General features: G+C 70.9%; 51 protein-coding genes and 1 riboswitch (2 of these 52 only partly in view). Of the genes, 13 read left to right on the top strand and 38 right to left on the bottom strand.

The genetic code is table 11. From position 1 onward, the window contains the following. Positions 1–652 carry the 5' portion of an acyl-CoA dehydrogenase family protein gene (locus ACHBTE_RS06775; RefSeq protein ID WP_394722536.1) on the bottom strand. The gene continues 521 nt to the left of window position 1, outside the view, so only the first 652 of its 1,173 coding nucleotides appear in the window; its start codon is at positions 650–652; its stop codon lies beyond the left edge, outside the window. 333 nt (positions 653–985) lie between these two features. Here ACHBTE_RS06775 and ACHBTE_RS06780 point away from each other — a divergent pair, with 333 nt between their 5' ends. Further along, a complete protein-coding gene (locus ACHBTE_RS06780) occupies positions 986–2,248 on the top strand; it encodes a glycoside hydrolase family 18 protein (protein WP_394722537.1) in 1,263 nt (420 codons plus the stop codon). Between the two features lie 81 nt (positions 2,249–2,329). Here ACHBTE_RS06780 and ACHBTE_RS06785 read toward each other — a convergent pair whose 3' ends face one another. The 5 genes from ACHBTE_RS06785 to ACHBTE_RS06805 all read right to left on the bottom strand — a co-directional run bounded on the left by ACHBTE_RS06785 (position 2,330) and on the right by ACHBTE_RS06805 (position 7,589). Further along, positions 2,330–2,989 carry a TetR/AcrR family transcriptional regulator gene (locus ACHBTE_RS06785; RefSeq protein ID WP_394722538.1) on the bottom strand — a complete coding sequence of 220 codons (660 nt, stop codon included), beginning with the start codon at positions 2,987–2,989 and terminating at the stop codon, positions 2,330–2,332. Between the two features lie 146 nt (positions 2,990–3,135). Beyond that, complete coding sequence (locus ACHBTE_RS06790; RefSeq protein ID WP_394722539.1) at positions 3,136–3,276, bottom strand: SCO1431 family membrane protein; 141 nt, start codon at positions 3,274–3,276, stop codon at positions 3,136–3,138. 99 nt (positions 3,277–3,375) lie between these two features. Further along, positions 3,376–4,740, bottom strand: coding sequence for a peptidase C39 family protein (locus ACHBTE_RS06795; protein ID WP_394722540.1), 1,365 nt, complete (start codon positions 4,738–4,740; stop codon positions 3,376–3,378). A gap of 315 nt (positions 4,741–5,055) precedes the next feature. Further along, a complete protein-coding gene (locus ACHBTE_RS06800; RefSeq protein WP_394722541.1) occupies positions 5,056–6,597 on the bottom strand; it encodes an amino acid permease in 1,542 nt (513 codons plus the stop codon). A gap of 38 nt (positions 6,598–6,635) precedes the next feature. Further along, positions 6,636–7,589: a hypothetical protein gene (locus ACHBTE_RS06805; protein ID WP_394722542.1), complete on the bottom strand. Its 954-nt coding sequence runs from the start codon at positions 7,587–7,589 to the stop codon at positions 6,636–6,638. Positions 7,590–7,840: 251 nt separating this feature from the next. Between ACHBTE_RS06805 and ACHBTE_RS06810 the strand changes: the two genes are divergently transcribed. Together ACHBTE_RS06810 and ACHBTE_RS06815 are read left to right on the top strand one after the other, a co-directional pair. Next, positions 7,841–8,461 carry a uridine kinase gene (locus ACHBTE_RS06810; protein ID WP_394722873.1) on the top strand — a complete coding sequence of 207 codons (621 nt, stop codon included), beginning with the start codon at positions 7,841–7,843 and terminating at the stop codon, positions 8,459–8,461. 431 nt (positions 8,462–8,892) lie between these two features. Continuing rightward, positions 8,893–10,776, top strand: a complete 1,884-nt coding sequence (locus ACHBTE_RS06815) for an AAA family ATPase (RefSeq protein ID WP_394722543.1) — start codon at positions 8,893–8,895, stop codon at positions 10,774–10,776. A gap of 32 nt (positions 10,777–10,808) precedes the next feature. On the opposite strand, the gene ACHBTE_RS06820 is transcribed toward ACHBTE_RS06815, so the two are convergent. The 9 genes from ACHBTE_RS06820 to ACHBTE_RS06860 form a co-directional block, all read right to left on the bottom strand. Next, positions 10,809–11,897 (bottom strand): hemolysin family protein, encoded by a 1,089-nt coding sequence (locus ACHBTE_RS06820; protein ID WP_394722544.1) that lies wholly within the window; start codon positions 11,895–11,897, stop codon positions 10,809–10,811. Next, positions 11,894–13,225, bottom strand: a complete 1,332-nt coding sequence (locus ACHBTE_RS06825; RefSeq protein ID WP_394722545.1) for a hemolysin family protein — start codon at positions 13,223–13,225, stop codon at positions 11,894–11,896. Before ACHBTE_RS06825 ends, ACHBTE_RS06820 begins: the two co-directional genes overlap by 4 nt. Before the next feature lie 203 nt (positions 13,226–13,428). Continuing rightward, positions 13,429–13,887, bottom strand: coding sequence for a PH domain-containing protein (locus tag ACHBTE_RS06830; RefSeq protein ID WP_394722546.1), 459 nt, complete (start codon positions 13,885–13,887; stop codon positions 13,429–13,431). A gap of 19 nt (positions 13,888–13,906) precedes the next feature. After that, complete coding sequence (gene hisG / locus ACHBTE_RS06835; RefSeq protein WP_394722547.1) at positions 13,907–14,758, bottom strand: ATP phosphoribosyltransferase; 852 nt, start codon at positions 14,756–14,758, stop codon at positions 13,907–13,909. A 50-nt stretch (positions 14,759–14,808) separates the two neighbouring features. Then, positions 14,809–15,081 carry a phosphoribosyl-ATP diphosphatase gene (locus ACHBTE_RS06840; protein ID WP_257562976.1) on the bottom strand — a complete coding sequence of 91 codons (273 nt, stop codon included), beginning with the start codon at positions 15,079–15,081 and terminating at the stop codon, positions 14,809–14,811. 34 nt (positions 15,082–15,115) lie between these two features. After that, complete coding sequence (gene ribH / locus ACHBTE_RS06845) at positions 15,116–15,601, bottom strand: 6,7-dimethyl-8-ribityllumazine synthase (protein WP_356578558.1); 486 nt, start codon at positions 15,599–15,601, stop codon at positions 15,116–15,118. Between the two features lie 29 nt (positions 15,602–15,630). Next, positions 15,631–17,076, bottom strand: coding sequence for a 3,4-dihydroxy-2-butanone-4-phosphate synthase (ribB, locus tag ACHBTE_RS06850; protein WP_394722548.1), 1,446 nt, complete (start codon positions 17,074–17,076; stop codon positions 15,631–15,633). Continuing rightward, positions 17,073–17,714, bottom strand: a complete 642-nt coding sequence (locus tag ACHBTE_RS06855) for a nicotinamide riboside transporter PnuC (RefSeq protein ID WP_394722549.1) — start codon at positions 17,712–17,714, stop codon at positions 17,073–17,075. The genes ribB and ACHBTE_RS06855 overlap by 4 nt, the downstream gene beginning before the upstream one ends. After that, the gene (locus ACHBTE_RS06860; protein ID WP_394722550.1) at positions 17,711–18,343 is read right to left on the bottom strand and encodes a riboflavin synthase; all 633 of its coding nucleotides are present in this window, start codon (positions 18,341–18,343) and stop codon (positions 17,711–17,713) included. Before ACHBTE_RS06860 ends, ACHBTE_RS06855 begins: the two co-directional genes overlap by 4 nt. Positions 18,344–18,489: 146 nt before the next feature. Further along, positions 18,490–18,620, bottom strand: a riboswitch (FMN riboswitch). Positions 18,621–18,991: 371 nt separating this feature from the next. Between ACHBTE_RS06860 and ACHBTE_RS06865 the strand changes: the two genes are divergently transcribed. Together ACHBTE_RS06865 and ACHBTE_RS06870 are read left to right on the top strand one after the other, a co-directional pair. Continuing rightward, entirely contained in the window at positions 18,992–19,879 is an 888-nt protein-coding gene (locus ACHBTE_RS06865) for an RNA polymerase sigma-70 factor (protein ID WP_394722551.1), read from the top strand. A gap of 124 nt (positions 19,880–20,003) precedes the next feature. Beyond that, complete coding sequence (locus ACHBTE_RS06870; RefSeq protein ID WP_394722552.1) at positions 20,004–20,759, top strand: SDR family oxidoreductase; 756 nt, start codon at positions 20,004–20,006, stop codon at positions 20,757–20,759. Positions 20,760–20,789: 30 nt separating this feature from the next. Here the strand turns inward: ACHBTE_RS06870 and ACHBTE_RS06875 are convergent, their stop codons facing one another. Then, complete coding sequence (locus ACHBTE_RS06875; protein WP_394722553.1) at positions 20,790–22,034, bottom strand: ROK family transcriptional regulator; 1,245 nt, start codon at positions 22,032–22,034, stop codon at positions 20,790–20,792. 129 nt (positions 22,035–22,163) lie between these two features. Between ACHBTE_RS06875 and ACHBTE_RS06880 the strand changes: the two genes are divergently transcribed. Beyond that, a complete protein-coding gene (locus ACHBTE_RS06880; RefSeq protein ID WP_394722554.1) occupies positions 22,164–23,375 on the top strand; it encodes an MFS transporter in 1,212 nt (403 codons plus the stop codon). Here the strand turns inward: ACHBTE_RS06880 and ACHBTE_RS06885 are convergent. Then, a complete protein-coding gene (locus ACHBTE_RS06885; protein WP_394722555.1) occupies positions 23,335–23,793 on the bottom strand; it encodes an acyl-CoA thioesterase in 459 nt (152 codons plus the stop codon). The genes ACHBTE_RS06880 and ACHBTE_RS06885 overlap by 41 nt on opposite strands. Positions 23,794–23,998: 205 nt before the next feature. Between ACHBTE_RS06885 and ACHBTE_RS06890 the strand changes: the two genes are divergently transcribed. Continuing rightward, on the top strand, positions 23,999–25,432 hold the full coding sequence (locus ACHBTE_RS06890) for a uracil-xanthine permease family protein (RefSeq protein WP_394722556.1): 1,434 nt from the start codon (positions 23,999–24,001) through the stop codon (positions 25,430–25,432). On the opposite strand, the gene ACHBTE_RS06895 is transcribed toward ACHBTE_RS06890, so the two are convergent. Beyond that, positions 25,414–26,559 carry a glycoside hydrolase family 6 protein gene (locus ACHBTE_RS06895; RefSeq protein WP_394722874.1) on the bottom strand — a complete coding sequence of 382 codons (1,146 nt, stop codon included), beginning with the start codon at positions 26,557–26,559 and terminating at the stop codon, positions 25,414–25,416. The genes ACHBTE_RS06890 and ACHBTE_RS06895 overlap by 19 nt on opposite strands. Before the next feature lie 173 nt (positions 26,560–26,732). Here ACHBTE_RS06895 and ACHBTE_RS06900 point away from each other — a divergent pair, with 173 nt between their 5' ends. Beyond that, on the top strand, positions 26,733–27,416 hold the full coding sequence (locus tag ACHBTE_RS06900; RefSeq protein ID WP_394722557.1) for a DUF5995 family protein: 684 nt from the start codon (positions 26,733–26,735) through the stop codon (positions 27,414–27,416). A 100-nt stretch (positions 27,417–27,516) separates the two neighbouring features. Here the strand turns inward: ACHBTE_RS06900 and ACHBTE_RS06905 are convergent, their stop codons facing one another. After that, a complete protein-coding gene (locus ACHBTE_RS06905) occupies positions 27,517–29,214 on the bottom strand; it encodes a flavin monoamine oxidase family protein (RefSeq protein WP_394722559.1) in 1,698 nt (565 codons plus the stop codon). Between the two features lie 53 nt (positions 29,215–29,267). Further along, complete coding sequence (locus ACHBTE_RS06910; protein ID WP_394722560.1) at positions 29,268–30,056, bottom strand: carbon-nitrogen hydrolase family protein; 789 nt, start codon at positions 30,054–30,056, stop codon at positions 29,268–29,270. A 309-nt stretch (positions 30,057–30,365) separates the two neighbouring features. Here ACHBTE_RS06910 and ACHBTE_RS06915 point away from each other — a divergent pair, with 309 nt between their 5' ends. Then, a complete protein-coding gene (locus ACHBTE_RS06915) occupies positions 30,366–30,905 on the top strand; it encodes a Repetin (RefSeq protein ID WP_394722561.1) in 540 nt (179 codons plus the stop codon). Here the strand turns inward: ACHBTE_RS06915 and ACHBTE_RS06920 are convergent. Continuing rightward, the gene (locus ACHBTE_RS06920) at positions 30,874–32,076 is read right to left on the bottom strand and encodes an MFS transporter (RefSeq protein ID WP_394722562.1); all 1,203 of its coding nucleotides are present in this window, start codon (positions 32,074–32,076) and stop codon (positions 30,874–30,876) included. The genes ACHBTE_RS06915 and ACHBTE_RS06920 overlap by 32 nt on opposite strands. A 267-nt stretch (positions 32,077–32,343) precedes the next feature. Between ACHBTE_RS06920 and ACHBTE_RS06925 the strand changes: the two genes are divergently transcribed. Further along, on the top strand, positions 32,344–32,706 hold the full coding sequence (locus tag ACHBTE_RS06925; RefSeq protein ID WP_394722563.1) for a hypothetical protein: 363 nt from the start codon (positions 32,344–32,346) through the stop codon (positions 32,704–32,706). A gap of 231 nt (positions 32,707–32,937) precedes the next feature. Here the strand turns inward: ACHBTE_RS06925 and ACHBTE_RS06930 are convergent, their stop codons facing one another. From ACHBTE_RS06930 to rpe, 6 genes are all read right to left on the bottom strand, one after another. Further along, entirely contained in the window at positions 32,938–33,390 is a 453-nt protein-coding gene (locus ACHBTE_RS06930) for an Lrp/AsnC family transcriptional regulator (protein ID WP_048581051.1), read from the bottom strand. 10 nt (positions 33,391–33,400) lie between these two features. Further along, complete coding sequence (locus tag ACHBTE_RS06935) at positions 33,401–34,891, bottom strand: amino acid permease (RefSeq protein ID WP_394722564.1); 1,491 nt, start codon at positions 34,889–34,891, stop codon at positions 33,401–33,403. A gap of 450 nt (positions 34,892–35,341) precedes the next feature. After that, entirely contained in the window at positions 35,342–36,784 is a 1,443-nt protein-coding gene (locus tag ACHBTE_RS06940; protein ID WP_394722565.1) for a GuaB1 family IMP dehydrogenase-related protein, read from the bottom strand. Between the two features lie 131 nt (positions 36,785–36,915). After that, positions 36,916–37,227, bottom strand: a complete 312-nt coding sequence (locus ACHBTE_RS06945; RefSeq protein WP_394722566.1) for a barstar family protein — start codon at positions 37,225–37,227, stop codon at positions 36,916–36,918. A gap of 80 nt (positions 37,228–37,307) precedes the next feature. Then, the gene (locus tag ACHBTE_RS06950) at positions 37,308–38,351 is read right to left on the bottom strand and encodes a sugar-binding transcriptional regulator (protein WP_394722567.1); all 1,044 of its coding nucleotides are present in this window, start codon (positions 38,349–38,351) and stop codon (positions 37,308–37,310) included. 78 nt (positions 38,352–38,429) lie between these two features. Continuing rightward, entirely contained in the window at positions 38,430–39,116 is a 687-nt protein-coding gene (rpe, locus tag ACHBTE_RS06955; RefSeq protein ID WP_394722568.1) for a ribulose-phosphate 3-epimerase, read from the bottom strand. A 134-nt stretch (positions 39,117–39,250) separates the two neighbouring features. Between rpe and ACHBTE_RS06960 the strand changes: the two genes are divergently transcribed. Continuing rightward, on the top strand, positions 39,251–41,467 hold the full coding sequence (locus tag ACHBTE_RS06960) for an MMPL family transporter (RefSeq protein WP_394722569.1): 2,217 nt from the start codon (positions 39,251–39,253) through the stop codon (positions 41,465–41,467). Between the two features lie 62 nt (positions 41,468–41,529). On the opposite strand, the gene ACHBTE_RS06965 is transcribed toward ACHBTE_RS06960, so the two are convergent. Further along, positions 41,530–42,948 (bottom strand): RsmB/NOP family class I SAM-dependent RNA methyltransferase, encoded by a 1,419-nt coding sequence (locus ACHBTE_RS06965; RefSeq protein WP_394722570.1) that lies wholly within the window; start codon positions 42,946–42,948, stop codon positions 41,530–41,532. A gap of 76 nt (positions 42,949–43,024) precedes the next feature. Then, complete coding sequence (fmt, locus tag ACHBTE_RS06970) at positions 43,025–43,957, bottom strand: methionyl-tRNA formyltransferase (protein ID WP_394722572.1); 933 nt, start codon at positions 43,955–43,957, stop codon at positions 43,025–43,027. A 298-nt stretch (positions 43,958–44,255) separates the two neighbouring features. Between fmt and ACHBTE_RS06975 the strand changes: the two genes are divergently transcribed. Then, positions 44,256–44,801, top strand: a complete 546-nt coding sequence (locus ACHBTE_RS06975) for a hypothetical protein (RefSeq protein WP_394722573.1) — start codon at positions 44,256–44,258, stop codon at positions 44,799–44,801. Between the two features lie 292 nt (positions 44,802–45,093). Here the strand turns inward: ACHBTE_RS06975 and ACHBTE_RS06980 are convergent, their stop codons facing one another. Further along, complete coding sequence (locus ACHBTE_RS06980) at positions 45,094–47,253, bottom strand: primosomal protein N' (RefSeq protein ID WP_394722575.1); 2,160 nt, start codon at positions 47,251–47,253, stop codon at positions 45,094–45,096. 129 nt (positions 47,254–47,382) lie between these two features. Between ACHBTE_RS06980 and ACHBTE_RS06985 the strand changes: the two genes are divergently transcribed. Beyond that, positions 47,383–47,973 (top strand): DUF6461 domain-containing protein, encoded by a 591-nt coding sequence (locus tag ACHBTE_RS06985; RefSeq protein ID WP_394722577.1) that lies wholly within the window; start codon positions 47,383–47,385, stop codon positions 47,971–47,973. 73 nt (positions 47,974–48,046) lie between these two features. Here the strand turns inward: ACHBTE_RS06985 and metK are convergent, their stop codons facing one another. From metK to carB, 8 genes are all read right to left on the bottom strand, one after another. Beyond that, positions 48,047–49,255 (bottom strand): methionine adenosyltransferase, encoded by a 1,209-nt coding sequence (gene metK / locus ACHBTE_RS06990; RefSeq protein ID WP_394722578.1) that lies wholly within the window; start codon positions 49,253–49,255, stop codon positions 48,047–48,049. 238 nt (positions 49,256–49,493) lie between these two features. Continuing rightward, a complete protein-coding gene (gene coaBC / locus ACHBTE_RS06995) occupies positions 49,494–50,696 on the bottom strand; it encodes a bifunctional phosphopantothenoylcysteine decarboxylase/phosphopantothenate--cysteine ligase CoaBC (RefSeq protein WP_394722580.1) in 1,203 nt (400 codons plus the stop codon). Between the two features lie 115 nt (positions 50,697–50,811). Next, positions 50,812–51,084: a DNA-directed RNA polymerase subunit omega gene (gene rpoZ, locus ACHBTE_RS07000; RefSeq protein ID WP_003988945.1), complete on the bottom strand. Its 273-nt coding sequence runs from the start codon at positions 51,082–51,084 to the stop codon at positions 50,812–50,814. A gap of 88 nt (positions 51,085–51,172) precedes the next feature. Continuing rightward, on the bottom strand, positions 51,173–51,730 hold the full coding sequence (gene gmk / locus ACHBTE_RS07005; protein ID WP_394722583.1) for a guanylate kinase: 558 nt from the start codon (positions 51,728–51,730) through the stop codon (positions 51,173–51,175). 59 nt (positions 51,731–51,789) lie between these two features. Further along, positions 51,790–52,113 (bottom strand): integration host factor, encoded by a 324-nt coding sequence (locus tag ACHBTE_RS07010; RefSeq protein WP_003977346.1) that lies wholly within the window; start codon positions 52,111–52,113, stop codon positions 51,790–51,792. Between the two features lie 319 nt (positions 52,114–52,432). Further along, positions 52,433–53,278, bottom strand: a complete 846-nt coding sequence (pyrF, locus tag ACHBTE_RS07015; protein ID WP_394722584.1) for an orotidine-5'-phosphate decarboxylase — start codon at positions 53,276–53,278, stop codon at positions 52,433–52,435. Then, a complete protein-coding gene (locus ACHBTE_RS07020; RefSeq protein WP_394722585.1) occupies positions 53,275–54,390 on the bottom strand; it encodes a quinone-dependent dihydroorotate dehydrogenase in 1,116 nt (371 codons plus the stop codon). Before ACHBTE_RS07020 ends, pyrF begins: the two co-directional genes overlap by 4 nt. 82 nt (positions 54,391–54,472) lie before the next feature. Next, a protein-coding gene (carB, locus tag ACHBTE_RS07025) for a carbamoyl-phosphate synthase large subunit (RefSeq protein ID WP_394722586.1) crosses the window boundary here: on the bottom strand, positions 54,473–56,788 show its 3' portion. 993 nt of this gene lie beyond the right edge of the window; the window shows 2,316 of its 3,309 coding nt (coding positions 994–3,309); the start codon falls outside the window, past its right edge; its stop codon occupies positions 54,473–54,475.

The following is a 56,788-nucleotide window of genomic DNA, read 5'->3' on the forward strand; positions in this document are numbered from 1 at the left end:
GTGCCGTGGGCGATCCCTTCATGCCCATCTTCTTCTCGGGCGCCGCCGATCCGAGCCCCTGCGCGTCCCCGGGGACCAGGAACGCGGTGATGCCACGCGGGCCTTCCTCACCCGTGCGGGCCATGACGGTGTAGAAGTCGGCGATACCGCCGTGCGTGATCCAGGCCTTGGTGCCCGTGAGCACCCAGCCGTCCCCGTCCCGGACCGCCTTGGTCCGCAGGGACGCGGCGTCGGACCCGGACGACGGCTCGGAGAGGCAGTACGCGCCGAGCAGCCCGCCGCCGAGCATCGCGGGCAGGTGCTCGACCTGCTGCTGCTTGGTGCCGTAGGTGGCGAGGGCGTAGGAGGCGAGGGTGTGCACGCTGACGCCGAGGCCGACGGTGAGGCGGACCGCGGCGAGCTCTTCCAGGACCTGGAGATAGACCTCGTAGGGCTGGTCGCCGCCGCCGTACTCGGAGTCGTACGGCAGGCCGAGCAGTCCTGATTCGGACAGCAGGGTGAAGACCTCGCGCGGGAAGCGTCCGGCGTCCTCCTCCTCGGCCGCCTTCGGGGCGATCTCGCGCTGCGCGATGTCGCGGACGAGCGAGATCAGATCCCGGGCCTCGTCCGTGGGCAGTTGACGGTCCACCGGCTGCGGGGCGCGGTCGGGCATGGCGACGATCCTCCCTGTCGGGCACATCGGCGGTCTGCCGCCTTGGGTGGGGCGGCCCGCCGGGTCTCACTGGTGCCGGGCCGATGCTCGCGTTCCCGGGTTTCGGAAGCTGCTGACCAGCGGCTGCGCTGTGAGTATGCCCGATCGGAGGCACCCCGTCACCAGTTAACGACCGCTTACTTCAAGAAGTATCGAGCGACACACGCGGTCATCGAAATTGGTCCGAACCATTGACGTACTGGTCTAGTCCTCCTACCTTGGCGGAGCGATTCCATCAGCGCGTTCATGCCAATCGGCGCACGTTCCCCTCTCCCCCACGGAGGAGACACCCCGATGCACACTTCGCACCGCCCCCGCCCCCGCGCCCGGTTCCGGGCGCTCGTGTCCGCCGCCTGTGCGGCCGTCCTCGGCGCCGGACTGCTCACCGTCGCGGGCACCGCCACCGCGGACACCGCCGCCACCGGATCCGACGCCTCCGCACCCAGGCTCGCCGCCGGCTCCAAGGTCGTCGGCTACTTCACCGAATGGGGCACCTACGACCGCAAGTACCTCGTCAAGAACATCGAGACCTCGGGCTCGGCCACCAGGCTCACCCACATCAACTACGCCTTCGGCAACGTCACCGGCGGCAGGTGCGCGATCGGCGACTCCTACGCGGCGACCGAGCGGACGTACACCGCGGCCGAGTCCGTGGACGGCGTCGCCGACACCTGGGACCAGCCGCTGCGCGGTACCTTCAACCAGCTGCGCGAGCTGAAGAAGAAGCACCCGGGTCTGAAGGTCCTGTGGTCCTTCGGCGGCTGGAACTGGTCGAGCGGCTTCGGCGAGGCGTCGCGCAACCCGGCCGCCTTCGCCCAGTCCTGCTACGACCTGGTCGAGAACTCCAAGTGGGCCGATGTCTTCGACGGCATCGACATCGACTGGGAGTACCCGAACGCCTGCGGCGCCACCTGTGACACCAGCGGGCGGGAGTCCTTCAAGAACCTGATGTCGGCGGTGCGCGCCAAGTTCGGCTCCCGCAACCTGGTCACGGCGGCGATCACGGCCGACGCGAGCAGCGGCGGCAAGATCGACGCGGCGAACTACGCGGGCGCCGCACAGTACGTCGACTGGTACAACCCGATGACCTACGACTTCTTCGGCGCCTGGGACGCGACCGGCCCGACGGCCCCGCACTCGCCGTTGAACTCCTACAACGGCATCCCGAAGGCGGGCTTCCACACCTCGGCGACCATCGCCAAGCTCAAGGGCCTCGGCATCCCGCCCTCGAAGCTGCTGCTCGGCATCGGCTTCTACGGCCGCGGCTGGACCGGCGTCACCCAGTCGGCGCCCGGCGGCACGGCGACCGGGCCGGCGAAGGGGACCTGGGAGAACGGCATCGAGGACTACAAGGTGCTCAAGAGCCGCTGCCCGGCGAACGGCACGGTGGGCGGCACCGCGTACGCCAAGTGCGGGAACGAGTGGTGGAGTTACGACACCCCCGCGACCATCGCCACCAAGATGACGTACAAGAACCAGCAGGGCCTGGGCGGCACCTTCTTCTGGGAGCTGAGCGGGGACACGACCGGCGGTGAGCTGATCAAGGCGATCAAGTAACCGGACCCACGGGGGACAAGGGGCGGAGGACCACGAGACCTCCGCCCCTTGTGCGTGCCCGGACGCGGGCCGCTCAGCGAGTCAGCCGCTCCGCCGGGCGGACTCGGGGGCCCGGTAGGCGGGGTCGAGCTCCTCGATGGCGCGCATGGCGCCGCCCAGCATCCGCACCAGCAGCTCGCGCATGGTCTCGCGGGGCAGTTCCGGGCGGTCGATCCAGTCGAGGGTGGCGCCCTCCACGCTGCACACCCAGGCGAGCAGGCCCATCCGGGCGAGCGGGGCGATGTCCGTGCGGCCGTACGCCCCCTCGGCGATGGTCGCCACGATCGCCTCGCGGACGCCGTCCCGGATGGCGTGCACCTCGGTGTCGAAGCCGACGCCGCCGCTGACGATGGTGCGGTAGGCGGCCTGGTTGTGCTCGGCGTAGCGCAGATAGCTGTCGATGGTGCGATGGACGCGGTCCACCGGCTCCAGTTCGACCCCGCTCGCCGCATAGGTGACCAGGTCGGCGACGGAGTCCTGGATGATCGCCAGGTAGTAGCCGCGCTTGGACTGGAAGTAGTAGTAGATGAGTCCCTTGGCGACATGGGCTTGGCGGGCGATGTCGTCCATGGAGAGCGCGTCGTACGACGTGTCGGCGAACAACTTGCGCCCGATGGTGATCAGTTCGGCGCGGCGCGCCACCGAACGCTCGGTGCCGCGCGCCCGGGGTCGGGCCGCGTCACGCTGTTGACTAATATTCAATTTCGACCCTGGATTCCATCGGGCGGCGGGACATCGGCAGTATGGCAGACCTGCACGACCTGCCCGTTCGAGTCTGATCGACTTTGATGAAAGCAATCCGCCCGGGGTCGGTATATGTCCGACCAAGGGGTGTCGTGTGCGTCAGGTCACAGCAGTCCGAGCTGGGCGATGAGCATCGCGACGACCACGACAAGGGTCCACCCCATGATGTGCTCGACGATCCTGGGGCCGTCTCCCCCGGGGCCGCCGGTGCGGACGCGGGCGGCTGTGGCTGAGTGCGTGGTCATATGCCCACCTTGCCACCGGGCTCGGCTTTTGCGGCAGAGACGTTGCTCACAGCACAAAGGCCCCGTTTCCGGGGCCTTCCGTGCGACCTCGCGGGTGGCTCAGCGCACCCCCACCGCGGCGAGCGCGCGGCGCTGGCGGAGCGTCGGAGAGGCGGGGAAGTAGAGGTAGCAGACGCCGCCGGTGCCGGAGACGACGTTGCCACTGGCGTTGTAGCGCTTGGTGCGGAGCCAGATGTTCTCCCACTCGCGCCGGTTGTACACGCGCCGCACCGCTTCGTTGGTCGGCGAGTTCGGGTCGTTGGCGATCACGTCGCCCTCGGCGGTGAAGCCGATGACGGTCATCAGATGCCCGGCGGTGCCGTACCCCGCCCCGGTCAGCTCCTCCTTCAGGAAGGACTGGGACGTTATGGCCGGGACGCCGGCGGCGATCAGGCGCTCCAGATCGGTGAGCGAACCGAGCCGGGTGACCACGCCCTGGAGGTCCTCGAAGGTGGCCGCGTAGGCGGCGTTGAACGGCCAGTTGCCGCAGCCCGCGTACTGGTAGTCATAGGTGAACCGGGCCGCGTGACAGACCTGCGGGTCGGCGAACGCCGGGTCGACCCAGGACAGCTGCTCCGGAGTGAGCCGGCCGCCCCAGTACTCGACGATCATCTGCGAGGAGGTGGGGCTGCACCAGGCCTCGCCGCCGTTGTCGTACTCCGGGTACTGGCCGATGTGGGTCTCCTGCGAGTACCGCGGGACGATCAGCTCCTGGGCGAGGCCGGGGGCGGAGGCGGGCACGGTGAAGCGGTCGGGGACGTCGGAGCCCATCGCGCCGACGCGCCAGACCTTGGGGGTGATCCGGGTGCCGGGCCTGCGGTGGAGGGTGAGCCGCAGCCGGTACGTGGCCAGGCGCAGGCCGGTGGCCGGGTCGTCGATGGCGAAGGTGTCGGTCCAGATGCTGCTCTTGCCGTCGCTCTGGTCGTCGACCGAGGTGCGCCTGATGTCCTGGTCGCCGGCGGCCCAGCGGCCCATCACGTACCAGGGGGTGGAGGTGCCGTCGGAGTATCTGCCCTTCAGCTCGATCTGGATCCAGGTGCCGTCGGGGGTGTGCGCGTTCCAGGACGCGATCGCCTCGGTCGCGGGGACGCGGAGCCGGTGGACGGGGGACGTCCAGGTCGCGTACTCCCAGCGGGCGGTGCGGCCGGTGTGCGGGTCGGTGTAGTCGATGGTGCCGGCGGGCCGGGCGAGCACGAGCCCGGGGCGCTCGCCCGGGACGGCCCGGGTGCCGTCGAAGGAACCGCGGCGCCAGTCGGCGTACGTCGTCCAGGCGCGGTTGTCGACGGTGCGGGCCGGAGCCAGGGCCGGGTCCACGGTGCCGGCGCCGGCGTCGGCGGCTGTGGCGGGGCCCGCGCCGCCGGCGACGGCTGCGGCGACCGCGGCGGCGAGGACGGTTCTGCGGGAGGGCTGTTCGGCTCTGCTCATGGGCGGAAGACCCCCAGGTGTCCGAGTCGGGCGGGGCCGGTGCACGGCTGTCCGCCAACTATGGACGCAGGGGGCACGCTCTGCCAGCACTTGGACCCTGGGCGCGCCAACGATTATTGGTATCGACCACTGGCGGGCCCGGGCCGGCCCGCTTCCCCAACCGCTCTGTGCGCAGGGCGAGATGAGCGGCTCCGGCTCCGGCGTACCGCACCGCGCGGGCGTACGGCGCCGCGAGCACGCTCCCCGCACGACCCCGGCGTACGCCACCGCGACGGCGTACGCCGGGGCCCGTGACAGGGAGTCAGGCACCGGGCGTCAGACGACGTCCATGGCCGCCACCTCGTCGGGCCGGCCGTAGCTGATCGGTCCGTGGAAGCGGCGGCGGGCGCTGGTGAACCACCACGCCGTCGCCACGGCCAGGACGACGGCCAGCGCGATCGGCGCGTAGTTGAAGGAGTCGGCGGTGATCGGTGAGGCATGGGGCAGCATGAACAGGACGCTGCTGAGCAGGATCCATGTCACCGCGACGACCCCGACGGGCCGGCCCCAGCGGCCCAGATGCCAGGGCCCTGGCTGGAACTCGTCACCAAGTCGCAGCCTGAGCAGGATCGGGACGGCATAGGCGAGGAAGAGCCCGACGACGTTCACGCTGACGATGGCCGTGAACGCCGTCTGCGACCACCAGCCGGGCAGCACCAGCGCGAGCGAGCACGCGACCGCCAGCCACACCGCCTTGACGGGCGTGCGCGTGCGCGGCGAGACCGAGTGCCACCAGTGGGAGCCGGGCATCGCGCCGTCCCGGGAGAAGGCGAAGATCTGCCGGGTGTTGCTGGTGAGATTGGCGAGGCCGCAGAAGAGCATGGCGCCGATCACGATCAGCAGCAGCGCCTTCGCGGTGCCGTGGCCCAGTCCGTCGATGAGGATCTGCACGGGCGGGGCGTCGGCGCCCGCCACCCGGTCGTAGTCACGAATGCTGTAGACCAATGCGAGCATCAGGACCAGTCCGGCGATCGCCGACCAGGCGATCGCGCGGGTGATCCCTCTGGGCGCGTTGACCGTCGCCCGAACCGTTTCCTCCGACATGTGGAAGCTGCCGTCGAAGCCGGTGAAGGTCCAGCTGGTGACCAGCAGACCGAGCATGCCTCCGTAAAGGGCGCTCGTGAAACCGGTGTTGTTCACGAAATGCGCGGCAAAGGATGCCGACTGATGGTGATCGGGCACGACGATCAAAGTGCTGACGATGATCACGAGTCCGATCAGCAGCCACCACACGGAGATCCGGTTCAGTATCGCGACCAGGTGCACGGTGTAGGTGTTGGCGAGCCCCTGGAGCACGATGATCAGTGCCGTGAGCAGCACGGTCCGGTGCGGGCTCGGTTCGTACGAGGGCCACTGGAGGGCCAGGAACGCCTGGAGGAAGGTGGCGGCGGCGTACCCGGTGGCGGCCGTGCCGCCGACCTGGCCCACGAAGTTCAGCCAGCCCGTGTACCAGGACCAGGCGCCCTTGTGCCGTTTCGCGAGTTTACCGGCGGAGAAATACAGTGCACCACTGGTCGGATAGGCCGAAGCGACTTCCGCCATCGCTGCTCCCACGAAGAGCACCATGATGGAAACACCGATCCAGCCGAAGACGAGAATGCTGGGGCCGCCCGCATTCAGACCGAACCCGAAACCCGAGAAGATTCCTGAGATGATGTTGATGATGGTGAACGAGATGGCGAAGTTGTCGAACGCCTGAAAACGCCGCGTGAGTTTTCTCGGATAACCCATCGCATGCAGGGTCGCGTCGTCGTCGAGCACGATCGGATCCGTTTCCCCGCGCGCTCCGGCGGGCGGGGCCGATATCCGTTCTGACACGGGTCGGACCTTTCTCTTGGGTGGGGGGTTGCGGCGCGTCAGACGGCCGGCACGGGCAGCCCGCAGGCGCGACGCGCCCGGGACAGCTGCTCGGCCGGGTCGCCGAAGACGCACCAGGGCATGCGGGAGGCGTACGGCCCCATCGCCGCGAAGGCGCCGCATGCCTCCTCCTCGCGCCGTGACATCACCAGGCCGTGTGCGAGATAGGCCAGGTCGAGGACCGGCGTGAAGCGGTATTCGGCCACCGTGGGCAGCCAGTTGTGGTGGATCGACAGTGCGGTCGAGGTCCACTGCGGCTGCTCCCAGACCCGGTCGGCGAGCAGCCCGGTGGGGTCGTAGCACTCCACCAGGGCGACCAGCGGCAGCAGGCGCAGCGGCGAGGCGGCGGGCGCGCGCTGGCCGAGGAAGGCGGCGACGTCCCAGGCGGCGGTCACGGAGCCGCCGTGCCGGGGGAAGAAGCAGGCCAGGAAGCGGTGATGGGCCTCGCGGTGCCAGGGATCGAGGGAGAGGACGTGCGCGAACAGCCGCCAGGGTCCGGGCGGCGCAGTGAGCAGCCCGCGCGGCGCGCGGTCGCGCAGCCGGTGCAGCCGGGCCATGGCCAGCTTGGCCACCCAGGGCGTCGGATCGGCGGGGTCCGTGCCGGCGGCGCGCTCGCAGGCGGCCAGCGCTATCCGCTCCAGCGCCTCGGTGCGCGGGTCGCGTGCGTCGGCCGCGCGCAGCGCCCGCAGCACGGCCACCCGCGCCCACAGCAGGGCCGCCTCGGGACCGGGTTCCTCGGCCAGCCAGCGCTCGACGAGGTCGGAGTCGGCGGCCTCCGAGGCGAGCACCAAGGAGCGGTGGGCGCGCAGAGCGAAGTCGCCCCGGGTTTCGGCGAGCGCGTCACGGGCGCTCAGATATCGGCCGGCCCGTACATCGACGCATACACTCGCGAGCACGCGGTCGTCGGCCGCCGGATGCCACACATACTGCCCTTCGAATAACCCCGCGGCCATCTGTCCCAGCCCATCCCCGTTGCGGCAGCTCACAGTTGTGCACCAGGCACCTTACTCAGCGTGGGCCTCAACCGGAACGTAGATTTCACCGTGGCGGCCGGAGTTTTTCGGCGGCAATGCGGACAGCGGCCCGCTAGTTCAAAGCGACACCTTTTCTCTTCCCCGTCGGCACCCCTCCCCCGCCCGCTTCGACCCGCTACTAGAATGTTCCAACGAAATATGCCCGCCTCCACCTCACCCCGGGAAAAACGATTCACGAGCTCGCCGCCCGGCTCCGCCGCCTCGCCCCGTCCTGCGGCCCGGTCCGCCTGATCGGCGTCGACGGGCACGCCGGCTCCGGAAAGTCCACGTTCGCCGGGCAGTTGGCCCGGGAACTGGGCGACGCGCCGGTGCTGCACCTCGACGACATCGCCACCCATGACGAGCTGTTCGAGTGGACCGGGCGCCTGCTGGCCCAGGTGATCGAACCGCTCGCGCGGGGCGAGGACGCCCACTACGCCCCCTACGACTGGCGCGCCCGCTGCTTCGGACCGGCCCGCACCGTGCCGCCCGCACCGGTGATCGTCCTCGAAGGGGTCGGCGCGGGCCGCCGTGCGCTGCGCCCCCACCTGGCCCGGCTGCTGTGGATGGAACTGCCGCGCGAGGAGTCCTGGTCCCGGGGGCGCGCACGGGACGGGCAGGAGCAGCGGGAGTTCTGGGCGGGCTGGGTCCGGGCGGAGCGCGAGCACTTCGCCGACGACCCTTCCCGGCCGTTCGCCGACCTTCTGGTTCGTCAGAGCAGCAAGGGGTACGAGGTGCTCAGTGGGCCTGCCGGGACAGCCGGGGCGCACCGCCCCTTCACGCAGGGTGACGGGCCATCGGCAATGTGCTGAAGTTGTGAAGAAGCCTGCCGGACAAGTTCCCGGAGTGCCTCAACTCGGCTTGACCGGGGGGCCGTACAGGACTTACGTTCTCAATGTGCGGTCAATCGAGACCGCCCCCAGACGCGAAGCCCCCGGTTGTTCCCCCGTGATCGGGGGCTTCGTTCTGCCCTCACCATGTTTTCCCGGGCGCCGTGAGGCGCGATTCGCTCACCCTCGGTCACCGAGCGGGTGGCGCCCGATCTGCTCCCACCTCGTCGAACGGCCCGTGCGGCACCCTGGGGCGGGCCGTGCCCCCGCAGGTACGATGCCCTCGGTGCGACCTACGGACGGCTGCTCTGCGCACCGTTGCAACTCCGGTCCACGGTACGGCGGTTCGAACAACGCGGCCCGGCGGACGAGCGGTCGGCCAACCGACGGGGGCACGGTTTGTGGGGGACGTGATGGACTTCGGCACGCAGGGCCCCGAGGCCCCGGCCGACCTCGCCTGGCTGCGAGGTGTGGACGCCTACACGATGGGGGCCTATCCGCAGGCGGAGGAGGAGTTCCGCACCGCCGTACGCATCGATCCCGGGATGGCCGACGGCTGGCTCGGCCTGCACGCGCTGCGCGTGGACACGACGACCGCACTGCTGCGGATGTTCCGGCACCGGGAACGTTTCGGGGAACAGCGCACCCGGCACCGGCGCACTCTCAACTCCTGGTACTGGCTCGGCTGGTGGGTGCAGCCCGTCCTGGAGAGCCCACGGGATCTGCTGCTGGCGCACGCCTCGCACTGGCTGGACGGACGGCACGTCCCCGAGCTGGACCGGGCGCTCGCCGGGCTCCCGCCCGTGGACACCGACCACCAGGTCCGCTTCCTGCACTCCTGCCGTGCCTATCTGGTCAAGGACTGGGAGCAACTCGTACGGCACACCGACTCGTTGCTCGACGACCCGATGCTCGGCATCGAGGCCGGCCTGTTCGGCGGCATGGCACGGGTACGGCTGGAGATGTACGGGCAGGCCGAGCCGCTGCTGTCGGCCGCGCTGATGCGCTGCCGCAGCGAGCAGCCGCAGCGCAAGGAGCTGCGGTACTGGCTGGCCCGGGCGCACGAGGGCACGGGCCGGTCGGCCGCCGCCTTACCGCTCTACCGTGCCGTACACCGTGTCGATCCCGCCTTCATGGATACCTCGGCCCGGCTCGCGGCGATCGCCGAGGGCGACGGGTACGACGACACCGCCGACTTCGCGGCGATCACGCTGACCGGGGTCGGGCAGGACATGGCGGACGGCCCCGACATGCTCGATCCGCTCTTCGGCACCGAGGGACGCGATCTGCGGCTACCCGATCCCGATCTGCCGCCGGCCGGTCCGCTGCCGTCGGTGCCGTCGGTGCCGTCGGTGGTCGATCCGGCGGTGCGGGAGAAGACGGCGGGGCCCGCGCAGTCCCTGCCCGCCGGGCCGACCGACCCCGCGTTACTCGAAGAGGCGCTCGCCGAGCTCGAGCGCATGGTGGGGCTGGAGCCCGTGAAACGGCAGGTCAAGGCGCTGTCGGCGCAGTTGAACATGGCCCGGCTGCGCGCCGGGCAGGGCCTGCCGGTGCAGCCGCCCAAACGGCATTTCGTCTTCTCCGGCCCCTCAGGCACCGGCAAGACCACGGTCGCGCGCATCCTGGGCCGCGTCTTCTACGCCCTCGGACTGCTCGGCGGCGACCATCTCGTGGAGGCTCAGCGGGCGGACCTGGTCGGCGAGTATCTGGGCCAGACGGCGGTGAAGGCCAATGAGCTCATCGACTCCGCGCTGGGCGGAGTGCTGTTCGTGGACGAGGCGTACTCCCTGTCCAACACCGGCTACGGCAAGGGCGACGCCTATGGCGACGAGGCCCTCCAGGTGCTGCTGAAGCGGGCCGAGGACAACCGGGACCACCTGGTGGTGATCCTCGCCGGCTATCCCGAGGGCATGGACCGGCTGCTGGCCGCGAACCCCGGTCTGTCCTCGCGCTTCACGACCCGCGTCGACTTTCCTTCGTACCGTCCTCTCGAACTGACCTCGATCGGCGAGGTGCTCGCCGCGGAGAACGGTGACGTGTGGGACGAGGAAGCGCTGGACGAGCTGCGGTCCATCGCCGGGCATGTGGTCGATCAGGGGTGGATCGACGAGCTGGGCAACGGGCGGTTCCTGCGGACGCTGTACGAGAAGAGCTGTGCGTACCGGGATCTGCGGCTGTCGACCTACCCGGGGGCGTTGACGCGGGACGACTTGTCGACACTTCGGCTTCCGGATCTGATGCAGGCCTATGGGGAGGTCCTGTCGGGCAGAGGGCCGCAGGATCCGTCCGCGATGTGACGTGTGACGGACCCTGCGGCACGGCGCCCGCCTCAGCCGGCCAGCGCTTCCTCCGGCTCCCCGCTGTTCAGCCGCGGCCCGGTGACCCGTACCTCCGACAGCTCCCGGTGTGCGGGGTCGCGCACCTCGCCGACCAGGAGTTCGAGTACGTCCTCCAGGGCGACGAGGCCGAGGACCTTCCCGGAGGCGTCGGCCACCTGGGCGAGGTGGGTGGCGGCGCGGCGCATCACGGTGAGGGCGTCGTCGAGCGGGAGTTCGGAGCGCAGCGTCGTCATCGGGTGCCAGACATGCTGCGGCACCGCCCGTTCCGACTCCTCCAGGTCCAGGACGTCCTTCACATGCAGATAGCCCATGAAGGCGCCGTTCTCCGTGGCCACCGGGAAGCGGGAGTACCCGGTGCGGGCGGTGAGCGCCACGATCTGGCCCGGTGTGACCGACGGACGGACCGTGACCAGGGACTCCCGCTTGAGGAGCACGTCCGTCACCGGGCGCGAGCCCAGCTCCAGGGCGTCCTCGAGGCGTTCCTGTTCCTCCGGGTCGAGCAGCCCCGCCTGGCCGGAGTCCTCGACGAGCCGGTTGAGCTGCTCGCTGGTGAACACCGCCTCGACCTCGTCCTTCGGCTCGACGTGGAAGAGCCGCAGGATGGCCTGGGCGACCGCGCCGAGGGCGGCGGTGATCGGCTTGCAGAAGCGGGCGAACCAGACCAGGCCGGGGCTGAGCCACAGCGCGACCTTCTCCGGCGCCGCCATGGCCAGGTTTTTCGGCACCATCTCGCCGATGACCAGATGGAAGAAGACCACCGCGGCGAGGGCGATGACGTAGGTGAGCGGATGGATCACGCCCGCCGGCAGATGGACCCACTGGAACACCGGTTCCAGCAGATGCGCCACCGTGGGCTCGGCGACCGCACCGAGCGTCAGGGAGCAGACGGTGATGCCGAACTGGGCCGCGGCCATCATCTGGGGCAGCCGTTCCAGGCCGTACAGCACCTGACGGGCGCGGGCCGTGCCCAGCGGTTCGATCTGGCTGCGGCGTACCGAGACGAGGGCGAACTCGGCGCCGACGAAGAACCCATTGGCCAGCACGAGCAGCGCGGCGAAGAGAAGTTGGAGCACGCTCATCGGGCGACCTCCACCACGGCTCCGGTCCGCACCAGCCGGACCCGCTCGGCCCGGTAGTGGCCGACCCGGCGCACCGACAGCCGCCAGCCCGGCAGCTCCGCCTTGTCACCGACGGCCGGGATCCGGCCGAGCAGATCGGCGACCAGTCCGGCGACGGTCTCGTACGGACCCTCGGGTACGTCGAGTCCTATGCGCAGGAGGATGTCGACACGGCAGCTGCCGTCGGCGTCCCAGGCGGGCCGGCCGTCCTCCGCCGGGGCGGCGGCGAGTTCGGGCGGTTCGTTGAGCACGTCGTCGTGCTCGTCGCGGACCTCGCCGACGATCTCCTCGACGATGTCCTCCAGCGTGACCACCCCGGCCGTACCGCCGTACTCGTCGACGACGACCGCGATGGGCTGCTCGCTGCGCAGCTGGGCGAGCAGGGGCTGGACCGGCAGGGTCTCGGGCACGAGCAGCGCCGGGCGGGCGATGCCGGCGACCGGGGTGCGCAGCCGCTCACTCGAACGGATCGCCAGCGCGTCCTTCAGATGGACCATGCCGACGATTTCGTCGATCTTCTCCCGGTACACCGGGAAGCGGGACAGACCGGTGGCGCGGGTCAGGTTGACCACGTCCTCGGCGGTCGCCGACGCCTGGAGCGCGCTCACCTTCACCCGGGGTGTCATCACATGCTGCGCGGTCAGCTCGGCGAGCGACAGCGTCCGTACGAAGAGGTCCGCGGTGTCCTGCTCCAGGGCACCCGCCTGGGCGGAGTGCCGGGCGAGGGAGACGAGTTCACCGGGGGTGCGGGCGGAGGCCAGTTCCTCGGCGGGCTCGATGCCCATGGCGCGCACCAGGCGGTTGGCGACGGAGTTCAGTGCGGCGATCACCGGGCGGAACAGCCGCGCGAACACATGCTGCGGGCCGGCGACGAAGCGCGCGACCTGCATCGGCCTGGACACCGCCCAGTTCTTGGGCACGAGCTCGCCGATCACCATCTGCACGGCCGAGGCCAGCAGCATGCCGACGACCACCGCCACACCGGACACGGCGCCCTCGGGGACGCCGATCGCCGTGACGGGGCCGCCCAGCAGCCCCGCGAGCGCCGGTTCGGCGAGCATGCCGACGACCAGGGAGGTGATGGTGATGCCGAGCTGGGTGCCGGAGAGCTGGAAGGACAGCTCCTTGAGCGACTCGACGACGCGGTGGGCCCTTCGGTCGCCTTCGGCGGCGGCCTTCTCGGCGTCCGTGGTCTCCACCGTGACCAGGCCGAACTCGGCGGCCACGAAGAAGCCATTGGCGAGAATCAGGACGAACGCGGCCGTCAGGAGCAGCAACGGGGTGGTCATGATGCCGCCGCCTCGGTATCTCGGGAGGGGGCGGCGCAGGTACTACAGGACGATCCGTCCATCGCTGGAGGGAATCACTCCTCGGGTTGCAGGGGGCCTCTGAAGTCCGCTCGGAACATCAGAAGCGGAGGCGTCACGACAAACGCCTCCGCCAACAGATTAATCAAGACACCGGGATTTACGTCAGGGCCGACGTCACCGAGTCAGCCCTCCCGCTCCCCGGGTTCCCTCGTGGAGCGGGCCTCGGCGAGGGCCCGCAGGGCGCGCGCGTCGGCGATGGCACGCTGCTTGGCGATGCCGGGCTGGATGCCGAGCGCGGGCAGGCTGGTGCCGTCGCTGAGGTTGAGGAACACCCAGGGATCACCCGGGCGGAGGTTCACCTGGACGATCTCGGCCCATTCGAGACGGCGCCGGGTGGCGATGTTGACCACCGTGACGCCGCTGTCGTCGGCGACGACCTTCACGCGGGCGAGCATGGCCAGCACGCCGGCCATCAGCGCGGCGGTGAAGATGAAGCTCACCCGCTCGCCGGGGCTGAGCCGGTCCAGCAGCAGGGCGACCACGGTGATCACCACGAAGATCGCGGCTCCCGCGGTGAGCAGGACGGCACGGGTGCGGCCCGGGCGGAACGTGACGGGCAGGGCGGGAAGTTGTTCGGACATCGGTGTACGGCCCCTCGGGTCAGAGGCGGCAGGCGTGGATGGCCGTGGTCAGGATGGCCCGGGCGCCGATGTCGTACAGGTCGTCCATGATCCGCTGGGCTTCCTTCGCCGGGACCATGGCGCGCACGGCGACCCAGCCCTCGTTGTGCAGCGGCGACACGGTCGGCGACTCCAGGCCCGGGGTGAGGGCGACGGCCTTCTCCAGCTGCTCGACGCGGCAGTCGTAGTCCATCATCACGTAGGTCCGGGCGACCAGGACGCCCTGGAGCCGGCGCAGGAACTGCTGCACCTTGGGGTCCTCGCCGTCCGCGCCGGTGCTGCGGATGACGACGGCCTCGGACTTCATGATCGGCTCGCCGACGACCTCCAGGCCGGCGTTGCGCAGCGAGGTGCCGGTCTCGACGACGTCCGCGATGACCTGGGCGACGCCGAGCTGGATGGCGGTCTCGACGGCGCCGTCGAGGTGGACGACGGAGGCGTCGATGCCGTTGTCGGCGAGGTGCTTGGCGACGATGCCCTCGTAGGAGGTGGCGACCGTCTTGCCCTTCAGGTCCGCCAGGTCGTCGCCGACGATGCCCGGCTTGGTGGCGAAACGGAAGGTGGAGCGGGCGAAGCCGAGCGGCAGGATCTCCTCGGCGTCGGCGTTGGAGTCGATCAGCAGGTCGCGGCCGGTGATGCCGATGTCGAGCTGCCCGGAGGCGACATAGATGGCGATGTCGCGGGGGCGGAGGTAGAAGAACTCGACGTCGTTCTCCGGGTCGACGATCCGCAGTTCCTTGGACTCGCGTCGCTGCTGGTAGCCGGCCTCATGCAGCATCTCCGCCGCAGGGCCGGACAGTGAACCCTTGTTGGGGACGGCGATGCGCAGCATGAGGTCGGCTTCCTTCGTTCGCTCTTACGGTGTGCTGGGTTTGCTGGTACTCAGAGGTGGGCGTAGACGTCGTCCAGGGAGATCCCACGGGCGACCATCATCACCTGGACGTGGTACAGCAGCTGGGAGATCTCCTCGGCCGCCGCTTCCTTGCCCTCGTACTCGGCGGCCATCCAGACCTCGGCGGCCTCCTCGACGACCTTCTTGCCGATGGCATGGACGCCCTTCTCGACCAGTTCTGCGGTGCGGGAAGTGGCGGGGTCGCCGTTCGCGGCCTTGTGCTGGAGCTCGGTGAAGAGCTCCTCGAAAGTCTTCTTGGACATGGTGGCGCCCACTCTACGCGGTGTGCCAACCCACTTAGCGCCACGGTTCGGATACTGAGCGGAGGGTGGCCGCGGTGGCCACGGCCGCCGTCACCGCCTCGTGCCCCTTGTCCTCGTTGGAGCCCTCCAGGCCCGCCCGGTCCAGGGCCTGTTCCTCGGTGTCGCAGGTCAGCACACCGAAGCCGACGGGGACCCCGGTGTCGACCGAGACCTGGGTCAGGCCCTGGGTCACGCCCTGGCAGACGTACTCGAAGTGGGGGGTGCCGCCGCGGATGACGACGCCCAGGGCGACGATCGCGTCGTAGCCGCGGCCCGCGAGGACCTTGGCGACCACGGGCAGTTCCCAGCTGCCGGGGACCCGCAGGAGGGTCGGCTCGTCGATCCCCAGGTCGTGCAGGGCGCGCAGGGCGCCGTCCACCAGACCGTCCATCACCTTCTCGTGCCACTGCGCCGCGACGACGGCGACCCGCAGGTCACCCACATTGCGTACGGACAGCTCCGGTGCGCCCTTGCCGCTCACGTTCTCAGGTCTCCTCGGTGTGCTTGCTCTTACTGGTTGGTGCAGGTGGCCAGGGGGGCCGTGGGGGCCGGGTCCAGCCAGGGCAGGTCGTGGCCCATCCGGTCGCGCTTGGTGCGCAGGTACCGGAGGTTGTGCTCACCGGCCACCACCGGCATCGGCTCGCGGTCGGCGACTTCGATGCCATGACTGACCAGTGCGTCTGTCTTGTCCGGGTTGTTGGTCAGCAGGCGGACGCTGCGCACGCCCAGGTCGGCGAGTATCTGCGCACCGGCGCCGTAGTCACGGGCGTCGGCGGGCAGGCCGAGTTCGAGGTTGGCGTCGAGGGTGTCGCGACCGCGCTCCTGGAGTTCGTAGGCGCGCAGCTTGGACATCAGGCCGATGCCGCGTCCTTCGTGGCCGCGCAGATAAACCACCACTCCCCTGCCCTCGGCCTGGATGCGCTCCAGGGACGCCTCCAGCTGGGGGCCGCAGTCGCAGCGCAGGGAGTGGAAGACGTCTCCGGTGAGGCACTCGGAGTGGATGCGAACGACCACGTCCTCGCCGTCGCCCAGTTCGCCGTGGACGAGGGCGACATGCTCGACTCCGTCGGCGGCGGAGCGGTAGCCGTACGCCGTGAAGGTGCCGTGGGCGGTGGGCAGATGGACCTCGGCCTCGCGGCGGACCAGGGGCTCGGCCGGCCGGCGCTGCACGGAGAGGCCGGGGTGCTGGTCGCTCGGGGCGGGTCGCTGGTCGCCGAGGGCGGGGGTCTGTCCCGTCGTCGTCGGGTTCTGCCCGGCCGGGGCCGGGTCCGGGTCCTGCTCGGCCGGTGCCGGGCGCTCGAGGCGACGGCGGTGGGCGATCAGGTCCTCGATGGAGATGATCGTGAGGCCGTGCTTGCGGGCGAACGGGATCAGTTCGGGCAGCCGCAGCATCTCGCCGTCCTCGCCGGCGATCTCGACGATGGCGCCGGCCGGGCGCAGTCCCGCGAGCCGGGCGAGGTCGACGGCGGCCTCGGTGTGGCCGTTGCGCACGAGGACACCGCCGGAGCGGGCGCGCAGCGGGAAGATGTGGCCGGGGCGCACGAAGTCGGCCGGCTCGGCGCCGCCGTCCGCGAGGAGGCGGAGCGTGGTCGCGCGGTCGGAGGCCGAGATCCCGGTGGTCACGCCGTGGGCGGCGGACGCGTCCACGGACACGGTGAACGCGGTCTTCATCGACTCGGTGTTGTCGTCGACCATCTGCGGCAGACCCAGCCGGTCCAGCTCGTCGCTCTCCATGGGCGCGCAGATCAGTCCGCGGCATTCGCTCATCATGAAGGCGACGATCTCCGGTGTCACCTTCTCCGCGGCGATGACGAGATCGCCCTCGTTCTCGCGGTCCTCGTCGTCGACGACCACGATGGGCCGGCCGGCCGCGATGTCGGCGATGGCCTGCTCGACGGGGTCGAGCGTGAGGTCCTCGACGGCGTCGGGGCTGTACAGGATCGATGCCGCAGTCATGCCGGCACTCCTTCCAGGACGGGCCGCGCGTCGTTGCGGGAGCGCAGCCACCAGTCGCGCATGCCCCACAGGACGAGTGCGCCGTAGATGACGTAGACGAAGCCGGAGAAGGCGTAGCCGTTGGCGAAGTTGAGGGGCACGCCGACGAGGTCGACGAGCAGCCAGGCGAACCAGAACTCGACCATGCCGCGCGCCTGGGCGTACATGGCGACGACGGTGCCGACGAATATGTAGGCGTCGGGCCATGGGTCCCAGGACAGGGTCGGGTACGCCTTGAAGAGCAGCGCCACCGCGATCGTGCCCGCGGCGGCTGCGGCGGCCATCACCGCGCGCTCGCGCCAGGTGGCGAACCGTACGGCGATGTGGCCGTCCTCCGTCTGCCCCTTGCCGCGCTGCCACTGCCACCAGCCGTACAGGGCGACGAGCATGACGACGGCCTGCTTGCCGGCGCTGCCGGTCAGATGACCGAAGAAGGCGCCGAACAGGATCAGGCCGGCGAGGAACTGCACGGGCCAGGTCCATATGGAGCGCCGCCAGCCGAGGGCGAGGGCGGCGAGGCCGAAGAGGTTGCCGACCATGTCCGACCAGAGGATGTGCTGGCCGAAGAGGCTGAAGGCCTCGGAGTTCAGCGAGTTCACTTGGCCGTCGTCCCTTCGGAGGAGACCGGGCCGGAGGAGAACCGGTCGCCCAGCATCCGCTCGACGTACTTGGCGATGACGTCCACCTCGAGGTTGACCGGGTCGCCGGGCTGCTTGAGGCCGAGGGTGGTCAGGTCGAGGGTGGTGGGGATGAGGCTGACGGTGAAGTAGTCGGGTCCGGCGTCGACGACGGTGAGGCTGATGCCGTCGACGGTGATGGAGCCCTTCTCCACGACGTACCGGGAGAGGTCCGCGGGCAGCGAGATCTTGACGATCTCCCAGTTCTCGGAGGGCTTGCGCTCCAGCACCTCACCGGTGCCGTCGACGTGCCCCTGCACGATGTGCCCGCCGAGGCGGGCACCCACGGCGGTGGGGCGCTCGAGGTTGACGCGGGAGCCGACGGTGAGGACGCCCAGGCTGGAGCGATCGAGGGTCTCCGCCATGACGTCGGCGGTGAACTCGTCGCCCTCGTGCTCGACGACCGTGAGGCAGACGCCGTTGACCGCGATGGAGTCGCCGTGCTTCGCGCCTTCGGTGACGACGGGGCCGCGCAGTCGGAAGCGACAGGCGTCGTCGAGGGTCTCGACGGCCGTGACATGGCCCAGCTCTTCGACGATTCCGGTGAACACGTCCCGGGTCCTCCTGCCTCATTCGGGCACGGACTCCGGGGCTGTCGAAGACGACAGAATGTACGAGCAGGGACACCGGGGGCGACGCCGGACAGGGCTCGCCTCATGGACGAACCGGTACGGCGGCGCGCACGAATGCCCGCCCGCCGCGCACTGCCTCCCATCCGGACTTTAACCGTCGGTCCAGGAATTTCACCTGGTCAACCGGTCGCTGGAGGCGACCGGGTCGCGGACTGTAACCGCCGGTTCGGACTTTCACCGACCCCGGAGTGCGCTGCTTCTGGTACAGGGCCAGTTTGCCACGCCAGGCAAGCGTCCATGCGGGCGAGTGCTGTGGGGTGCCTCACAGGGCGCATGACTGGCCATCTTCGGCCGGCACTCTCCGGCTGTTTTTCCCCGACTGACCTCCGGGCGGGCTTTCCCGACCTCAACTCCCCCTCCTCCGCCTCCAGATTGGTCCATACCTATTGACCCGACTGGTCTAGTCCTTTTAGGGTCGGCGCAACTTCTTCGGTCCGGCGACCGGGGCGGGGCAGGGGCCGTGGCCTGCCGAGCCCGCGCAGACGGCCCGGTGGCGGTGACGACGGCCCTTGCCCGCCGCCGGGTCTTCCAACATCGGCCTGCCGCCGTTCTGGCAGGGTGACAGGCATGACGATCACGACCGCCGACGAGTTCGAGACGTATCGCCCCCGGCTGTTCGGGCTGGCCTATCGGATGCTCGGCTCCGCCGACGAGGCCGAGGACACCGTCCAGGACGCGTATCTGCGCTTCAGCGGCGCCGACCGCAGCGGGATCGAGCATCCGGCGGCCTGGCTCGCCAAGGTCGTCACCAACCTCTGCCTGACCCGGCTGACCTCGGCAAGGGCGCGGCGCGAACGCTACGTCGGGCCCTGGTTGCCGGAGCCCGTCGCCACCTCGGACGGCACGCTCGGGCCGCTGGAGTCGGCCGAGCAGCGGGACGCCGTGTCGATGGCGATGCTGGTGCTGCTGGAGCGGCTCACGCCGACCGAACGGGCCGTGTACGTGCTGCGGGAGGCCTTCGCGTACGGCCACCGGGAGATCGCCGGGGTACTGGACCTGACCGAGGCGAACTGCCGGCAGCTCTACCGGCGGGCGGTCCAGCGGGTGGGGGAGCCGCGGTCCCGGTTCGAGTCGACGCCCGAGCGGCAGGAAGAACTCGTCGCGTCCTTCGTCGCAGCCGCTCGGGACGGTGATCTGGGCCGGCTGGAGAAACTGCTGGCGGCCGATGTGATCTGGTCGAGCGACGGGGGCGGCAAGGTCTCGGCGGCCAGGCGGCCGATCGAGGGACGCGAGAAGGTTTCCCGGTTCCTGGCGGGCGCGACGCGGACGTTCCTCACCGGGGTGGACTTCACGACGGTCGAGATCAACGGCACCGACGCGCTGGCCGTGTGGGCGGGCGACACACTCCTGTCGGTGGTGGCGTTCGAGGTACGGGAGGGCCTGATCGGGCACGCGTGGGCCGTGGTCAACCCGGAGAAGCTGGGATTCGTGCGGGGGCAGTTGGGGCGGGGGTGAGGGGTGTCGTGGCGGCTTTCGATCTCTGCTCCCCCTGAGCTGTCACATTTCCTGGGGGTACTCGGTCTCAGTCGGCGAAGGGCGCTCCATCCGGGAGTGCCCGGTGTCCGAAGGGGCTGAACAGATGACCACGATCCTGGTGACCGGCGGTACCGGAACGCTCGGCCGGCTCGTCACCGAGCGGCTGCGCGCGGACGGGCACGAGGTGCGGGTGCTCAGCCGGCGCAGCCAGCCGTACGCCGTCGACCTGCGCAAGGGCGGCCCCGGGCTGGACGAGGCCGTGGCGGGCGTGGACACGATCGTGCACTGCGCCTCCTCGCCGGGCGGCGGCGACGAGAACGCCGCCGCGCATCTGATCGCGGCGGCGCGCAAGGCCGGTGTCGGGCACCTGGTGTACATCTCGATCGTCGGTGTCGACCAGGTGCCGCTGCGCTACTACCGGAGCAAGCTCGCCGTGGAACGGCTGATCGTGGAGTCGGGACTGGCCTGGACCGTGCTGCGTGCGACGCAGTTCCACGATCTGCTCGTGCAGTTGTTCCAGAACGTGTCCAAGCTGCCGGTCATGCCGGTACCGGCCGGCGTGCGGGACCAGCCCGTCGAGGTGGCCGAAGTCGCGGACCGCCTCGCCGAACTCGCCCTGGCCGCCCCGGCGGGACGTGTCGAGGACATCGGCGGCCCCGAGGTACGCACCCTCGACTCCTTGGCCCGCGCCTACCTGGCGGCGACGTGCCGCAGGCGACGGGTGGTGAAGGTACCGCTTTGGGGCAAGGCGTACCGGGGCTTCTGCTCGGGCGGTCACCTGGCGCCGGGGCACACGGTGGGCAAGGGGACGTTCGAGGAGTATCTGGCGCGGCGGTTCGGGGGTCAGCGGGGCGTGTGAGGCCGGCCAGGGGTCCCGAGGGGCTTCGGGTCAGCGCTCCGGCGGCGCGAAGAGCTCGTCCTGGGCCTTGTCCCGCGCGGTGAGGAGCGCTCCGCGCAGCACCGCGACGCCGCCGAGACCGCTCGGGCGCACCACGGTCACCAGCGGCGACATCCGCCGGATCCGCTCCTCCACCCGCCCGGCGAGGGCTTCACCCCCGGCCTGTCCGACCTCTCCGCCGAGCACCACACAACCGGGGTCGAGGATCGCGACGACGGAGGCGGCTCCGATGGCGATGCGGTCGGCGAGGACGTCGAGAAAATCACCGGCTTCGCCGGCCCCGGCCCGGTTCCCGTCACCCGCTCCCCGGCCCCCCTCCTCACCGCCCTCCGTCACCAGTTCCACAGCACCCCTGACGACCCTCGCGGCCACCGGCTCGTGCGAACCCGTCCCGTCCACCGTCAGCCCGTACTCCCCCGCCAACTCCACGATCGCCGCCGACCCCGCCAGCGAATGAAAACCCCCCTCGCAATCCACGGCCGACGGCAGGCCAGGCGTCCCCGGCACCGGCAGGAAGCCGATCTCGCCGGTGCCGCCGGAGGCACCGCGGCGCAGCGCGCCGTCGAGGACGACCGCCGCTCCCGTGCCGTGGCCCAGCCAGAGCAGGACGAAGGTGTCCCGGTCGCGGGCCACCCCGTCGCGCTGTTCCGCGAGGGCCGCGAGGTTGGTCTCGTTCTCGACGCTGACGCGGGACTCGGGAAACCGTTCCTGGAGGGCCGCCACCAGGCGCCGGTGCCATTCGGGCAGCCCGGTGGAGCCGCGCAGTTCGCCGGTCGCGGGGTCGATCAGGCCCGGCGCGCCGATGCCCACCGTGTGGAGCCGGTCCGCCCCCGACTCCTTCACGACCCGTTCCACCAGCGCCACGGCCTGCTCCACCGCGGGTCCCGTCCCGATGTCACCCCCGATCGGCAGCGACGACTCGGCGAGCACGTTCCCGACCAAGTCGGACACCATCACCGAGACACCTTCGGTACGGACGTCCAGCGCCGCCAGATGCGCGCGGCCGGCGACGATGCCGTACAACTTGGCGTTCGGCCCGCGGCGCTGCTCCCCGGCCTCGCCGACGACCTCGATGAGGCCGGCCGCGGTGAGGCGTTCGACGAGGTCGGCGACGGTGGGGCGGGACAGGCCGGTCAGCTGCTTCAACTGGCCTGCCGTCAACGAGCCCTCCTGCTGGAGCAGGCGTAGGGCGAGCCGGTCGTTGATGGCCCGGGCGGTGCTCGGGGATGCGGGCATGCCGGGATCCTTCCAGATCAGCGGCGCCGTGCGGCGGCGGCCGGTAAATCCGCTATCTATCAGGCAGGGTCCCTGATAGTTTACGCGGCGGCCGGACGCACGGACGTAGGGATCAGGAAGGGTCGCACAATGAGTCAAGCGGTCTACGACCTTCGCGAGGTGAAACGCGCCCGGTACGCCGTGGCCTCCGTTTTCGCCGTGCACGGTGCCGTCACCGGCTCGTTCGCGACACGCGTGCCGTGGATCCAGGACCATGCCGGCGTCAGCGCGGGCCAGTTGGGGCTCGCGCTCGCCTTCCCCGCGCTCGGCGCCTCCGTCGCGATGCCGTTGGCGGGCAGCATCAGTCACCGCTTCGGCGCCCGCAACGCGCTGCGCGGACTGATGGCCCTGTGGACGCTCGCCCTCACGCTGCCGTCCCTCGCCCCCAACCTCCTGACGCTCTGCCTGGCCTTGTTCACCTTCGGCGCCACGGCGGGCATGGCGGACGTGGCGATGAACGCGCTCGGCGTCGAGGTCGAGACCCGTCTGAACCGGTCGATCATGTCCGGCCTGCACGGCATGTGGAGCGCCGGCGCACTGATCGGCTCGGCGGCCGGCACCCTGGCGGCGCACCTCGGCTCGGACGCCCGCCTGCACCACGCACTCGCCGCGGCCACCCTGACCCTCCTCGGCCTGGTCGCCTGCCAGTGGGTGCTCGACCTCCAGCCCGCCGAGGACGAGGAGCCGCCGCCCCGGTTCGCGCTGCCGCCCCGCTCGGCACTGCTCATCGGCGCGGTCGGGTTCTGCGCGGTCTTCGCGGAGGGCGCGAGCCTGGACTGGTCGGCGGTCTATCTCCAGGACCAGCTCGGCACCTCGGCCGGACTCGCCGCGGCCTGCACCACCGGCTTCACCCTCACCATGGCGGTCGCCCGGCTCGTCGGCGACAAGGTGGTGGACCGCTACGGCGCCGTCCGCACGGTCCGCTTCGGCGGCTTCCTCGCCACACTGGGCGGGCTGCTCGTCGTCGTGTCGGACATGCCGGCCCTGGCCATGACCGGCTTCGCCCTGCTGGGTCTGGGCATCGCCGTGGTCGTGCCGCTGTGCTTCGCCGCGGCCGGCCGCAGCGGCCCGAACCCCTCCCTGGCCATCGCGGGCGTCGCGACGATCACGTACACCTCGGGTCTGGTCGCCCCGAGTGCGATCGGCGGGATCGCCCAGGCGACCAGCCTGATGGTGTCCTTCTGCCTGGTCACCGTGTTGTCGTTCGGCCTCGTCGCCTTCGCGGGCGTCCTGCGCGCCGGTGACCGTGACCGCCCGAAGGTCAGCCGGCCGGACGCAGCAGTTCCCGACCCGCGGCCCTGAAGGCGTCGCTCCACGGCGCCGGGCGCAGCGTCCCGGCGTCCAGCCGGACCAGCACCCGGCTGCCGTGGGCGTAGGTCACCGAGCCGTCGGCCGAGCAGAAGCGGAAGCCGTAGGTCAGGCCGGTGGTGCCGAGCCGCTCCAGCCAGAGGTGGACGGCGTAGGTGCCGGGCTTGGTGACCGGCGCCTCGTAGCCGATGCGCAGTTCCTTGACGGCGTTGCAGGCGTCGCCGGCCGCCACCCAGTCGCCCTCGAAGCGGAACCCGTTCTCCTGCCACAGCTCGACCCAGGCGCGCTCGACCAGCAGCGGGTAGCGGGCGTTGTGCAGCAGGCCGAGTGCGTCCAGGTCGTCGAAGTGGACGGTGACGGGCATGAGCCGGCCGTAGGACAGGGCGGGCATGATCGGGGCTTCGGCGGTCACGTGCGGGGCTCCTGGGACGTACGAGAGGACACCCACCATCCTAAGCGGACGCTCACCCTGATCCTCGGCGGCCCGGATCAGGCCGGACCAGCCGGAACAGGGCGGGCCGGCCGGGACCACTCGAATCCGCCCCGGTCGGCAGCGCTGTCGGTGTCCCTGACAATGGTCCGGACACTCGTTCGCACGACGAAAGCGATACCGCACCATGGATCTCGGCGTCCGCTGGAAACTGCACGGCGACGGACGCACCCCGGCGCCCGGAGCCGTGGTCCGGCCCGACGAGCGGCTCTCCTGGCCCCGCACGGTCGGGCTCGGCGCCCAGCATGTGGTGGCCATGTTCGGAGCGTCGTTCGTGGCGCCGGTCCTGATGGGGCTCGACCCCAACCTGGCGATCATGATGTCCGGCGTCGCGACGGTCGTCTTCCTGGTCGCCACCCGCGGCCGGGTGCCCAGCTACCTCGGCTGCTCCCTCTCCTTCGTGGGCGTCGCGGCGGTCATCCGGGCCGACGGCGGTTCGAGCGCGGTGGTGACCGGCGCGGTCTTCGTGGTCGGGGTGGCGCTGTTCCTGGCCGGTCTCGCCGTGCAGCGGTTCGGGGCGCGGATCATCCATGCCGCGATGCCGCCGATCGTCACCGGCGCCGTCGTGATGCTGATCGGCTTCAACCTCGCCCCGGTGACGGCCTCCACCTACTGGCCGCAGGACCAGTGGACGGCGCTGCTGGTCATGCTGTTCACCGGTCTGGCGGTGGTCTGTCTGCGGGGTTTCTGGTCCCGCATCGCGATCTTCATGGGCCTGGTCTTCGGCTACGGCATCTCCTGGGCCTTCGACCGGGTCTTCGGCAGGATCCACTCGGTCGACGCGAGCGGCAAGGTCACCGACCACTGGCGGCTCGACCTCTCCGGTGTCGCGAAGGCCGACTGGATCGGTCTGCCGGATCTGCACGGCCCGTCCTTCCAGTGGTCCGCGATCCTGGTCGCGCTGCCGGTCGTGATCGCCCTGGTCGCCGAGAACGCCGGGCACGTCAAGGCGGTCGGCGAGATGACCGGCGACAACCTGGACGGCAAGCTCGGCACCGCGATCTCCGCGGACGGCGCCGCCTCGATGCTCTCCACGGCGGTGGGCGGCCCGCCCAACACCACGTACTCCGAGAACATCGGCGTGATGGCCGCGACCCGCGTCTACTCGACCGCCGCCTACTGGGCCGCCGCCGGATTCGCGCTGCTCTTCGGCGTGTGCCCCAAGTTCGGCGCGGTCGTCGCCGCCGTCCCGGGCGGTGTCCTCGGCGGCATCACCGTCATCCTGTACGGCATGATCGGCCTGCTCGGCGCGCAGATCTGGATCAACGCCAAGGTGGACCTGCGCAATCCGCTCAACCTGGTGCCGGCCGCGGCGGGCATCATCATCGGTGTCGGCAACGTCACCCTGGAGTTCACCGACACCTTCGAGCTGAGCGGCATCGCGCTGGGCACGCTGGTCGTCATCACCGGCTACCACGCGCTGCGGGCGTTCGCTCCGGCCCACCTCAAGACACAGCACCCGCTGCTCGACGAGGGCACGTCCTCCTACGACGAGCCCGGCGACAACGGCGACGCCGAGGAACGCGCTCCCGGCGAGGGCACTCAGCGCGCCAAGTCATAGGCGTACGACGCCGTGAAGGTCCCGGGCCTGCCCTTGCAGCCGTCCGACTCCCCCGGCAGTTTCACCCACAGGTAGGCGTCGATCCGTGCCTCGCCCGTGCTGAGCGTCGGCGCCCGGCCCAGCTTGCGTCCGGCCGGGTCGCACCACTCGCCGTCGGCCGGGGCCCCGGTGCCGTTGCGGCTGGTGTCGATGACGGCCCCGAGGCCCGCCGGGCCGCCGAGTGAGTCCAGGACCTGGCGGTCGTAGGCGATCTCGTCGGCGGTGGTGTGGAAGTTGGAGACATTGCTGAAGATGCCGTCGGAGGACGCCGTCGAGGCGGCTCCGGCCTGCTTCAGCCACTGTGCCTGCTCGCCGGGGGCGTGCCAGCCGGAGTGCCCGGCGTCGTAGTAGACGCGGGCCTTGGGGTTCGCGGCCTTGAAGGCGCGGCCGGCGCGGGCCAACGAGGCGAAGCGGTCGGCGCGGCGGGCGGCGGAGAGGCACTCGGACTGGGCTATGGAGTCGGGCTCCAGGATCACGATGACATCGCCGGTGCCCAGCCCGGCGGCGAACCGGTCGATCCAGTCGTCGTAGGCGTCGAGATCGGGCGCCCCGCCCTGGGAGTGCCCGCCGCAGTCGCGGTCCGGGACGGCGTACGGCACGACGACGGGCACCCGGCCCCGCGCCGACCCGCCCGAAGTGACCGCGCGGACCCGGGCGGTGATGGTGTCCGGGGTGAAGTCGGCGAACCAGACGGCGGCCGGCTGGGCGGCGATCCGTGCCTGGATGACCGCGTGGCGGGGGTCGGCCCCGTTGTCGCGGACCCAGTCGAGCACCTGGGATTCGGGATGACGGTAGAGGCGGGGGGACACGGCGGCGGTCTGCTGCCCCTTCTGCTCGGTCCCGGTCGACGCCGGGGTCGGGGTGGCCGTCCTGGCCGTCTTCGTCTTCGGTGTCGGTGAAGCGGGCGTGGGCGAAGGGGATTTCGTGACCGACGGGGACGGCGAGGGCATCAGCGGCAGGGACTCCAGGCTCGGCGAACGCGTCACCCGGGGCGGCCCGGCCTCGTCGGAGCGCTCTGTGGCGTCGAGCGCGGACATCATGCCGGTCACGGTGCCGAGGGCGACCACGGCCGAGGCCGCGACGACCATGGCGTGGCGCCGCGCCGCCCTTCTGCGCTCGGACCTGCGTGCGGCCAGTCGCTGGGCGCGTAAGCCTGGCACCGTCCTGTTCCCCTCCCCGGACGGCGGGCATGTTCCCCCGTTCTGGGGAAGCGCCGGGCCCGCCGACGCTCGCGTCAGCCTAAAGCTGGGACTCTGCCCCCATGGCGCTGTGCGAACAATTCACCACACCCGTGGACGCGATCATCTCCCGTATGCGCGCCCTCGATTCAACCCTCCCCGAACGGGACGGAGTTGCGGTGTTCAACCGTGTCTACCTCACCGTCACGGAGGCGGTCGACCGGCACATCGACCGCGGCCGGTTCCCGGACGCGCGGGCCGCGATCACGCTGGACGTGCGGTTCGCGGAGCGGTACCTGGCGGCGGTCGAACGGGCCGAGGAAGCCCGGCGCCCGCCCGCCTGCTGGCGCCCCCTGTTCCAGATGCGCCGCCACCCCGGCGTACGACCGCTTCAGTTCGCGCTCGCGGGCATCAATGCGCACATCGGGCACGATCTCCCGCTGGCCGTGGTGGACGCCTGTCGTAGCCTCGGCTGCGAACCCGTCGACCTGGAGGACGAGTTCGAGCGGGTGGGTGATCTCCTCGTCTCGCTGGAGGAGCGCATCCGCGAAGATCTGATGCCGGGCCCCGACCTCCTCCAGATCGCCGATCCGCTGACGCATCTGCTCGGCTCGTGGAGTCTGGACCGGGCCCGGGACGCGACCTGGTCGGCGGCGCGGGCGTTGTGGGCGCTGCGCCGAATGCCGGACCTGGACGAGGAGTTCACGGAGCGGCTGGACGCGGCGGTGGGGTTCGCGGGCCGCATGATGCTGACGCCGCTGCCGTGATGGTCCGGCCGCTTCCGGTACACGGGACCCGGCCGCCGATCGAGCAGCCGGCCCGGCCGACGGTCCAGCAGATGCGAGAGCCGGCGGCCGGGCCGCGGTCTCAGTCCTCCGGCAGCTCGACCGGCGCGATCTCGTCGTAGACGTCGCCCGGGCCCGGGTTGGTCGCGTCGGTCGCCCCGCCGAAGTGGTGCATGACGCCCCAGACGGCGTTCAGTGCCGTCTGGACCGCGCCCTCGGCCCAGCCGGCCGTCCAGGAGATGTCGTCGCCGGCGAGGAAGATGCCCCGCTTGTCCTCGGGCAGCCGGTCCTGCATGAAGTGGGTGAACAGGCGCCGCTGGTAGCGGTAGTGGCCGGGCAGGTTGGCCTTGAAGGCGCCCATGAAGTAGGGCTCGTTCTCCCAGGAGACCGTCACCGGGTTGCCGATGATGTGCTTCCGGATGTCGACCTTCGGGTAGATCTCGCCGAGCGACTTCAGCATGACCTCCATCCGCTCGTTCGCGGACAGCGGCAGCCACTTCAGGCTGTCGTCGCACCAGGTGTAGGAGAGGCAGATGACGGCGGGCTTGTCCGGGCCGTCGTCGAGGAGGTAGGTGCCGCGCGTCATGCGGTCGGTGAGCGTCATCGACATGACGTCCCGGCCCGTCTCCTCGTCCTTGTCGAGCCAGAAGGGCCGGTCCACCGGGACGAACAGCTTCGAGCTCTCCATGTAGTGGGTGCGCTCGATCGCCGTCCAGTGGTCGATCGGGAAGAGCGAGTCGTCGCAGGCGATCTTCGACAGCAGCATCCAGGACTGCGCGGTGAAGATCGCCGCCTGGTAGGTGCGGATGTCGCCGTTCGCGTCGGTCACGGTGATCCGGTTGCCCGAGGTGCGGTGCAGCCGGGTCACGGCCGGGCGGGGCTCGCCGTTGTCGTGCAGGCTCGCCAGCGAGGTGCCGTAGGACCAGTGGACGATCTTCTCCGGCTCACGCTCCCACAGCCGCAGCGGCAGCTGCTGGGAGCCGCCGACGATGCCGCGGTGGTGGTCGTCGGCCTCGGTGTAGACGACGCGCAGGATCTCCAGGATGGAGTTCGGGAAGTCGGTGTCCCAGCCGCCGGTGCCGAAGCCGACCTGGCCGAAGATCTCGCGGTGCCGGAAGGACTTGAAGGCCTCGGAGTCGCAGAGGAAGCCGTAGAAGGTCTGGTTGTCGAGCTTCTCGACGAGCTTCGCCCAGATCTCGCGGATGCGCGGCACGTCGCGCTCCCGCATGGCGCGGTTCATGTCGGAGAAGTCGGCGCCCTCTTCGAGGCACTTGTTCCAGGCCTCGGCGACGTCCCGGTAGACCTGCGGAAGGTCGTCGATGGTCTCGGCGTAGTGCGACTCGCCCTTGAGGTCGACCACCGTGGAAGGGGTCGACTCGGCAAGCGGGTTGGGGAACGGGCTGGTCTTCAGGCCCACCAGGTCGATGTAGTGCTGGAGCGCCGTGGAGGACGGCGGGAAGCGCATCGCGCCCATCTCGGCGGTCAGGGACTCGTCGCAGCCCTCGAAGCCGACGGTGCGCAGCCGTCCGCCGATCTCGTCGGCCTCGTACACGACCGGCTTGAGCCCCATCTTCATCAGCTCGTACGCGGCCACGATCCCGGAGAGCCCGCCGCCGATGACCGCGACCTCGGTGCCGTGCTCGGTCGCGGGTATCTGACCGAGGCCCGCCGGGTGGGCGAGGAAGTCGTCGTACGCGTACGGGAAGTCAGGGCCGAACATGGTGATCGGCGGCTGCTGCTCGTCGGCGTGCTGGACGGCGTTGGGCACCGTGGACGTCATGGGGGTACGGCTCCTTGCGACTGCGACTGCGACAGGGGAAGCGGTGGGGCGGTTCAGACGAGCGACCCGTAGAGACCCGGGCGGCGGTCCTTCAGATACGGGTTCGATTCGCGGGAGGCGGCGAGGAGGACGGGGTCGACATCGGCGAGGACGAGTTCCTCGTCGCGCCCGGCACGGGTGCGGGCGACCCCGTCGGGACCGGCGAGGGTGGAGAGGCCGACGAACTCGAACTCCCCTTCCCGGCCGACCCGGTTGACGTACGCGACGTACATCTGGTTCTCGAAGGCCCGCACCGGGATCATCGACTCGGCGACGAACTGGAACGGGTGCATCTGCGCGGTCGGCACGACGAGCAGGTCGGTGCCGGCCAGGGCATGGGCACGGACGTTCTCCGGGAACTCGACGTCATAGCAGATCAGGATGCCGACGCGGACGCCGTCGATCTCGGCCTGCACGATCTGCCGCTCGCCCGGCGTGAAGTGGTCGCGCTCGAAGCAGCCGAAGAGGTGGGTCTTGCGGTAGTTGGCGAGCCGGGTGCCGTCGGCGGAGATCAGCTGGGCGGAGTTGAAGACGACGTCGCCCTCGCGCTCGGGATAGCCGTAGACGACCGCGAGGCCGTGGCGCGTCGCGATCTCCGCGACGGCGTCCGCGCAGTCGCCGTCGGCGGCCTCGGCGAGGCGGCCGATGTCGTCGCCGATCGCGTACCCGGTCAGGAACATCTCCGGTGCGGCCAGCAGCCCGGCGCCCGCGGCGGCAGCGCGGCCCGCGGCCTCGTCGAGGACCTTGAGGTTCTCGACGGTCGAGCCGGGGCGGCCGGAGCTCTGGAGCAGGGCGGTGCGCATGCGTGTTCCTCACCGGGCGGAAGGGGGGTCGGGGCCACATGTAGCGACCACGTAGACGGTACGGGCGGCTGACCAGGGCGGACAAGGAGGAGCCGTTGCGCGCCGGTGAGCTGTTCGTTGCGTGCGTGAGGGGGTGGGCGGCGATTCGTTGCGCGACCGCGGGCGCAGTTCCGCTCCTCCTGGGGGCGCAGGCATCGGCGGGCGTCCCCGCCGGGCGGTGGAGGCGAGGTCCCCTCCTCGGCTCGATGTGGTGCGGGCACCGGGCCGGGAGAGTGGTCATCGTCCACTTGACCAGCGGAAAGGCCCGCGATGAAGCGCCGTACGAAGATCGTCCTGCTCGGCTCCGCACTGCTGCTCACCACCGGGGCGGCGTCGGCCGCGACCGCGTCCGAGGACGCCCCACGGGAACGGGAGGCCGCCGCCCTCACCGGCACCGCCAAGCTGTACCGCTCGGCGGGCGACGACATCACGTTCTCCTTCGACGCGCACCTGGCGGCGAAGGACGCCGACGATCCGACGAAGGCGACCGGCACCTTCGAGTTCAGCCACTACCTGAAGGACTTCGGCGCCCGGGCGACGGCGAAGGTCGACTGTCTGGTCACCGGCGGCAAGGTGGCCGTCGTCTCCGGCGTCATCACCGACTCCGATCTGCCGGGCGCCGAGGGCAAGCGGGTCGGCGTCACCGTCCATGACGTCGGCCGGCACGACCGCCTCGGCTACAGCTGGGCGGCGACGGGCAGCCCCGCCGATATGGAGGGACTGCCCAAGTGCGTGAGCTCCGCGCCCTTCGAGAAGGTCCGCAAGGGGACGGGCGACTTCAGGGTCGTGCCGTGGAACCCCCCGCTCTAGCCGCCCGGCTCAGCAGCAGCGCCGTCACCAGGTACGGCACCGCGAACACGGCGAAGACGGTGCCGTGCGCGGCGGCCCCGCCGAGGATCGCGTAGCCGCCGTACACGGCGACCGTCGACAGGTCGGTGCCGAGCCCCGCGAGCGAGGTGAGGGTGGCCCGCTCGCTGTCCTGGAGGCGGTGCTGGAGGCGGACGTCGGCGAGCACGGTGGCCAGCTGGAAGCCGCCGAAGGCGAGGGCCACCAGGGCGAGCCCGGCCGGGGTGCCCGCCCCGGCGCCCACGGCCAGGGCGAGGGCCGCGCAGGCGAGCATCGCGGCGAGTCCGTTGGTGCCGAGGGACGCGGCGCGCCCGGCGAGCAGGCTGCCGGCGGTGGCTCCCGCCCAGATCAGCATGAGCAGGTAGGGCACCAGCGCGTCCGGCACTCCGGTCTCCCGCACCAGCAGCGGCGTGTACTCGTCGAGGGCGCCCCACACCGCACCGACCGCCGGCACCAGCAGCAACGCGCCCCGCAGGGACCGGTCGCGGCGGGCGGCGGCCAGTCCGGACCGCAGAGTGGCGGTCCAGCTGTCACCGCCGGCCGTCGGCGCCCGGTGCTCCGGGAACCGGGTCGCCGTCGCCGCGGTCAGCAGGGCGGCCAGCACACTGGCGGCACCGACCGCCGTGTAGCCCCCCGTCGCGAACACCGGGCCGGCGAGGCCCACCGCGAGGACCGTGGCCACGAGGCGTGCGGCATGGGCACGTCCCATGGCCCGCGGGTACCGGTCGGCGGCGCCGAGCCGGTCCAGCTCCTCGTACACCAGCGCCTCCAGCGCACCGGAGCCGAGTGCTCCGCCGGCGCCCCACAGCACGAAGCCAAGCGCGAACGCCCAGTACGACGGCACCAGCACCCACAGCCCGAAGCCGGCGGCCGTGAGCAGCGGGCCGACCCACAGCAGCAGCCGGCGCGAGACCGCGTCGGCCCAGGCGCCGGAGGGGACCTCAAGGACGACGCCGGTGAGCGACCACAGGGCGAACAGGGACGAGATCTGCCAGAGCGACAGGCCGGTGTCGGCGAACAGCAGCGCGTACACCGGGTAGAGCAGGACGAAGTCGTCGAGGAACGCGTATGCGTACAGCGTGGCCGTGAGGCGGCGGACGCCGGTGGCGGGCACGCGTGCAGGTGAGAGTGTCATGGGGCCTTCCCGCAGGGACAGTTCGGACGCCGGAGGTACGGCGCCCGGGGTGGCCCTCGGGAGGCGGCGCTGGAGTATCAATGTCGCCAGGTCATGGCACCGATGGTAGGCGGAACCGGCTCATACGTGCAGGGGGATTCCGGTGCTCGCGCGCAGGCGACCGCCGCACGAGCCAGTCGCCGCGGGTCACCCTTCTCCGCCGCACGGCCATCAGGCTCCGCCTGGCGGAGGAGGCCGTGGCCGGGCCAGGCGGACGAGACTTCCCGCATGGACGCCTCCGACATTTCCGCCCTGCCGTTCGTCGACGAGCACACCACCATCGCCGAGGCGGCCCCCGACGCCGTCTGGCGTGAGCTGGCCGTCCTGATGGAGGGCGCCCGGGGCTTCCGGGTGGCGGTTGCGTCCCCCTGCCGCGAGCTGGCCCTGGTGGGACGCCACCCCTTCTCGACGTACGCCCTGATCTTCCGCCTGGAGGAAACCGGCCGAGGCCACACACGGCTGCGGGCCGAGACCCGGGCGCGTTTCCCCGGCCCGGCGGGCGCCGTCTACCGGCGACTGGCGATCAGCACGGGCGGCCACGCGCTGGCCGTACGGAGCATGCTGAGAAGGGTGCGCGAACGCGCCCGGTAGGGACGCGGGGAGCTGCGCGAAAGGTCCCGGCCGGCCCGGGACGAGACCCGGCACCGCCGCGAGGCGCCAGGGCCCTTCTGATGGCTCTCCGCGGGAGAAGGAGCGGCGTTCGGTGCGTGCTCTCGGCGTGCCGGGCGGAAGGCGTCGTAGCGGAGCTACCAGGGCTCTTGTCCGGTGCGGCGAGAGGGCGTGCCGGGCGTCGCGACGCCGCGGAGAGCCATCGGAAGGGCCCTAGGTCGGTGACCCGGAGGAGAAGCGCCTCAGCAGCGGGGACAGCACCAGCACCGACTTGGTCCGCTCCACGAACGGCTCCCCCGCGATCCGCTCCAGGACCCGCTCGAAGTGCCGCATGTCGGAGGCGAAGACCTGCACGACCGCGTCGGCGTCCCCGGTGACGGTGGACGCGGCCACCACCTCCTGGTACCGCTCCAGACCTCGCCGGATCGTGTCCGGTGAGGTGTTGTGCCGGCAGTAGATCTCGACGAACCCCTCGGTCTCCCAGCCGAGGGCCGAGGGGTCCACCCGTACGGTGAACCCGGTGATGGCCCCGGTGGCACGCAGCCGGTCCACGCGCCGTTTCACGGCGGGCGCGGACAGGCCGACCAGTTGCCCGATGTCCGCGTAGGAGCGGCGGGCGTCCTCGGCGAGGGCGTGCACGATGCGTTCGTCGAGATCGTTCAGCACTGCGGGTGGTTCACTTCACTTCTGGCGCGACGGGTGCGTCCGCTGCGGCGAGACGCGAACGGCGATAGCCGTACCCGAAGTAGAACACGAGACCGGCCACCATCCAGAACCCGAAGACCACCCAGGTGACGGTGTCGAGGCTGAGCATGTTGTACGCGCAGAACAGGAAGCCGAGGATCGGCAGCACCGGTCCGAACGGCACCTTGAACGTGCGCTCGAGCTCCGGGCGCCGGTAGCGCAGGATGATCACCGCGATGTTGACCAGGGCGAAGGCGAACAGCGTGCCGATGCTGGTGGCGTCGACCAGCTTGCCCAGCGGGATCAGGGCGGCGAGCGCACCGCAGAAGACGGACACGATGATCGTGTTGAGGCGGGGCGCGCCGGTCTTCTTGTGGACCTTGCCGAGCGCCTTAGGGACGAGGCCGTCGCGGGACATGGCGAACAGGATGCGGGTCTGGCCGTAGAGCACGGTCAGCACGACGCTCGCGATGGAGATGACCGCGCCGAGCGCGAGCAGGGTGCCCCAGAAGGTCTGTCCGCTGACGTCGTTCATGATCGCGGCGAGGGAGGCGCTGGAGCCCTCGAACTTCGTCCAGTGCCAGGCGCCGACGGCGACACCCGCGACGAGCACGTACAGCGCGGTGACGATGATCAGCGACAGCATGATGGCTCGCGGCAGGTCCCGCTTGGGGTCCTTGGCCTCCTCACCGGCGGTGGAGGCGGCGTCGAAGCCGATGTAGGAGAAGAACAGCGTGGCACCGGCGGCGCTCACGCCCGCCATGCCGAGCGGCATGAAGTCGGCGTAGTTGCCGGACTTGAAGCCCATGAAGCCGACCGCGCAGAACAGCACCAGCGCGGCGATCTTGACGGCGACCATGATCGTGTTGGCGCGGGCGGACTCGCGGACGCCACCGAGCAGGAAGATCATCGCCAGCAGGACGACGATCAGCGCGGGCAGGTTGATGATGCCGCCCTCACCGGGCGCCGAGGACAGCACCGACGGGATGGTGACGCCTATGGTCCCGTCGAGCAGCTCGTTGAGGTACTCGCCCCAGCCGACGGCGACGGCGGCCACCGAGACGCCGTACTCGAGCACCAGGCACCAGCCGCAGACCCAGGCGACGAGCTCGCCCATCGTTGCGTACGCATACGAGTACGAGGAGCCCGCGACCGGGATGCTGCCCGCCAGCTCGGCGTAGGACAGGGCCGAGAACAACGCCGTGAGGCCGGCGATCACGAAGGCCAGGGTGACCGCGGGGCCCGCCTCGGGAACGGCGTCACCGAGGACCACGAAGATGCCGGTGCCGAGGGTGGCACCGATGCTGATCATGGTGAGCTGCCACATGCCGAGGGAGCGCCGCAGCGACCCTCCCTCACCCTGGCCACCCTCTGCGACCAGGTGTTCCACGGGCTTGCGGCGCATGAGGCGCGCGCCGACACCGAGGGGCGCCGGGGCGCCGGTCGGGCTTGGATTCTGCGGGGGTGCGCCTTGGTCGAGCACGCGCTGGCTCCTTATCGCTGCCACTGGGGGCGGCAGGGACCGGCGGTACCCCTGGGAGCAGGGACCCACCGAGCGGGGTCCCTGCCACGCCACGTACGAGGCGACAGCCTACGAGGATCGGCGTTGCTGGTGAAATGCAGCAACCTTGCGTGTGCCCGCATGATCATTGCGTGTCTGGCGGCTGGGTGGGTGTTCGTTGCAGGGAGGCTTTCGACCGTTGCGGGGTGCCGGTGCGCGGGGGCCTGTCGCGCAGTTCCCGCGCCCCTTGAGGCGCAAGCAGCGGACGTCCCTTCAGCGGCGCGGGGAACTGCGCGAACGCCCACGCACGCCCGCAGACGCCCGAACACAGCCGGACCCGAGCTGGAGGGCGTGAGCCCGGCCCGCGCAACGGCCCCCGTCCTCCCGGCGGGCGGGACAACAGGGGCCGTACGAGCAGGTGTTGCCGAGGGGTCAGCTCCAGCTGGCGTGCAGGGGCTTGCCCTCCGCGTAGCCGGCCGCGCTCTGGATGCCGACGACGGCTTTCTCGGCGAACTCCTCCAGGGAGCCCGCGCCCGCGTAGGTGCAGGACGACCGCACACCCGCGATGATCGAGTCGATCAGGTCCTCCACGCCGGGGCGGGCCGGGTCGAGGAACATGCGGGAGGTGGAGATGCCCTCCTCGAACAGCGCCTTGCGGGCCCGGTCGTAGGACGACTCCTCGGACGTGCGGTTGCGCACGGCGCGCGCGGACGCCATGCCGAACGACTCCTTGTAGAGGCGGCCGTCGGCGTCCTGCTGGAGGTCGCCCGGCGACTCGTAGGTGCCGGCGAACCAGGAGCCGACCATCACGTTGGACGCACCGGCCGCGAGCGCCATGGCCACGTCGCGCGGGTGCCGGATGCCACCGTCGGCCCACACGTGCTTGCCGTACTTCTTCGCCTCGGCGGCGCACTCCAGGACCGCCGAGAACTGCGGCCGGCCGACGCCGGTCATCATGCGGGTCGTGCACATCGCGCCCGGGCCCACACCGACCTTGATGATGTCGGCGCCGGCCTCGACGAGATCCCGCACACCCTCGGCGGCGACGATGTTGCCCGCGACGATCGGCACCTGCGGGTCGAGCGCCCGCACGGTCCTGATCGCGGCGATCATCGACTCCTGGTGGCCGTGGGCGGTGTCGATGACCAGCGTGTCCACGCCCGCGTCGAGCAGCTGCTTGGCCTTGCCCGCCACATCGCCGTTGATGCCCACGGCGGCGGCTATGCGCAGCCTGCCGCCGGCGTCGACGGCCGGGGTGTACAGCGTGGCGCGCAGGGCGCCCTTGCGGGTGAGGATGCCCGCCAGACGGCCCTCGGCGTCCACGGCCGGGGCATAGCGCCGGTTGTGGTGGTCGAGGGTGTTGAAGGCCTCACGCGGGTCGAGGTCCGCGTCGATGATCAGCAGGTCCCGGGACATCACCACTTCGAGCTGGGTGAAGCGGTCCACGCCGGACAGGTCGGCGTCGGTGACCACGCCGATCGGCTTGCCGTGCTCGTCGACGACCACACCGGCGTTGTGCGCCCGCTTGGGCAGCAGGGCCAGCGCGTCGGCGACGGTCTGGTGGGGGGCCAGCACGATCGGGGTGTCGAGCACGTGATGGCGGCTCTTCACCCAGGAGACGACATCGGTCACCACGTCGATCGGGATGTCCTGCGGGATGACCACCAGGCCGCCGCGCCGGGCCACCGTCTCGGCCATACGGCGGCCGGCGATGGCGGTCATGTTGGCGACGACCAGCGGGATCGTGGTGCCCGTGCCGTCCGGGGAGGTGAGGTCCACGCCCTGCCGCGAGCCGACCGCGCTGCGGCTCGGGACCATGAAGACGTCGTCGTACGTCAGGTCGTACGGGGGCTGGATGTCATTGAGGAAACGCACGTGCTGCACATCCCAGTCGATCAGAGGTGGCCCCCGGACAGGTCAGCCAGGGGGAAGAGCACGTACTTCATTGTCCCATGCTGACCGGAATGCGATGCACGGTCGCTTCATACAAGCAGGTCAGAGGGGCCCTAGGAGGATCCTCCGAGAGCAAGCATCACGGTGAGCGACGACGCCCGGTCCACGGCGGCGGAGAACACCTCCTGAGCGATCTCCCACTCCTCCGGCCGCGCCTTCGCGTACGGCCGCCAGTTCCGCACGACGACCAGGAGCCCATGGGCGGCATCGGCGGGCCACACGGTGGGGTCGGAGAGGCTGTCGGCCAGGGCGTCCCAGTTGCGGCCGAACCAGTCGGGCAGCTCCAGGGTCTCGGCGCAGCGGTCCATCAGGCCCGGCTTGTCCGCGACCCCATCGAGGTCCAGCGTGACCACGAGTTCCGTCATATCGGTACCGCCCAGCTCCCAGTGATCGTCGATGAGCGAAGCGAGGGGACGGCCGACGGCCGCCCCCTCCTGTTGTTCCGTCAGTTCCCGTCCGGGTCGGACCTGTTGAGCGTGGGCCTCGGTGGCGTACCGGCCGTCATGAGGTAGTCCGCCGCCGAGGTGTCCGTCACCAGGCTGGTGACGAGTCCGGACCGCAGCACCGCGTCGATGGCGGGCCCCTTGCGCTGCCCGCCCGCGATCGCGACGACCTCGGGGATACGGCGGAGCTGATCGGCCTTGACGGTGATGCACCGCTCCCCCAGGTCCCGTCCGACCCGGCGTCCCTCGGCGTCGAAGAGGTGCGCGGACATCTCGGCGGCGACACCGAGCGAGGCGTAGTGGGCCCGCTCCTCGTCGCTGAGCATGTCGTGCACCGTGGAGATGCCCGGCTCCCAGGAGCCGATGGAGACGCAGGCGACCGTGACCTTGTCGAAGTAGTCGAAGGCCCGGGCGATCCCGGTCTGGTGGCGCAGCGCCCCCGCGGTGGCCGCGTCCGGCAGCAGCATCGGCGCGTAGATGGGGTGGGCGTCGCCGCCCGACACCTGTGCGGCCCGGCGGACCGCCTCGACCGAGCCGCGCTCGGCGGTCCCGGCGTCGTAGACGCCCGTCAACTGCACCACCGTGCACGGCGGCAGCCGGTCCAGCGCCGCGGCCATGTGGATGGTGGACCGGCCCCAGGCCAGGCCCAGCACATCACCTTCGTTCACGAGCTCGCCGAGCAGGTCGGCGGCCACTTCTCCCAGGTTCTCGGGGTCGGGCGTCTCCTCGGCCTCGGCCGGGGACTCGACCACGACGGCGTGCCTGAGGCCGTAGCGGGCACGCAGCGCGTCCGAGCGCTCCGCGTCCAGCTCGGCCGGCACACGGATCTCGATGCGCACCAGATCCCGTTCGAGAGCGGTCTCCAGGACCCGGGCCACCTTGAAGCGGCTGACGCCGAACTCCTCCGCGATCTGGATCTTGGACTTGCCCTCGAGGTAGAAGCGGCGGGCCATGGCCGCCGCCTGCACCAGCTCAGCGGGTCCCATCCGCATGGCTGACCGGCCCGCCGACATACCCGACACGGCGATCTCCTCACTGCTGTTCACACTCTGGATTCGCCGTTCATCCTTGCAGATCCGGCGCTCTTGATCCGCCCTGATGGGCGCCGTTCACGTTGTCTTGGCTCAGTGGTCGCATGCCCAGGCGGCGGTCTTGGTGACCGTCTCCGCCTGAGCACGCAGCGCACGAACCGCTTCGGCAGGGTCATCGGCGCCGTACACCGCCGAACCGGCGACGAAGACGTCGGCGCCCGCCTCGGCACACCGCTCGATGGTCGAGGCGGAGACTCCGCCGTCCACCTGGAGCCACAGCTGAAGGCCGTGCTTGCTGATCAACTCGCGGGTGCGGCGAATCTTCGGAAGCATGATGTCGAGAAACGCCTGACCACCGAAGCCCGGCTCGACCGTCATGATCAGCAGCATGTCGAGCTCGGGGAGCAGGTCCTCGTACGGCTCGATGGGCGTCGCGGGCTTGAGCGCCATCGAGGCACGGGCGCCCTTGGCCCGGATCTCCCGGGCCAGCCGCACGGGTGCCGCGGCGGCCTCGACATGGAAGGTGACGGAAGAGGCCCCCGCTTCGACGTACTGGGGCGCCCACCGATCGGGGGCCTCGATCATCAGATGGCAGTCCAGCGGGGTGTCCGTCGCGCGGGCCAGGGACTCTACGACCGGGACACCGAGCGTGAGGTTCGGGACGAAATGGTTGTCCATGACGTCGACATGGAGCCAGTCGGCTCCTTGCACCGCCTTCGCCTCGTCCGCGAGGCGAGCGAAGTCGGCGGACAGGATGCTGGGGTTGATCTGCACGGCCATGACCCAAGACTGCCATGCCGGAGCACGATTGTTCGCCCCGGTACAGACCTGAGACGTTCATCGGATGTTGTGTCCGGTTCGCCCGTGCCATGCTGGGCTGCCGACCGGCGCCACAGAGGGCTGCGGGGGTGGCCATGACGGAGATCCAGGAGAAGCGCCCGCCGGTGCCGGGGAGACCGGGTGTCGCGCATCTGGTCTGCGGGCGGCGCGCCAAGTGGGTGGTGCTCGTCCTGTGGCTGATCGTGCTGTTCCTGACGGCGCCCTTCGCCCAGAAGCTGGCCGACGCCCAGGACAACGACGCGGCGTCCTGGCTGCCCGGCTCGGCCGAGTCCACCCAAGTCCTGGAGATCTCCGAGAACTTCAGGCCGGAGCAGATCCCCGCGGTCGTCGTCCTCGCCCGTGACGGGGGGCTGACGGCACAGGACCGGGCGGCGATCAACGAGGACGTGGCGGAGCTCGAGCAGCTGACCGACCACGGCATCCGCGGTGCCGAGACCCGCGGCCCGGTCTTCGACCGCGAGGTGGACCCGCGGGCTGCCCAGATCTACGTGCCGATCACCATGGACGAGAAGGGCTGGGAGCGCATCGCGCCCGCCGTCGACTCCATCCGGGACATCGTCGGTGAGGGCGGCGGCGGACTGGCCGTGCACATCACCGGTCCCGGGGGCACGTCCGCCGACTTCGCCGACGCCTTCGAGGGCATCGACTCCACCCTGCTGCTGTCGGCGATGGCGGTCGTCATCGTCATGCTCCTGATCACCTACCGAAGCCCGACCCTGCTTCTGATCCCCCTCGTCTCCGTGGTCGTCGCCCTGTTCACCGCGCAGGCCTTCGTCTATCTCCTCGCGGAACACGGCGGCCTGACCGTCAACGGCCAGAGCGCCGGCATCCTCACGGTCCTGGTGTTCGGCGCGGGCACCGACTACGCGCTCCTCCTGGTGGCCCGCTACCGCGAGGAACTGCACCGGCACGAGGACCGCCACGAGGCGATGGCCCTCGCCCTGCACCGCGCCGGCCCGGCGGTGATCGCCTCCGGCGCGACCGTCGTCCTGAGCATGCTGGTGCTGCTGGCGGCGGAGATGAACTCGACGAGCGGCCTCGGCCCGGTGGCGGCGGTCGGCGTGGCGGTGGGCCTGGCGGCCATGTTGACCCTGTTCCCGGCCCTCCTGGTCGTCTTCGGCCGCTGGATCTTCTGGCCGGTCGTCCCGCGCCTGGGCGCGGAACACCCCCACGAGCGGGGCATCTGGGCGCGCTTGGGCCGCCGTATCTCGCACCGCCCCCGCATGGTCTGGATCGTCACGGCGATCGCGCTGGCGATCTGCTCCCTCGGCCTGATCCAGCTGCGCGCGGAGGGGCTGAGCAATGCGGACGCGTTCACCGACAAGCCGGACTCGATCACCGGCCAGGAGGTCTCCGCACGCTACTTCCCGGCCGGCAGCGGCGACCCGCTGGTCATCGTCAGCAACCGGGCCCAGGCGGAACAGGTGGGCCGGGCGGTCGCCGGGACACCGGGCGTGGTCCCTGACTCCCTGGGCCTGCCACCGGGCACCAAGCCGCTCCACGACGGCAAGGTGCTCTTCGAGGCGACCATGTCGGCCCCGTCCGACAGCGAGGCCGCGAAGCAGACCGTGGAGCGGGTACGCGACGCCGTCCACGCGGTGCCGGACGCCGACGCCAAGGTCGGCGGCGGTACGGCTGCCCTGCTGGACATGGACCGGGCGACGACGCACGACAACATCCTGATCATCCCGCTGGTCCTGCTGGTCGTGCTCCTGATCCTCTGCGCCCTGCTGCGTGCCCTGATCGCCCCGCTCCTGCTGATCGGCACGGTGATCCTGTCCTTCGCGGCGGCCTTGGGCATCAGCGCGCTGGCCTTCCGCCACCTGTTCGACTACGCCGGCGAGTCGACCGACTTCCCACTGTTCGTCTTCGTCTTCCTGGTGGCCCTGGGCATCGACTACAACATCTTCCTCACGACCCGGATCCGCGAGGAGGCCACCCATCAGGGCACCCGCGCCGGAGTGGTCACCGGCCTCGCCGCCACGGGTGCGGTGATCACCTCGGCCGGACTGGTCCTCGCCGGCACCTTCGCCGCCCTCGGCACCCTCCCCATGGTCGCCTTCGCCGAAATCGGCTTCGCCGTGGCCCTGGGCGTACTCCTGGACACCTTCATCGTCCGCTCGGTCCTGGTGACGTCCCTGTTCCTGGACGTGGGCCCCAAGGTGTGGTGGCCGCACAGACTGGCACGGGAGGACGGGGGTGTTTCAGCCCGTCCGGCGTTTGAGGACGAGGCTCGTTCAGGGCCGAAGCGGGGGTCCGGGGGCGACAGCCCCCGGGGACGGGACGGGTAGGGGCGGCGGGGGCGAAATCACCGCGGCCGAACTCCCCGCAGCCGAACTCCCCGCAGCCGAACTCACCCCACCCGCCGGATCAGCGCCAGATACATCGCATCGGTCCCATGCAGATGAGGCCACAACTGCACATCGGGCCCCTCCCCCAGCTCCGGCACCCCCGGCAGCAGCAGCCGGGCATCCAGCAGTTCGACCTCGCCCACCTGCTTGACCACGTCATCGACGACCGCCCGGGTCTCGGCGAGATGCGGCGAACACGTGGCGTACCCGACGACACCCCCCACCCGCACGGAGTCCAGCGCCGCCCGCAACAACCCCCGCTGCAACGGCGCGAATCCGTCCAGATCCTCCGGGCGCCGCCGCCACCGCGCCTCGGGCCGCCGCCGCAACGCCCCCAGCCCGGTGCACGGAACATCCACCAGCACCCGGTCGAAGGAACCGGCCCGCCAGGCAGGCCGCGTCCCGTCCGCGGCGATGACCTGGTACGGCCCCGGGTTGCCCGCCAACGCCTTGGCCACCAGCCCCGCCCGATGCGGCTGCTTCTCGGAGGCGACCAGCACGGCCCCCCGCTCCGCGGCCAGCGCGCCGAGCAGTGCCGCCTTGCCACCGGGCCCGGCACACCCGTCGAGCCACTTCCGGTCGGGCCCCTCGAGAGGAGCGTTGGCCAGCGCGAGGGCGACCAGCTGGCTCCCCTCGTCCTGCACGCCCGCACGGCCTTCCCGTACGGCCGTGATGGCCCCGGGCTCCCCGCCCTCGGCGAGCCGTACGGCGTACGGCGACCAACGCCCCGCCACCGCGGCCTCCGTACCGAGCAGCTCCTCGGTGGTGGCCCGCCCGGGCCGCGCGACCAAGGTCACCTCGGGCCGCTCGTTGTCGGCCGCCAGCAGCCGCTCGATGCCGTCCCGGCCGCCGCCGAGCGAGTCCCACAGCGCGGAGACGACCCACCGCGGATGCGAGTGCACGACGGCGAGATGGTCCTCGGGATCGTCGTCGTAGGGCGGCGCGACCCGCTGGATCCAGCCGTCGAGGTCGTCCTGGGACACCTTGCGCAGCACGGCGTTGACGAACTTGGCCCGTCCGTCGCCGAGCACGACACGGGCGAGCTCCACGGACGCGGACACGGCGGCGTGCGTGGGAATCCGCGTGCCGAGCAGCTGATGCGCACCGAGGCTGAGCACGTCGAGCACCGGCGGGTCGACCTCACGCAGCGGCCGGTCCACGCACGCCGCGATGACGGCGTCGTACGTCCCCTGCCGGCGCAGCGTCCCGTACACCAGCTCGGTCGCGAGCGCCGCGTCCCGCCCGTCGAAGTCGCCCTGCTCCCGGGCCTTGCGCAGCAGCGGCGGCAACACGAGGTTGGCGTACGCGTCCCGCTCGTCCACGGCGCGCAGCGCCTCGAAGGCGAGGACGCGGACGGGGTCCTTCTTGGGCCGTCGGTAGGGCTTGCCGGGTTTACGGGGCCGACGGGAGGTGTCGCTCACGAAAAAGGTGCTCCGGATTGCTGGATGAGATGTACGCCCAGCCTACGCCGCACCACCCCCCAGGCACACGGCCCGGTCACGCCCCGACGCGCTCCCCGTCGCCGATCCGCACGCCCCGCGCCCAGTCGGCCGCTCGCATCGGCTTCTTGCCCTGCGCCTGCACCCACAGCAGCTCGACCGCGTACGACCCGGTCCCGACGTACACGTTGTTCTTGCCGACGGAGAGCGCGCCCGGGGCGAGATCGTCCCGTCCGGCCACCTGCTGCACCGAGATGAGCTTCAGCCGCTCGCCCCGGAAGACGGTCCAGGCGCCGGGCGCGGGGGTGCACCCGCGTACGAGACGGTCGATGCGCAGGGCGGGCGCGGTCCAGTCGATGTGGGCGTCCTCGACGTTCACCTTGGGCGCGAGGGTGATCCCCTCGGACGGCTGCGGTACGGCCTTCAGCGCGCCGTCCTCGATGCCGTCCATGGTCGCGGCGAGCAGCCCGGCACCGGCGAAGGCGAGGCGGGTCAGCAGGTCGCCGCTGGTGTCGGTGGCCCGGATCTCCTCGGTGACGGTGCCGTAGACGGGCCCGGAGTCCAGCCCTTCCTCGATGAGGAAGGTGGAGGCCCCGGTGATCTCGTCGCCGGCCATGATGGCGTGCTGCACGGGGGCCGCCCCCCGCCAGGCGGGCAGCAGCGAGAAGTGCAGGTTGACCCAGCCATGGGCCGGGATGTCGAGGGCGACGCGCGGCAGCAGCGCGCCGTACGCGACGACGGGACAGCAGTCGGGTGCGATCTCCCTCAGCCGCTCCAGGAACTCGGGGTCCCGCGGCCTGACGGGCTTGAGCACCTCGATGCCGGCCTCCTCGGCCCGCTCGGCCACCGGGCTCGCCACCAGCCTGCGCCCACGCCCGGCCGGCGCGTCGGGCCGCGTGACGACGGCGGCCACCTCGTGCCGGCCGGAGGCGAGCAGAGCGTCCAGAGCGGGAACAGCGACCTCGGGGGTACCGGCGAAGACAAGCTTCATGGGTGGGCACGGGCCTCTCGGGCGGGGTTGGTCGGGGTGACGCACAAGTCTATGTCCGCTTGACTCAGGGCCTCACGCGGGCGACGCGACCCGTGAACCGCCGCGGCTGAGGCGGTGAAGACACCCGGTCGTCACGGCGCACGCACCTTCGCGCCGGGGCGTAGGCATATGCCCGTACGCCCCCAGTGCGTGACCCGCGGAGCGATCCCGCGTTGTCAAGGAAGAGTTGACCACATCGGGCCGCACACGCCGTCTTGGCGGCCCACTCCTTTTCAACGCCGGTTCGAGAGGCTTGTTCATGGCCGACCACGCAACCCACGACGCCCAGGCTCGGGCCAGCCTGCACTTGCTGGTGCGGGACATCGAGCGGGTCCGCCGGCAGGTGGACGCACTGCGCACGCTCACCGCCCAGCTGGGCAACGTCTACCGCCCCCGCCGCTCCGGTCCCTCCACGGGCTTCGTCGTCTATGGGCGCGCTCCCGCCCCGACCGTCCGTCTCGCCCAGGAGCTGCGGGACAGTGTCGAGACCCTGGTCACGGCTGCCGTGGACTTCGACCGCTCGCTCGGCTTCTCCTGGGACGCGGTGGGTTCCGCCCTCGGCGTCACCAAGCAGGCGGTACACCGCCGTTACGGCGCGCGCCGCGCCGCCGCGCAGGCAGCGGCCGACCCCGAGCGCACGACCGAGCCCACGGGAACCCGCACGGTCAACGTCGCGACCGCCCCCCTCCCCACGGTGCCCACCGTCCCCGCGGCCCGCTCGATGCCGACGCAGCCGACGGCCGGCAGTCCCGGTCTGCGCGACGAGGCCAGGCCCACCGCCTTCCCCGGCCCCCGCAACGGCTGAGCCCCCCGCACTCTGCCCTCCCGGAGCGCACCCGGGAGGGCAGACCCATGCAAGCCCCGGTCACCCGACGTCGACCCGATCAACCCCGGACGTCACCCGACGTCGACCCGATCAACCCCGAACCAAGGGCGTGCCCCAGCCTCGGGCCGCGGCGCCGCACACGCCATCCACCCGGCCTACGCGGCCTTCAACGCAGACGCAGCACACCCCCCACCCCCGGGCGACACCCGGATCAAGGCCCGGTCCCAGCCTCCCCTCCGAGCGGCAACACCCCACGCGCCAGGCGAGAACGTCACCCGATATCGGGCGGATCAATCCGCACCCGAACCCGCACCACAGCCTCCCCACCCCCACGCGCCATCCGCGCCGCCTGCGCGGCCTTCAACGCGGACGCCAAGGCAGCCCCACTCCCGGGCGGCACCCGGATCAAGGCCCGGTCCCAGTGCTCGCCGGGCGGCGGTGCCCCCGCGCGCCGCGGTCGGCCCGCGGCCGTGACGGGCAACGGCACGGGCCCCAACACCTCTGCGTCCGACGGCAGTTCGACCGCGCTGAGGAACTCGGCGACGGCCTCCCCCGGCCCGGCGACGGAAGCCATCCGCGACACCGGCGGAAACCCCAGCTCGGCCCGCTCGGCAAGCTCGCGCAGCGCGTGCCCCACGGGATCCCATCGCACCAGTGCCTGCACGGGCCGCAGCGTGGGCTCGGCGACGACGACCACGGTCCCTCCGGCACCCTGCGGCCGTACCAGCGCGGCGGCACCGATCCACCGCCGCAACGCGTCCTCCCCGGCCCGCAGATCGGGCCGCCCGAGCATGGCCCAGCCATCCAGCAGCAGGGCCGCCGCATACCCCCCCTCGGAGACGGGCTCGGCTCCCGGTGTGCTCACGACCAGCGACGGCGTGTCCGGCACGGTGTCCAGCACATGCTCACGCCCGGAGGTCCGCACCGGAACGGCAGGGAAGGCCCTCCCGAGCTCCTCGGCGGTCCGCCGCGCCCCCACGACCTGGGCCCGCAACCGGAAGCCACCGCACTCCGGACAGTGCCAGGCCCCTTCGTCCCGTCCGCACCAGCCGCAGCGCAGAGCGGCTCCGGAGCCCTGTGCCTCCAGCGGCCCGGAACAGTGCCGGCACCGCGCGGGTGCCCGGCAGTTGGCGCACGCCATCCTCGGTACATAGCCCCGTCGGGGCACCTGCACGAGAACCGGACCGTGCCGCAGCCCCTCCCGCACTGCCTGCCAGGCGAGAGTCGGCAGCCGGGCGGCTCGCGCGGCCTCGTCCCGGGCGAGATCCTGATCCCCCACGGTCCGTACGAGCGGGGCGGCCCCCCGCATCTGTTCCCGCCCGGCAACGAGGGGCCGGGCCCAGCCGCTCTCGACGAGCTGCGCGGCCTCGACGGTGCAGCTCCAACTCCCCAGCAGAAAGCCGCACTTGTCCTGCGCCGCTCGCAGGAGCAGGACCTCACGCGCATGCGGCTGAGGCGCGTGCTGCTCGCTGTGACTGTCGTCCCCGTCGTCCCACAGGGCGACCAGTCCGAGATTCTGCACGGGTGCGAACATGGCGGCCCTAGTCCCGACGACAGCCCGTACGGACCCCCGCCGCACCGCGAGCCACTCCCGGTACCGCTTCTCCGGTCCGGCATCGGCGGTCAGCACCGCATGCCGCCCTTCGCCCATCAGCGCGGTCAGAGCGGCATCGACCCGTGCGACGGCCCGCCCGTCCGGCAGAACGACGAGCGCGCCCCGCCCGCCAGCCAGCGTCGCGACCACGGCACGGGCCAGTTCCTCGCTCCACTCGGGCCCCGGAAGCGCGTTCCACACGGCTCGTGGCGCGCCTCCGGCGGCCAGTGCCTCCAGAAACGCCGCCCCCCGCTCGTACCGCCCCCATGAGCCCGCTTCCGGCGCGCCGGGCGGCGCGAGCGCCTGCGGCGAAGGCCGTTTCTCGGCCCGAGCGCTGCGCGGCGGCACGGCCAGCTGCAACACGTCGGCCAGCCCACCGGCATACCGGTCGGCGACGGCCCGCGCGAGCCCGAGCAGCTCCTCGCTCAGCACCCGCTCGGGCGACACGACCTGCGCGAGCGCCGCGAGGGGTCCGGCGTAGTCGGACTCGGCCAGGCGTGCGACGAGGAAGCCGTCGATGAGTCCCCCGCCTTCACGCCGCCCTTCCCGGACCCGCCCCCGCCCGGCCCCGAACCGCACCCGCACCCGCACCCCGGGCTGCGCGTCGGCGTCCAGCTCCTTCGGCACGGCATAGTCGAAGTACCGGTCGAGATGCAGCACGCCCTTGTCGACCAGCACCCGGGCGACCGGCAACTCCGCCGCGAGCGCGGCCCCTCGCCACGTCCTGGGCTTGGCCCGCGGCCCCTTGGCCTGCCGCACACTCTCCCGAATGAGCGCGAGCTGCTCGGCCGACGCCCCTTCGACGCCGCCCTTGCCGTTCTCGTCCTCGCTGCTCACACCAGCATTCCTACCAAACTCCACTGACAACCGACGGCGTCCATCGACCGGCGCGACCGCGACTGCGACTGCCGCTCCGGCCACGGCCACGGGCTCGGTGCGTCAGTGGGGCATGGCAGCATCTCGCCCATGTCGAGTACGCATACCGGCCGGGGCCTGGATCATTTCCGCGCGGACATCCCCGTCTACACGCTGACCTTCACCAAGGGCTTGTCGCCCGTGGAGCTGCTGAACCGTATGGGAGCCGATGCGGACACCCTCGCGCTACGCGATGTCGCCGACCTCGACGACGACTTCGGTGACACCCTGCTCGACGAGGACGAGCCGGTGGTGACCACCGGCACCGACGGCGCATGGACATGGGCTTGGGAACAAGGCGGTGGCCACGGACTGGACGAACGGATCCTGTCCGCGGTCTCGCTGGGCACCGAGGCCGTCGCGCTGCACTACAACGAGAAGCCGATGCACTGGTTCAAGTACGCGGTCGACGGCGACCTCGTCGTCGGCTTCCATACTCTTGAGCCGATCGCTCCGACCGGTCTGGACCCACGGCGGCTCGATCGGTTCATGCGTCCGCTCGGCCTCGTTGCGCGGCAGCCCGCCCCGCCGGACAGCGTCCTCGCTCTCGCGGAGAACGCCTTCGGGCTGCGGGTGACCCCGGCCGGGGACGACGAGCACCGCTGGAGCGGCAGCCTGAGGAGACTGCCTGACGAGGCATAGAACCAAGCCGCCAAGCTCGAGGCCCGGCCCCCGAAGGGGAGCCGGGCATCGCAGCAACCAGCGGGAGTGGGCCTTACAGCCCCACAGCCTTCCGCAGCGCCTCCACGCGGTCCGTCCGCTCCCAGGTGAACTCCGGCAGCTCGCGGCCGAAGTGGCCGTAGGCCGCCGTCTGGGCGTAGATCGGGCGGAGCAGGTCCAGGTCGCGGATGATCGCGGCCGGGCGGAGGTCGAAGACCTGGTCGATGGCCTTCTCGATCTTCTCAGCGTCGATCTTGGCCGTGCCGAAGGTCTCGACGAACAGGCCGACCGGCTCGGCCTTGCCGATCGCGTACGCCACCTGCACCTCGCAGCGGGAGGCCAGGCCGGCCGCGACGACGTTCTTGGCGACCCAGCGCATCGCGTACGCCGCCGAGCGGTCCACCTTGGACGGGTCCTTGCCGGAGAAGGCACCACCGCCGTGGCGGGCCATGCCGCCGTAGGTGTCGATGATGATCTTCCGGCCGGTGAGACCCGCGTCACCCATCGGGCCGCCGATCTCGAAGCGGCCGGTGGGGTTGACCAGCAGACGGTAGCTCTCGGTGTCCAGCTTGATGCCGTCGTCGAGGAGGGCCTTCAGCTCCGGCTCGACCACGAACTCCCGGATGTCGGGCGCGAGCAGGGAGTCGAGGTCGATGTCGCTCGCGTGCTGCGAGGAGACCACGACCGTGTCCAGGCGGACCGCCTTGTCGCCGTCGTACTCGATGGTGACCTGCGTCTTGCCGTCCGGGCGCAGGTAGGGGATGGTGCCGTTCTTGCGGACCTCGGAGAGGCGCTTGGACAGGCGGTGCGCGAGGAAGATGGGCAGCGGCATCAGCGTCGGCGTCTCGTCCGTCGCGTAGCCGAACATCAGGCCCTGGTCACCGGCGCCCTGCCGGTCCAGCTCGTCCTCGTCGCCCTCGACCCGGGACTCGTACGCAGTGTCCACGCCCTGCGCGATGTCGGGCGACTGCGAGCCGATGGAGACCGAGACACCGCAGGAGGCGCCGTCGAAGCCCTTCTTCGAGGAGTCGTAGCCGATCTCGAGGATCTTGTTGCGAACCAGCGTCGCGATGTCCGCGTACGTCTTGGTCGTGACCTCGCCGGCCACATGCACCAGACCGGTTGTGATCAGGGTCTCTACGGCTACGCGGGACGTGGGGTCCTCGCGCAGAAGCGCGTCGAGAATGGTGTCGCTGATCTGGTCAGCGATCTTGTCGGGGTGACCTTCGGTCACGGACTCCGAGGTGAACAGGCGACGGGACACAACGCTCCCTGTGGTTGCAGCGGCTGCTGGCTGATCATTGGCGGACGGGACGGGGGCTGCGCCCGGCGTCGTCCGAGGACAGTTTATCTGTCGTGCTCGGTCACGGACCCCCTGTCTCGCCTCTCGGGAGCGCTGTGACCTGCGGCACGGGCATTCTGCCCAATGTCACGCGCCCTGGCCAGGGGCGCCACACCCGAATCGAGCGATGCTCGAAGGAAGTTCGCGACGCATCACACATTCATCCGAACCGCCGCGTCACCAGGTCCCATACGGTTTCGGCCAGGGCCTCCTTGGGCCCGTACGGCACCGGGGTCTCGCTCCCGTCGGCGCCCAGGACGACCGCCTCGTTCTCCTCCGAGCCGAATGTCTTGCGCTCGCCCACCTCGTTCACCACAAGCAGATCGCACCCCTTGCGTGCCAGCTTCCTGCGGCCGTTGGCGAGCACGTCGTCCGTCTCGGCGGCGAAGCCGACGATCACCTGGCCGGGGCGGGCGCGCTCGGTCGAGATCTCGGCGAGGATGTCCGGATTCCGCAGCAGGGCGATGGGCTCCGGCTCCTGGTCGTCCTTCTTCTTGATCTTCCCCATGGCGTAGGCGGCCGGGCGGAAGTCCGCGACGGCCGCCGCCATCACCACCGCGTCGGCGTCCGCGGCGGCCTTGAGGACCGCCTCCCGCAGCTGCACGGCCGTGCCGACCTGGACGACGTCCACGCCCGCCGGGTCCGCCAGCCCGGTGTTGGCCGCGATCAGCGTGACCCGGGCGCCCCGGGCGGCAGCCGTACGGGCCAGGGCATAGCCCTGCTTGCCGGAGGAGCGGTTGCCGAGGAAGCGGACGGGGTCGAGCGGCTCGCGCGTGCCTCCGGCGCTGACGACGACATGGCGGCCCTCGAAGTCCGGCTCGGTGCCGCCCCGGGCCAGGACCCGGCGGGCGACCTCGAAGATCTCGGCCGGGTCGGGCAGCCGGCCCTTGCCGGTGTCGACGCCGGTGAGGCGGCCGACGGCGGGCTCGATGACCACGGCGCCGCGTCGACGCAGCGTCGCCACGTTCTCCTGGGTGGCCGGGTGCTCCCACATCTCGGTGTGCATGGCGGGGGCGAAGACGACGGGGCAGCGGGCGGTGAGCAGCGTGTTGGTCAACAGGTCGTCGGCGAGGCCGTGGGCGGCCCTGGCGAGCAGGTCGGCCGTGGCGGGGGCGACGATCACCAGGTCGGCGTGCTGTCCGATGCGGACGTGCGGGACCTCGTCGACGTCGTCCCAGACCTCCGTGGAGACCGGCTTGCCGGAGAGGGCGGACCAGGTGGCGGCGCCGACGAAGTGCAGCGCGGAGGCGGTGGGCACGACGCGTACGTCATGGCCGGACTCGGTGAGTCTGCGCAGCAGCTCACAGGCCTTGTACGCGGCGATGCCGCCACTGACCCCCAGAACGACCTTCGGCTTGTCCACCGTCTCTCCCCGTCTCTCCCCGGACTCGGCAACGTACGACTCCACTACACACCACAGGCCCGGCAGTCGCGCTGCCGGGCCTGTGGAAAAGTCAGCTGCAAGCTGTAAATCGTACTTACTGCGCCGGACCCTCGACGGCCTCGGACGTCAGCAGACCCGCGTTGATCTCGCGCAGGGCGATCGAGAGCGGCTTCTCGTGGACGTGGGTGTCGACGAGCGGACCGACGTACTCGAGGAGGCCCTCGCCGAGCTGCGAGTAGTACGCGTTGATCTGGCGGGCCCGCTTGGCCGCGTAGATCACGAGGCTGTACTTCGAGTCGGTGGCCTCGAGGAGCTCGTCGATCGGCGGGTTGATGATGCCCTCGGGCGCGGAGATGGAAGAGGACACGCTCTACCTTCCGATGGGTGGGAAAGAATCAGTGTGAATGATCGAGGCGAATGACCGGCCTGAACTATCGACGATCACGCAACCACGATCACACAACGTCCATCAAGGCTAGCAGCTCGCGCGCCACGTCCTCGACGGAGGTGTTGACCAAGGTCACATCGAACTCCGGCTCCGCCGCGAGCTCGACCTTCGCCGCGTCCAGGCGGCGCTCGATCACCTCGGGCGGCTCGGTGCCGCGTCCGGTGAGTCTGCGCACGAGCTCCTCCCAGGAGGGAGGAGCCAGGAACACCAGCTGAGCCTCCGCCATGGACTCGCGGACCTGCCGGGCACCCTGGAGGTCGATCTCGAGGAGGACGGGTTCGCCCGCCTCCAGCCGCTCCAGCACGGCCGCACGCGGCGTGCCGTAACGGTTGCCGGCGAACTCGGCCCACTCCAGCAGCTCGCCGTTGGCGATCAGCTTGTCCATCTCGTCGTCGGTGACGAAGAAGTAGTGGACTCCGTGCTGCTCGCCGGGGCGGGGCTTGCGGGTCGTGGCCGACACCGAGAGCCAGACCTCGGGGTGTTCCTTGCGCATATGGGCGACGACCGTGCTCTTGCCGACCCCCGAAGGGCCGGAGAGCACGGTCAGCCGCGGACGTTCACTCATGCAGCGATTATTCCAGCAATCCCGGAGTGCCCGGGACTCCCGGTCCGGAAGGCCCGGACTCAGGAGCCGGTGCTGCCGAACTCACGCTCCAGGGAGGCGATCTGGTTCGAGCCGAGGCCGCGCACGCGGCGGCTCTCGGAGATCCCGAGTCGCTCCATGATCTGCTTGGCGCGGACCTTGCCCACGCCCGGCAGGGACTCGAGCAGGGCGGAGACCTTCATCTTGCCGATGACGTCGTTCTCCTGGCCCTGCTTGATGACCTCGTGCAGGGAGGCGCCGGAGTGCTTGAGTCGATTCTTGACCTCGGCCCGCTCCCGGCGAGCCGCGGCGGCCTTTTCGAGCGCGGCTGCGCGCTGTTCAGGGGTAAGGGGCGGAAGAGCCACGCCTACGTCACCTCGGATGTCGAACTGTCGGATACGGACCGGTGAGGAACCTAGTCGCCCCACACCTGGGGAGCCACGAGCAACACGCTGCCCGTTCTCCCCCACTGCTTGAAGAGCGTGGGAGGTGCCCCCACTCGTCGGAGACTAGCGGGCAAGTCCGCCAGAGTCAGCGAGAACAGCGGAAAAGTCCTGGTCAGCCTCCGTCAGGTCGGACATTTAGGACATAATGCCCTGGATTTGAGGATGTATTCAGACTCAAGTAGTCCTCGAGTCACTCCTCGGGGGACCCGCGCGAGCGATTCGAACGCCTCGGCGGCGGTCAGTGTGCCGAAACGGCGGCCACGATCTCCTCCGCGAAGCGTGACGAGGCATCACGCAGCGCGACGACGTCGGGCCCGTGGCGCAGCACGCCCCGGCTGACGTTCGGGACGACATTGCGCACCGCGGCGCCGAAGACCCGGGGCAGGTCCGCCGGAGTGGCGCCCTGCGCGCCGATGCCGGGCGCGAGGAGCGGTCCGTTGATGTCGAGGTCGTACGTCGACAGGTCACCGAGCGTGGCGCCGACCACGGCCCCGAAGGACCCCATGGGCTCCTCCCCCACGTTCTCCGCCGCCAGATGCGCCAGCATCGTCGCGCCGACGTTGCGGCCGTCCGCGCGCACCGCGTGCTGGACCTCGCCGCCCTCCGGGTTGGAGGTGAGCGCGAGCACGAAGAGGCCGGCGCCGCTCTCGCGGGCCAGCGCGACGGCCGGGGAGAGCGAGCCGTAGCCGAGATACGGGGAGACGGTCAGCGCGTCCGAGAACAGCGGGGAGTCCTTGTGGAGGAAGCTCTCCGCGTACGCGGCCATGGTCGAGCCGATGTCGCCGCGCTTGGCATCCATCACCACCAGCGCACCGGCCGCCCGAGCCTCCGCCACCGACTTCTCCAGGACCGCGACGCCCCGGGAGCCGAAGCGCTCGAAGAAGGCGCTCTGCGGCTTGAGCACGGCCACCCGGTCGGCCGTCGCCTCGACGACCGTGCGGCTGAACCGCTCCAGGCCGGCCACGTCGTCGTTCAGGCCCCACTCGGCGAGCAGGGACGCGTGCGGATCGATTCCGACGCACAGGGGGCCGCGCTCGTCCATCGCGCGGCGCAGCCGGGCACCGAAGGGCTCCAGAGCACTCATGCGGTCTTCCTTGCCTTCCTGACGTCGGCACCGACTGCGTCGGCGAGGGTGTCGTACGGGCTGGTGCGCAGGCGTGCGGCGAGCCCCTTGTGGACGGCGCGGCTCCAGAAGGGCCCCTCGTAGACGAAGGCGCTGTACCCCTGGACGAGCGTGGCGCCCGCCAGGATCCGCTGCCAGGCGTCCTCGGCGTTCTCGATGCCGCCGACGCCCACGAGGGTGATCTCGTCGCCCACGCGCGCGTACAGGCGCCGCAGCACCTCGAGAGAGCGCGCCTTCAAGGGTGCGCCGGAGAGTCCGCCGGTCTCCTTCACCCGTGAGGGTTCGGATTTCAAACCGAGGCCCTCGCGCGCGATGGTGGTGTTGGTGGAGATGATCCCGTCCAGGCCGAGCTCGACGGCCAGGTCGGCGACCGCGTCGATGTCCTCGTCGGCGAGGTCGGGCGCGATCTTCACCAGGAGCGGGACCCGGCGGTCGGTCACCGTACGGTCCGCGGCCTCGCGAACGGCGCTCAGCAGGGGGCGCAGGGACTCGGTGGCCTGGAGGTTGCGCAGGCCGGGCGTGTTGGGCGAGGAGACGTTGACCACCAGGTAGTCGGCGTACGGCGCCAGCCGCTCGGTCGACTTCACGTAGTCGCCGACGGCCTCCGCCTCGGGGACGACCTTGGTCTTTCCGATGTTGACGCCGACCACCGTCCTGAAGACGGGCGTACGGGAGGCCAGGCGGGCGGCGACGGCCAGCGAGCCCTCGTTGTTGAAGCCCATGCGGTTGATCAGCGCCCGGTCCTTCACGAGCCGGAACAGCCGCCTCTTGGGGTTGCCGGGCTGGGCCTCCCCCGTGACCGTGCCGATCTCGACGTGGTCGAAGCCGAGCATCGACATCCCGTCGATCGCGACCGCGTTCTTGTCGAAGCCGGCGGCCAGCCCGAAGGGGCCGTGCATGCGCAGCCCGAAGGCCTCGGTGCGCAGCTCCTTGTAGCGGGGCGCGAGTGCGGCGGCGACGAACGTGCGCAGTACGGGGATGCGGACGGCGAGGCGGATCCAGCGGAAGGCCAGGTGGTGAGCCTGCTCCGGGTCCATCCGTTGGAAAACCAGACGGAAGAAAAGCTTGTACATCTCAGGAGTCCTCTTGGTCCTCATGAGGGTGGGTGCCCTCATGAAGAGGGGGACACCGTTTCCGGTGTCCCCCTCGGGGCTGTCAGTCGCGGGCCGCGATCAGGTGTTCCGCGTGTTCCTGGAGCGAGCGGACGCCCACGTCTCCGTGGTTGAGGGCGTCGATGCCCTGGACGGCGGCGGCGAGCGCCTGGACCGTCGTCAGGCAGGGCACGGAGCGTGCCACGGCCGCCGTACGGATGTCGTAGCCGTCGAGGCGACCGCCGGTGCCGTACGGGGTGTTGACGATGAGGTCGACCTCGCCGTCGTGGATGAGCTGGACGATGGTCTTCTCGCCGTTCGGGCCGGTGCCCTCGGACTGCTTGCGCACGACGGTGGCGTTGATGCCGTTGCGCTTGAGGACCTCGGCGGTGCCGGAGGTGGCCATCAGCTCGAAGCCGTGGGCGACCAGCTCGCGCGCCGGGAAGATCATCGAGCGCTTGTCGCGGTTGGCGACCGAGATGAAGGCGCGGCCCTTGGTCGGCAGCGGGCCGTACGCGCCCGCCTGCGACTTGGCGTACGCGGTGCCGAAGACGGAGTCGATGCCCATGACCTCGCCGGTGGAGCGCATCTCCGGGCCGAGGACGGTGTCGACGCCGCGGCCGTGGATGTCGCGGAAGCGCGACCACGGCATGACGGCCTCCTTGACGGAGATCGGCGCGTCGAGCGGCAGTTCGCCGCCGTCGCCGGTCGCCGGAAGGAGCCCCTCGGCGCGCAGTTCGGCGATGGTCGCGCCCAGCGAGATCCGGGCGGCGGCCTTGGCCAGCGGCACCGCGGTCGCCTTCGAGGTGAAGGGGACGGTGCGGGACGCGCGCGGGTTGGCCTCCAGGACGTACAGGATGTCGCCGGCCATCGCGAACTGGATGTTGATCAGGCCGCGCACTCCGACGCCCTTGGCGATGGCCTCGGTCGAGGCGCGCAGGCGCTTGATGTCGAAGCCGCCCAGGGTGATCGGAGGCAGTGCGCACGCCGAGTCGCCGGAGTGGATGCCGGCCTCCTCGATGTGCTCCATGACGCCGCCGAGGTAGAGCTCCTGGCCGTCGTAGAGGGCGTCCACGTCGATCTCGATCGCGTCGTCGAGGAAGCGGTCGACCAGTACCGGACGCGAGGGGCTGATCTCGGTCGACTCGGCGATGTAGGACGACAGCCGGGTCTCGTCGTACACGATTTCCATGCCGCGCCCGCCGAGGACGTACGACGGCCGCACCAGGACCGGGTATCCGATCTCGTCGGCGATGGCCTTGGCCTCGGCGAAGGTGGTGGCCGTGCCGTGCTTGGGGGCCGGCAGGCCGGCTTCCGCCAGCACGCGCCCGAAGGCGCCCCGGTCCTCGGCCGCGTGGATGGCCTCGGGCGAGGTGCCCACGATCGGCACGCCGTTGTCCTTGAGCGCCTGCGACAGACCCAGCGGGGTCTGGCCGCCCAGCTGCACCACGACACCGGCGATCGGGCCGGCCAGCGACTCCGCGTGGACGATCTCCAGCACGTCTTCCAACGTGAGCGGCTCGAAGTACAGCCGGTCGGAGGTGTCGTAGTCCGTGGACACGGTCTCCGGGTTGCAGTTGACCATGACCGTCTCGAACCCGGCGTCGCTCAGCGCGAAGGAGGCGTGCACGCAGGAGTAGTCGAACTCGATGCCCTGGCCGATGCGGTTCGGGCCGGAGCCCAGGATGATCACCGCGGGCTTCTCGCGCGGAGCGACCTCGGTCTCCTCGTCGTAGGAGGAGTAGAAGTACGGCGTCTTCGCGGCGAACTCGGCGGCGCAGGTGTCGACCGTCTTGTAGACCGGGCGGATGCCGAGCGCGTGCCGGACCTCGCGGACGACGTCCTCGCGCAGGCCGCGGATCTCGGCGATCTGCTGGTCGGAGAAGCCGTGCCGCTTGGCCTCGGCGAGCAGGTCGGAGGTGAGCTCCGGGGCCTCGGCGAGCTCGTCGGCGATCTCCTTGATCAGGAAGAGCTGGTCGACGAACCAGGGGTCGATCTTCGTGTACTCGAAGACCTCCTCGGGCGTGGCGCCCGCGCGGATGGCCTGCATGACCGCGTTGATCCGGCCGTCGGTGGGCCGTACGGCCTCGCGCAGCAGCTCGGTCTTGTCGCCGGGCTCGCCGACGAAGGTGAACTGGCTGCCCTTCTTCTCCAGCGAGCGCAGCGCCTTCTGGAAGGCCTCGGTGAAGTTGCGGCCGATGGCCATGGCCTCGCCGACCGACTTCATGGTGGTGGTCAGCGTGGAGTCGGCCTGCGGGAACTTCTCGAAGGCGAAGCGGGGAGCCTTGACGACGACGTAGTCGAGCGTGGGCTCGAAGGAGGCGGGCGTCTCCTGGGTGATGTCGTTCGGGATCTCGTCGAGGGTGTAGCCGACGGCCAG

The organism is Streptomyces sp. M41, assembly GCF_043673425.1.
Lineage (GTDB): Bacteria > Actinomycetota > Actinomycetes > Streptomycetales > Streptomycetaceae > Streptomyces.

Excerpts from the sequence above, each read along its gene's own strand:
- ACHBTE_RS06780 (WP_394722537.1), top strand. The coding sequence starts at position 986 with ATGCACACTTCGCACCGCCCCCGCCCCCGCGCCCGGTTCCGGGCGCTC.
- ACHBTE_RS06790 (WP_394722539.1), bottom strand. The coding sequence starts at position 3,276 with ATGACCACGCACTCAGCCACAGCCGCCCGCGTCCGCACCGGCGGCCCC.
- ACHBTE_RS06795 (WP_394722540.1), bottom strand. The coding sequence starts at position 4,740 with ATGAGCAGAGCCGAACAGCCCTCCCGCAGAACCGTCCTCGCCGCCGCG.
- ACHBTE_RS06805 (WP_394722542.1), bottom strand. The coding sequence starts at position 7,589 with ATGGCCGCGGGGTTATTCGAAGGGCAGTATGTGTGGCATCCGGCGGCC.
- ACHBTE_RS06815 (WP_394722543.1), top strand. The coding sequence starts at position 8,893 with ATGGACTTCGGCACGCAGGGCCCCGAGGCCCCGGCCGACCTCGCCTGG.
- ACHBTE_RS06820 (WP_394722544.1), bottom strand. The coding sequence starts at position 11,897 with ATGAGCGTGCTCCAACTTCTCTTCGCCGCGCTGCTCGTGCTGGCCAAT.
- ACHBTE_RS06825 (WP_394722545.1), bottom strand. The coding sequence starts at position 13,225 with ATGACCACCCCGTTGCTGCTCCTGACGGCCGCGTTCGTCCTGATTCTC.
- ACHBTE_RS06830 (WP_394722546.1), bottom strand. The coding sequence starts at position 13,887 with ATGTCCGAACAACTTCCCGCCCTGCCCGTCACGTTCCGCCCGGGCCGC.
- hisG (WP_394722547.1), bottom strand. The coding sequence starts at position 14,758 with ATGCTGCGCATCGCCGTCCCCAACAAGGGTTCACTGTCCGGCCCTGCG.
- ACHBTE_RS06840 (WP_257562976.1), bottom strand. The coding sequence starts at position 15,081 with ATGTCCAAGAAGACTTTCGAGGAGCTCTTCACCGAGCTCCAGCACAAG.
- ribB (WP_394722548.1), bottom strand. The coding sequence starts at position 17,076 with ATGACTGCGGCATCGATCCTGTACAGCCCCGACGCCGTCGAGGACCTC.
- ACHBTE_RS06865 (WP_394722551.1), top strand. The coding sequence starts at position 18,992 with ATGACGATCACGACCGCCGACGAGTTCGAGACGTATCGCCCCCGGCTG.
- ACHBTE_RS06870 (WP_394722552.1), top strand. The coding sequence starts at position 20,004 with ATGACCACGATCCTGGTGACCGGCGGTACCGGAACGCTCGGCCGGCTC.
- ACHBTE_RS06875 (WP_394722553.1), bottom strand. The coding sequence starts at position 22,034 with ATGCCCGCATCCCCGAGCACCGCCCGGGCCATCAACGACCGGCTCGCC.
- ACHBTE_RS06880 (WP_394722554.1), top strand. The coding sequence starts at position 22,164 with ATGAGTCAAGCGGTCTACGACCTTCGCGAGGTGAAACGCGCCCGGTAC.
- ACHBTE_RS06890 (WP_394722556.1), top strand. The coding sequence starts at position 23,999 with ATGGATCTCGGCGTCCGCTGGAAACTGCACGGCGACGGACGCACCCCG.
- ACHBTE_RS06895 (WP_394722874.1), bottom strand. The coding sequence starts at position 26,559 with ATGGTCGTCGCGGCCTCGGCCGTGGTCGCCCTCGGCACCGTGACCGGC.
- ACHBTE_RS06900 (WP_394722557.1), top strand. The coding sequence starts at position 26,733 with ATGGCGCTGTGCGAACAATTCACCACACCCGTGGACGCGATCATCTCC.
- ACHBTE_RS06905 (WP_394722559.1), bottom strand. The coding sequence starts at position 29,214 with ATGACGTCCACGGTGCCCAACGCCGTCCAGCACGCCGACGAGCAGCAG.
- ACHBTE_RS06910 (WP_394722560.1), bottom strand. The coding sequence starts at position 30,056 with ATGCGCACCGCCCTGCTCCAGAGCTCCGGCCGCCCCGGCTCGACCGTC.
- ACHBTE_RS06915 (WP_394722561.1), top strand. The coding sequence starts at position 30,366 with ATGAAGCGCCGTACGAAGATCGTCCTGCTCGGCTCCGCACTGCTGCTC.
- ACHBTE_RS06920 (WP_394722562.1), bottom strand. The coding sequence starts at position 32,076 with ATGACACTCTCACCTGCACGCGTGCCCGCCACCGGCGTCCGCCGCCTC.
- ACHBTE_RS06925 (WP_394722563.1), top strand. The coding sequence starts at position 32,344 with ATGGACGCCTCCGACATTTCCGCCCTGCCGTTCGTCGACGAGCACACC.
- ACHBTE_RS06945 (WP_394722566.1), bottom strand. The coding sequence starts at position 37,227 with ATGACGGAACTCGTGGTCACGCTGGACCTCGATGGGGTCGCGGACAAG.
- rpe (WP_394722568.1), bottom strand. The coding sequence starts at position 39,116 with ATGGCCGTGCAGATCAACCCCAGCATCCTGTCCGCCGACTTCGCTCGC.
- ACHBTE_RS06960 (WP_394722569.1), top strand. The coding sequence starts at position 39,251 with ATGACGGAGATCCAGGAGAAGCGCCCGCCGGTGCCGGGGAGACCGGGT.
- fmt (WP_394722572.1), bottom strand. The coding sequence starts at position 43,957 with ATGAAGCTTGTCTTCGCCGGTACCCCCGAGGTCGCTGTTCCCGCTCTG.
- ACHBTE_RS06975 (WP_394722573.1), top strand. The coding sequence starts at position 44,256 with ATGGCCGACCACGCAACCCACGACGCCCAGGCTCGGGCCAGCCTGCAC.
- ACHBTE_RS06985 (WP_394722577.1), top strand. The coding sequence starts at position 47,383 with ATGTCGAGTACGCATACCGGCCGGGGCCTGGATCATTTCCGCGCGGAC.
- gmk (WP_394722583.1), bottom strand. The coding sequence starts at position 51,730 with ATGAGTGAACGTCCGCGGCTGACCGTGCTCTCCGGCCCTTCGGGGGTC.
- pyrF (WP_394722584.1), bottom strand. The coding sequence starts at position 53,278 with ATGAGTGCTCTGGAGCCCTTCGGTGCCCGGCTGCGCCGCGCGATGGAC.
- ACHBTE_RS07020 (WP_394722585.1), bottom strand. The coding sequence starts at position 54,390 with ATGTACAAGCTTTTCTTCCGTCTGGTTTTCCAACGGATGGACCCGGAG.